General features: G+C 63.2%; 52 protein-coding genes and 4 tRNA genes (2 of these 56 only partly in view). 18 read left to right on the top strand and 38 right to left on the bottom strand.

Annotated features, from left to right (window positions below; all coding sequences use genetic code 11):
* Both DyAD56_RS10450 and DyAD56_RS10445 read left to right on the top strand, forming a co-directional pair.
* On the top strand, positions 1 to 1323 hold the 3' portion of the coding sequence (locus DyAD56_RS10450) for an inorganic phosphate transporter (protein ID WP_102302703.1). It extends 261 nt beyond the left edge of the window; 1323 of the gene's 1584 nt are visible here — the last part of the coding sequence; the start codon falls outside the window, past its left edge; its stop codon occupies positions 1321 to 1323.
* A gap of 158 nt (positions 1324 to 1481) precedes the next feature.
* Positions 1482 to 2501: a TraB/GumN family protein gene (locus DyAD56_RS10445; protein WP_102302702.1), complete on the top strand. Its 1020-nt coding sequence runs from the start codon at positions 1482 to 1484 to the stop codon at positions 2499 to 2501.
* 74 nt (positions 2502 to 2575) lie between these two features.
* Here the strand turns inward: DyAD56_RS10445 and DyAD56_RS10440 are convergent, their stop codons facing one another.
* From DyAD56_RS10440 to DyAD56_RS10425, 4 genes are all read right to left on the bottom strand, one after another.
* Positions 2576 to 4132, bottom strand: a complete 1557-nt coding sequence (locus DyAD56_RS10440; protein ID WP_199178939.1) for a peptidase S10 — start codon at positions 4130 to 4132, stop codon at positions 2576 to 2578.
* A 131-nt stretch (positions 4133 to 4263) separates the two neighbouring features.
* The gene (locus DyAD56_RS10435) at positions 4264 to 4971 is read right to left on the bottom strand and encodes a DUF4386 domain-containing protein (RefSeq protein ID WP_102302701.1); all 708 of its coding nucleotides are present in this window, start codon (positions 4969 to 4971) and stop codon (positions 4264 to 4266) included.
* Positions 4972 to 5218: 247 nt separating this feature from the next.
* Positions 5219 to 5812 (bottom strand): HAD family hydrolase, encoded by a 594-nt coding sequence (locus DyAD56_RS10430; protein WP_102302700.1) that lies wholly within the window; start codon positions 5810 to 5812, stop codon positions 5219 to 5221.
* Positions 5813 to 5896: 84 nt separating this feature from the next.
* Positions 5897 to 6835 (bottom strand): AraC family transcriptional regulator, encoded by a 939-nt coding sequence (locus tag DyAD56_RS10425; RefSeq protein ID WP_199178938.1) that lies wholly within the window; start codon positions 6833 to 6835, stop codon positions 5897 to 5899.
* 175 nt (positions 6836 to 7010) lie between these two features.
* Between DyAD56_RS10425 and DyAD56_RS10420 the strand changes: the two genes are divergently transcribed.
* Positions 7011 to 8069 (top strand): NAD(P)-dependent alcohol dehydrogenase, encoded by a 1059-nt coding sequence (locus DyAD56_RS10420; RefSeq protein WP_102302699.1) that lies wholly within the window; start codon positions 7011 to 7013, stop codon positions 8067 to 8069.
* A 52-nt stretch (positions 8070 to 8121) separates the two neighbouring features.
* Here DyAD56_RS10420 and DyAD56_RS10415 read toward each other — a convergent pair whose 3' ends face one another.
* Together DyAD56_RS10415 and DyAD56_RS10410 are read right to left on the bottom strand one after the other, a co-directional pair.
* Complete coding sequence (locus DyAD56_RS10415) at positions 8122 to 9885, bottom strand: chloride channel protein (RefSeq protein ID WP_102302734.1); 1764 nt, start codon at positions 9883 to 9885, stop codon at positions 8122 to 8124.
* Between the two features lie 174 nt (positions 9886 to 10059).
* Positions 10060 to 10815: a YdcF family protein gene (locus DyAD56_RS10410; RefSeq protein ID WP_102302698.1), complete on the bottom strand. Its 756-nt coding sequence runs from the start codon at positions 10813 to 10815 to the stop codon at positions 10060 to 10062.
* A 145-nt stretch (positions 10816 to 10960) separates the two neighbouring features.
* On the opposite strand from DyAD56_RS10410, the gene DyAD56_RS10405 reads away from it, so the two are divergent.
* The 6 genes from DyAD56_RS10405 to DyAD56_RS10375 all read left to right on the top strand — a co-directional run bounded on the left by DyAD56_RS10405 (position 10961) and on the right by DyAD56_RS10375 (position 17124).
* Entirely contained in the window at positions 10961 to 12394 is a 1434-nt protein-coding gene (locus DyAD56_RS10405; RefSeq protein WP_102302697.1) for a phospholipase, read from the top strand.
* A 129-nt stretch (positions 12395 to 12523) separates the two neighbouring features.
* Entirely contained in the window at positions 12524 to 13024 is a 501-nt protein-coding gene (locus DyAD56_RS10400) for a hypothetical protein (RefSeq protein ID WP_102302696.1), read from the top strand.
* Between the two features lie 165 nt (positions 13025 to 13189).
* The gene (locus DyAD56_RS10395; RefSeq protein ID WP_102302695.1) at positions 13190 to 13744 is read left to right on the top strand and encodes an RNA polymerase sigma factor; all 555 of its coding nucleotides are present in this window, start codon (positions 13190 to 13192) and stop codon (positions 13742 to 13744) included.
* Positions 13745 to 14191: 447 nt separating this feature from the next.
* Complete coding sequence (locus DyAD56_RS23570) at positions 14192 to 14653, top strand: hypothetical protein (RefSeq protein WP_146010478.1); 462 nt, start codon at positions 14192 to 14194, stop codon at positions 14651 to 14653.
* Entirely contained in the window at positions 14646 to 15242 is a 597-nt protein-coding gene (locus DyAD56_RS10380) for a YigZ family protein (RefSeq protein WP_102302692.1), read from the top strand. The genes DyAD56_RS23570 and DyAD56_RS10380 overlap by 8 nt, the downstream gene beginning before the upstream one ends.
* A gap of 112 nt (positions 15243 to 15354) precedes the next feature.
* A complete protein-coding gene (locus DyAD56_RS10375) occupies positions 15355 to 17124 on the top strand; it encodes an ABC transporter transmembrane domain-containing protein (RefSeq protein ID WP_102302691.1) in 1770 nt (589 codons plus the stop codon).
* Positions 17125 to 17130: 6 nt separating this feature from the next.
* On the opposite strand, the gene DyAD56_RS10370 is transcribed toward DyAD56_RS10375, so the two are convergent.
* From DyAD56_RS10370 to DyAD56_RS10310, 13 genes are all read right to left on the bottom strand, one after another.
* A complete protein-coding gene (locus tag DyAD56_RS10370; protein WP_102302690.1) occupies positions 17131 to 18495 on the bottom strand; it encodes a DUF308 domain-containing protein in 1365 nt (454 codons plus the stop codon).
* Between the two features lie 58 nt (positions 18496 to 18553).
* Entirely contained in the window at positions 18554 to 19732 is a 1179-nt protein-coding gene (locus DyAD56_RS10365) for an MFS transporter (RefSeq protein ID WP_199178937.1), read from the bottom strand.
* 151 nt (positions 19733 to 19883) lie between these two features.
* Positions 19884 to 20618, bottom strand: coding sequence for a copper homeostasis protein CutC (locus DyAD56_RS10360; protein WP_102302689.1), 735 nt, complete (start codon positions 20616 to 20618; stop codon positions 19884 to 19886).
* The gene (locus DyAD56_RS10355; protein ID WP_102302688.1) at positions 20618 to 21643 is read right to left on the bottom strand and encodes a N(4)-(beta-N-acetylglucosaminyl)-L-asparaginase; all 1026 of its coding nucleotides are present in this window, start codon (positions 21641 to 21643) and stop codon (positions 20618 to 20620) included. Before DyAD56_RS10355 ends, DyAD56_RS10360 begins: the two co-directional genes overlap by 1 nt.
* A gap of 93 nt (positions 21644 to 21736) precedes the next feature.
* Positions 21737 to 21943, bottom strand: a complete 207-nt coding sequence (locus DyAD56_RS10350; protein ID WP_102302687.1) for a cold-shock protein — start codon at positions 21941 to 21943, stop codon at positions 21737 to 21739.
* A 160-nt stretch (positions 21944 to 22103) separates the two neighbouring features.
* Positions 22104 to 22847, bottom strand: coding sequence for an S-methyl-5'-thioinosine phosphorylase (locus DyAD56_RS10345; protein WP_102302686.1), 744 nt, complete (start codon positions 22845 to 22847; stop codon positions 22104 to 22106).
* Between the two features lie 20 nt (positions 22848 to 22867).
* A complete protein-coding gene (locus tag DyAD56_RS10340) occupies positions 22868 to 23428 on the bottom strand; it encodes an NADPH-dependent FMN reductase (RefSeq protein ID WP_102302685.1) in 561 nt (186 codons plus the stop codon).
* Between the two features lie 43 nt (positions 23429 to 23471).
* Positions 23472 to 24020 carry a hypoxanthine-guanine phosphoribosyltransferase gene (locus DyAD56_RS10335; RefSeq protein ID WP_102302684.1) on the bottom strand — a complete coding sequence of 183 codons (549 nt, stop codon included), beginning with the start codon at positions 24018 to 24020 and terminating at the stop codon, positions 23472 to 23474.
* A complete protein-coding gene (gene nagZ / locus DyAD56_RS10330) occupies positions 24017 to 25039 on the bottom strand; it encodes a beta-N-acetylhexosaminidase (RefSeq protein ID WP_102302683.1) in 1023 nt (340 codons plus the stop codon). Before nagZ ends, DyAD56_RS10335 begins: the two co-directional genes overlap by 4 nt.
* The gene (locus DyAD56_RS10325; protein WP_102302682.1) at positions 25033 to 25560 is read right to left on the bottom strand and encodes a CYTH domain-containing protein; all 528 of its coding nucleotides are present in this window, start codon (positions 25558 to 25560) and stop codon (positions 25033 to 25035) included. The genes nagZ and DyAD56_RS10325 overlap by 7 nt, the downstream gene beginning before the upstream one ends.
* Positions 25561 to 25616: 56 nt before the next feature.
* Positions 25617 to 26930: a 23S rRNA (uracil(1939)-C(5))-methyltransferase RlmD gene (gene rlmD, locus DyAD56_RS10320; RefSeq protein ID WP_102302681.1), complete on the bottom strand. Its 1314-nt coding sequence runs from the start codon at positions 26928 to 26930 to the stop codon at positions 25617 to 25619.
* 129 nt (positions 26931 to 27059) lie between these two features.
* Positions 27060 to 27665 carry a YdbL family protein gene (locus DyAD56_RS10315; RefSeq protein WP_102302680.1) on the bottom strand — a complete coding sequence of 202 codons (606 nt, stop codon included), beginning with the start codon at positions 27663 to 27665 and terminating at the stop codon, positions 27060 to 27062.
* A gap of 59 nt (positions 27666 to 27724) precedes the next feature.
* Entirely contained in the window at positions 27725 to 29746 is a 2022-nt protein-coding gene (locus tag DyAD56_RS10310) for a DUF748 domain-containing protein (protein WP_102302679.1), read from the bottom strand.
* A gap of 44 nt (positions 29747 to 29790) precedes the next feature.
* Here DyAD56_RS10310 and DyAD56_RS10305 point away from each other — a divergent pair, with 44 nt between their 5' ends.
* Entirely contained in the window at positions 29791 to 30546 is a 756-nt protein-coding gene (locus tag DyAD56_RS10305; RefSeq protein ID WP_233202372.1) for a response regulator, read from the top strand.
* A gap of 9 nt (positions 30547 to 30555) precedes the next feature.
* Here DyAD56_RS10305 and recO read toward each other — a convergent pair whose 3' ends face one another.
* The 11 genes from recO to DyAD56_RS10250 all read right to left on the bottom strand — a co-directional run bounded on the left by recO (position 30556) and on the right by DyAD56_RS10250 (position 42749).
* Positions 30556 to 31266: a DNA repair protein RecO gene (gene recO, locus DyAD56_RS10300; RefSeq protein ID WP_102302677.1), complete on the bottom strand. Its 711-nt coding sequence runs from the start codon at positions 31264 to 31266 to the stop codon at positions 30556 to 30558.
* Positions 31267 to 31340: 74 nt separating this feature from the next.
* Positions 31341 to 32282 carry a GTPase Era gene (gene era, locus DyAD56_RS10295; protein ID WP_102302676.1) on the bottom strand — a complete coding sequence of 314 codons (942 nt, stop codon included), beginning with the start codon at positions 32280 to 32282 and terminating at the stop codon, positions 31341 to 31343.
* Positions 32279 to 32935: a ribonuclease III gene (gene rnc / locus DyAD56_RS10290; RefSeq protein ID WP_102302675.1), complete on the bottom strand. Its 657-nt coding sequence runs from the start codon at positions 32933 to 32935 to the stop codon at positions 32279 to 32281. Before rnc ends, era begins: the two co-directional genes overlap by 4 nt.
* A gap of 15 nt (positions 32936 to 32950) precedes the next feature.
* A complete protein-coding gene (locus tag DyAD56_RS10285) occupies positions 32951 to 33328 on the bottom strand; it encodes a DUF4845 domain-containing protein (protein WP_102302674.1) in 378 nt (125 codons plus the stop codon).
* 144 nt (positions 33329 to 33472) lie between these two features.
* Entirely contained in the window at positions 33473 to 34375 is a 903-nt protein-coding gene (gene lepB / locus DyAD56_RS10280) for a signal peptidase I (protein WP_102302673.1), read from the bottom strand.
* A 101-nt stretch (positions 34376 to 34476) separates the two neighbouring features.
* A complete protein-coding gene (lepA, locus tag DyAD56_RS10275) occupies positions 34477 to 36267 on the bottom strand; it encodes a translation elongation factor 4 (RefSeq protein ID WP_102302672.1) in 1791 nt (596 codons plus the stop codon).
* Positions 36268 to 36565: 298 nt separating this feature from the next.
* Entirely contained in the window at positions 36566 to 38059 is a 1494-nt protein-coding gene (locus tag DyAD56_RS10270; RefSeq protein WP_102302671.1) for a DegQ family serine endoprotease, read from the bottom strand.
* Between the two features lie 110 nt (positions 38060 to 38169).
* The gene (locus tag DyAD56_RS10265; protein ID WP_102302670.1) at positions 38170 to 38823 is read right to left on the bottom strand and encodes a sigma-E factor negative regulatory protein; all 654 of its coding nucleotides are present in this window, start codon (positions 38821 to 38823) and stop codon (positions 38170 to 38172) included.
* Entirely contained in the window at positions 38820 to 39416 is a 597-nt protein-coding gene (gene rpoE, locus DyAD56_RS10260; RefSeq protein ID WP_199178941.1) for an RNA polymerase sigma factor RpoE, read from the bottom strand. Before rpoE ends, DyAD56_RS10265 begins: the two co-directional genes overlap by 4 nt.
* Positions 39417 to 39688: 272 nt before the next feature.
* Entirely contained in the window at positions 39689 to 42247 is a 2559-nt protein-coding gene (locus tag DyAD56_RS10255; protein WP_102302668.1) for a bifunctional diguanylate cyclase/phosphodiesterase, read from the bottom strand.
* A gap of 1 nt (position 42248) precedes the next feature.
* Positions 42249 to 42749, bottom strand: a complete 501-nt coding sequence (locus DyAD56_RS10250; RefSeq protein ID WP_102302667.1) for a hypothetical protein — start codon at positions 42747 to 42749, stop codon at positions 42249 to 42251.
* Between the two features lie 204 nt (positions 42750 to 42953).
* Between DyAD56_RS10250 and DyAD56_RS10245 the strand changes: the two genes are divergently transcribed.
* A complete protein-coding gene (locus tag DyAD56_RS10245) occupies positions 42954 to 45053 on the top strand; it encodes a 3-hydroxyacyl-CoA dehydrogenase NAD-binding domain-containing protein (protein WP_102302732.1) in 2100 nt (699 codons plus the stop codon).
* A gap of 74 nt (positions 45054 to 45127) precedes the next feature.
* Here DyAD56_RS10245 and DyAD56_RS10240 read toward each other — a convergent pair whose 3' ends face one another.
* The 5 genes from DyAD56_RS10240 to DyAD56_RS10220 all read right to left on the bottom strand — a co-directional run bounded on the left by DyAD56_RS10240 (position 45128) and on the right by DyAD56_RS10220 (position 50258).
* On the bottom strand, positions 45128 to 45727 hold the full coding sequence (locus DyAD56_RS10240) for a DUF2058 family protein (RefSeq protein WP_102302666.1): 600 nt from the start codon (positions 45725 to 45727) through the stop codon (positions 45128 to 45130).
* Between the two features lie 44 nt (positions 45728 to 45771).
* Positions 45772 to 45990 (bottom strand): SlyX family protein, encoded by a 219-nt coding sequence (locus tag DyAD56_RS10235; protein WP_199045968.1) that lies wholly within the window; start codon positions 45988 to 45990, stop codon positions 45772 to 45774.
* Between the two features lie 2 nt (positions 45991 to 45992).
* Positions 45993 to 47330, bottom strand: a complete 1338-nt coding sequence (locus tag DyAD56_RS10230) for a UDP-glucose/GDP-mannose dehydrogenase family protein (protein ID WP_102302664.1) — start codon at positions 47328 to 47330, stop codon at positions 45993 to 45995.
* A gap of 172 nt (positions 47331 to 47502) precedes the next feature.
* Positions 47503 to 48276: an FKBP-type peptidyl-prolyl cis-trans isomerase gene (locus tag DyAD56_RS10225; protein WP_102302663.1), complete on the bottom strand. Its 774-nt coding sequence runs from the start codon at positions 48274 to 48276 to the stop codon at positions 47503 to 47505.
* A 212-nt stretch (positions 48277 to 48488) separates the two neighbouring features.
* Positions 48489 to 50258 carry a cation:proton antiporter gene (locus DyAD56_RS10220; protein WP_102302662.1) on the bottom strand — a complete coding sequence of 590 codons (1770 nt, stop codon included), beginning with the start codon at positions 50256 to 50258 and terminating at the stop codon, positions 48489 to 48491.
* Between the two features lie 242 nt (positions 50259 to 50500).
* On the opposite strand from DyAD56_RS10220, the gene DyAD56_RS10215 reads away from it, so the two are divergent.
* From DyAD56_RS10215 to DyAD56_RS10205, 3 genes are all read left to right on the top strand, one after another.
* Positions 50501 to 50576: transfer RNA gene (locus tag DyAD56_RS10215), tRNA-Ala, on the top strand.
* An 11-nt stretch (positions 50577 to 50587) separates the two neighbouring features.
* Positions 50588 to 50663 (top strand) — tRNA-Glu (locus DyAD56_RS10210).
* A gap of 87 nt (positions 50664 to 50750) precedes the next feature.
* Positions 50751 to 50827, top strand: a tRNA-Asp gene (locus tag DyAD56_RS10205).
* 134 nt (positions 50828 to 50961) lie between these two features.
* Here the strand turns inward: DyAD56_RS10205 and DyAD56_RS10200 are convergent.
* Together DyAD56_RS10200 and DyAD56_RS10195 are read right to left on the bottom strand one after the other, a co-directional pair.
* Complete coding sequence (locus DyAD56_RS10200; protein ID WP_102302661.1) at positions 50962 to 51450, bottom strand: DUF1249 domain-containing protein; 489 nt, start codon at positions 51448 to 51450, stop codon at positions 50962 to 50964.
* A 16-nt stretch (positions 51451 to 51466) separates the two neighbouring features.
* Positions 51467 to 52282 (bottom strand): pyruvate, water dikinase regulatory protein, encoded by an 816-nt coding sequence (locus DyAD56_RS10195; protein ID WP_102302660.1) that lies wholly within the window; start codon positions 52280 to 52282, stop codon positions 51467 to 51469.
* 235 nt (positions 52283 to 52517) lie between these two features.
* Between DyAD56_RS10195 and ppsA the strand changes: the two genes are divergently transcribed.
* A complete protein-coding gene (ppsA, locus tag DyAD56_RS10190; RefSeq protein WP_102302659.1) occupies positions 52518 to 54890 on the top strand; it encodes a phosphoenolpyruvate synthase in 2373 nt (790 codons plus the stop codon).
* Positions 54891 to 54952: 62 nt separating this feature from the next.
* Here the strand turns inward: ppsA and DyAD56_RS10185 are convergent, their stop codons facing one another.
* The gene (locus DyAD56_RS10185; RefSeq protein ID WP_158241308.1) at positions 54953 to 55378 is read right to left on the bottom strand and encodes a nuclear transport factor 2 family protein; all 426 of its coding nucleotides are present in this window, start codon (positions 55376 to 55378) and stop codon (positions 54953 to 54955) included.
* A gap of 145 nt (positions 55379 to 55523) precedes the next feature.
* On the opposite strand from DyAD56_RS10185, the gene lepB (DyAD56_RS10180) reads away from it, so the two are divergent.
* The 3 genes from lepB (DyAD56_RS10180) to DyAD56_RS10170 form a co-directional block, all read left to right on the top strand.
* The gene (gene lepB, locus DyAD56_RS10180) at positions 55524 to 56198 is read left to right on the top strand and encodes a signal peptidase I (protein ID WP_102302658.1); all 675 of its coding nucleotides are present in this window, start codon (positions 55524 to 55526) and stop codon (positions 56196 to 56198) included.
* A 94-nt stretch (positions 56199 to 56292) separates the two neighbouring features.
* Positions 56293 to 56382, top strand: a tRNA-Ser gene (locus DyAD56_RS10175).
* A 324-nt stretch (positions 56383 to 56706) separates the two neighbouring features.
* A protein-coding gene (locus tag DyAD56_RS10170; protein WP_102302657.1) for a protein phosphatase 2C domain-containing protein crosses the window boundary here: on the top strand, positions 56707 to 57310 show its 5' portion. It continues 98 nt past the right edge of the window; the window shows 604 of its 702 coding nt (coding positions 1-604); its start codon is at positions 56707 to 56709; the stop codon falls past the right edge of the window.

Genomic DNA, 57310 nt, shown 5'->3' with positions numbered 1-57310 from the left:
AACTCGATGCCGGCCAACATGGCGGTGATCTGGTCGGGCACCTTCAACTTCCTCGGCGTGCTCACTTCATCAGGCGCGGTGGCGTTCACCGTGGTATCGCTGCTGCCGGTGGAGCTGATTCTGCAGGTTGGCGGGCAAGCGGGCTTCGCCATGGTGTTTGCCTTGTTGATCGCGGCCATCCTGTGGAATCTCGGCACCTGGTATTTCGGCCTGCCCAATTCCTCCTCGCACACGTTGATCGGTTCGATCATCGGCGTAGGTCTGGCCAACCAGCTCATCTCCACGCGCAGTGGCACCAGCGGCGTGAACTGGGATGCCGCCATGGGCGTGTTCAGGGGGCTGGTGTTCTCCCCCATCGCTGGCTTCCTGCTCGCTGGCCTGCTGATGCTGTTGCTGAAGCAACTGGTAAAGATTCCCGCCCTGTACCGTGCCCCTGAGGGCAAGACGCCGCCGCCGTGGCCCATCCGCGCCCTGCTGGTGCTGACCTGCACCGGCGTAAGCTTCAGCCACGGCTCGAACGACGGGCAGAAAGGCATGGGCCTGATCATGCTGATCCTGATTGGCACCGTGCCGACGGCGTACGCGCTGAATGGCGCGGTATCGGGCGGCGAAGTAAAAACCTTCCACCAAGTCTCCGTCGACACGCAACGCGTGCTTGGGGGCATCGCAGGCAGCGTGACGTTCGATGGTGACCCGCGCGCCATCGTTACCACCGCCGTGCAGCAGCACACGGCGCAACCAACGACGGCACCGGCACTCGCCCAGCTCATCGGGCAGATCGATCATGAAGTCGGCAACCGCCCCTCGCTCAAATCCGTGCCGCCCGATCAGATGGGTAACGTGCGCAATGACATCTACCTGGCCAACGCCGCCATTCCGCTGGTGCTGGCGCAACCGGGGCTCAGCAAGGACCAGACCGCCACGCTGACCGCCTGGCGTGGCCTGGGCACTCAGGCCATCCAGTTCATTCCGCCGTGGGTGAAGGTGGCCGTCGCCCTGGCACTAGGCCTGGGCACCATGGTCGGCTGGAAGCGCATCGTGGTAACAGTCGGCGAGAAGATCGGCAAGGAGCACCTGACCTATGCCCAGGGAGCCTCGGCCGAGCTGGTGGCGATGGGGCTGATCCAAGCCGCTGACATGTTCCACCTGCCGGTCAGTACCACCCATGTGCTCACTTCGGGTGTCGCCGGCACCATGGCCGCCAACGGTTCCGGACTGCAATGGTCCACCGTGCGCAATCTGCTGATGGCCTGGGTGCTCACCCTGCCCGCCTCGATCCTGCTGGCCGGCGGCCTGTACATTGTCCTCCGCCAGGTTTTCTAAGCGTTAACGCTGGCGGGGCGGAGGCGATCGGCCGCCCCGGTTCGGTTGCATGGTGGTCTTCACGCGTCACATCTGGCGTCGCGATCACGGCTATTGTTCAATCATGAGGCCCGCCACGGCGGGCCGTAGCCGTCGCGTCCTCTCAAGGAGCTTGCCGGATGCATGTGAAAACCGTTCTGTGGCTGGGCGCATTGACGCTTGCCACGTCCGCGTGGGCGCAAAATGGCCCTACGCCGTCCACGACGGTGCCCGCACCGGCAGCCGCCGTGCAATTGCAGACCGTTACTGTGCACGGCCAACAACCAGGGCCGGCACTATGGGAAGTGCATCGCGGCGACCATACCCTGTGGATCGTGGGCACGCTCACGCCGCTGCCCAAGCATGCCGAGTGGCAATGGGCAAAGCTGGAACAGGCCCTGGCCCGCTCCTCCGAACTACTGGAAGCACCGTCCGCGCGCCTGCAGATGCCTCACAGCCTGTTTGCGCGCCTCGCCTTGCAGCCGTCGGCCAAGCTGAATCCCGGTGGCGCGACCCTGACGCGACTGCTGCCGCCCGACATGTATGAGCGCTGGGTTGCGCTGCGCCACCAATACCTGGGTGACGACGACGCTCTGGAGTACATGCGCCCGATCATCGTGGCTCAGCAGCTGTACGAAAAGGCGCTGGCCGCAAGCGACCTAAGTAACGACGTCGACGTGCCCGACATGGTGGAGAAGCTCGCACGCCACCACGGCACCCGCATCATCGGCGTGCGCTATCAACTGATTGTCACCCGCGCCCCGCCCACTACCTCCGCCGACAGCGACCAGCAACAGGGGATCGACTGCCTCAACGAGACGATGCAACTGGTCGAGCACGACCTACCCAAGCTGACTCAGCGCGCCAATGCCTGGGCCACTGGCGACATGAGCACACTGCAAAGCCTGATGCCCCAGAAGAGTTATGAACCGTGCATCGTATCGTCGATCAACGGCGACTTCGAAAAGCAACTGCACATGCCCGACCTGCCCCAGCGCATCGAGTCGGCATGGATGGACGCTGCGGAAGAAGCCATGCTACGTAACCGCAATACGGTGGCGATTCTTTCGATGGACCAGTTGCTGTCCACCGACGGCTACCTGGCCAAGCTCAAGGCGCGCGGCTACGTCGTTCACGCACCGGACGGCGTACAGCAGTAGCCCACGCAAGGCACCAACAAAAAAGGCCGCGCCTCTCGTCGAGGCGCGGCCTTTTTTCATGAAACAGACGCTATTTACTTTGCGCCGTAGAGCGTCGCGGCATCCGCCTTGAAGGACTCGGCGCTGCCCGGACGGCTGTAGAACATGTGACCACCCGGATAGACCGACAGCTTCACGCGCTGCGCCTGTCCGAACGTCGGCATCTGGTCGATGATCAGCTGCGAGGTGAAGAAGGGGCACGACAGGTCGTTGTAACCGTGCACGATCAGCACCTTCATGTTCGGGTCGTTGCCGATGGCCTTGCGCAGATCCGCTACCGGCTTGTCGTCCGCATTGCCGCGATCCCATGCCTTGTTGACCGCGTACGAAAGCGCTTCGTAATGCGCGTCCGTCTTCCAGCCCACTTCGCGCGTCACGAAATCCACCATGGCGCTGGTCGTCGGCGCCAGCAGTGCCTCGAGGATGGGGTCACCCGACTGGCGCTCTGCGGAGCCCGGGAACGGATCGAACGCGGTGACATTGGAGTCGTACACGCTGCCGATCTTCTTATCGGAACGATGCACTTCACGCAGGTAGGTGCCGATGTCGACGCGCCCGTCCAGACGCGACACCACCGCCGGATCCAGGCCGGTATAGGCCGACACCTTCTGCACCATACGACCGATCGCGCCCGGATCGGAACGGCCGGACAGGTAATCGGTGACGAACTGCGTGCGGACGTACTTCTCCACGTCGGCCATGGCGGCCGGCGTGAGCTTGCCCTCGCTTTCCAGATGCGCGGCCGTCATGGACGGCAGGTTGATCATCCACGGCAGCGGTGACAGCGCATCGCCATCGCCAATGGCGGCGGGGTCGAGGTACGGCGACACCATCACCAGACCATTCACGCCCACACCCATGTGCGTCTGCAGTTCATAGGCAATACGCGGTGCGCGGTAACCGCCGTAGCTTTCACCCATGACGTACTTGGGCGCGCGCAGACGGCCATGCTTAACCAGCCAGTCATACACCACGCGCGACAGGTACTTGATATCCGCTTCGGTGGAGTAGAAATCCTTCTTGGTCTGCTCGTCGTCTTCCAGCGAGCGCGAGAAACCCGTGCCCACCGGATCGATGAACACCAGATCGCTCATGTCGAGCCAAGTGTTGGGGTTGTCTTTGGTGACGGCGGCGTCGGATGGCGCATCGCCGTCCACGCCGAACTGGATGCGCTTGGGGCCGATGGCGCCCATGTTGAGGTACACCGATGACGCACCCGGGCCACCGTTGAAGGCGAAGGTCACCGGCCGGTGCGAATCGCTCCCCGGCACCACGTACGACGTGTAGACCACGTCGGCGATCTTCTTGCCCTTGGCGTCGCGCACCGGGATGGTGCCCACCGTTGCCTCGTAGGACACCGTGCGGCCGCCCACGCGTACGCTCTGCTTGATGGTCTTGTCCGCAGGCAGCGGCGGCAGTTCAGCATCGGCCTTCTTATCAGCGGCCTCCGCGGCCGGCTTGGCATCCTTGCCCTCCGCCGCATGGGCAGCCCAGGGGGCTACCGCGACGCCCAGCACAAACACCGCCGCGCACCACGCGGCTCCACGCCCCACACGGGCGAAACGACCCAGAACGGGTAGATCAGATTTCATCGGCACTCTCACGCAAAGACCCATGGGAATAGCCCGGCGGCACGCACGGGCGAACGGCCATAGATGCGGCAAGCCGCACGGCGTCACCAGTGCCGTAAGGCACGGTCAAGGGCTTGCGATGGGTGCTGGCGCTATACCTGTGCTGATGCCATGGGAGCGTCAGCGCGTGGCCGCGCACCCACTATCACCAGCCACAACATGAAAGCCACCTCGCCGAACTGCAGCGGAAATGCGACGTTGGAAACGGCATCTTCGTAAGCAGGCAGCAGCAGTCCCGACACGCACAAGGCCAGGTAAGCCACCCCGTTGAGGATCAGCCAGTACCCCAAAAAGCGCGGCAGGAAGTGGGAGCGAATGACCAGCAGGGCTAGCGGGAACAGCCACAGTCCCCAGAACATTTCCGCACAGGTGATCATTTCACCGTGCAACCGCAGGAACAGCGAAGCCAACGCATTGCGCTGAGACACGTCGAACGACGCCAGCCAATCGCCACCCTGTACCATCATCAGGGCGGCCACGTCGTTGAGCACGTTGAAGAGGTACAGCGGTGTATCCATGAAGCCGAGCACGAACATCAGTGCAGCCAAGGTCTTGTTCACGCCTTTAAACAGGTGATACAGCGCAAAGGTCAGAAACAGACTGATCGTCCCCGTGACCACGTCACTGAAGATGCCCAACCGAAACAGCATGTCGTGTGCCGCGATGTTGTGCACGGTCGCCGCTGCATCGCCGTGGACGAACAATGCGCCCGGAATGTAGACGAGGCGGAACGGCCCCACCAGCGTCAGTGCCAGGTAAATCAGCCCAGCGATTCGCGCGTCACGTTTGAGTGTACTCATGTGTCCTTCCCCTCGATGTTCCCAGGTTTCGATGGCGCGCGCCGATCAAGTCGCCGCCAGCACCATCCGATGCGGGTTCTGCATACGCCCTCCTGGCTGTCGCGACAAGCGCGAACGGGATCGATGACCGCGCTACTGTCGCCTGCACGGCTTACCCCTCGCAAGAATGACTAATGGGGCAGAAGCTCCGCCGGACGAGCTGCATCCGACGCCCATGAGTCACCGATCGATGGGCGCCGACGGTCGGTTACATCTGTTCCTGCCATTGAAAATAGCGGCGCTGGGCGATGCCGAGCAGGTCGTGGTCTTCCTTCGTATCACCGTAGGCATACACCACGGGATAACTCGCCAGATCATAGGCATCGCGTACGCGACGCGATTTCTCGGCGTTCACGCACTGCTCGCCACGATAGCGACCCGTAAGGCGGCCTTCGTACGACTCCAGCCGCGAACACAGCAGTTCGAGCCCGTGCTCTCGGCACCAGTGGGACAGATAGACGTCCAAAGCGCCGGAGACAACGACAATCCGATCGCCCTGCTCCCGGTGCCACTGGATGCGCTCCAGCGCCTGCGTGCGCAGCACGCCGGGAAGCTCCTTGCGGGCGAACTGCTCACCCAGCGCGAAAGCGTCCGCTTCCGGCACACCACGAAAACCGACTTGCACAGCGCAGCGACGCATCAGGCTGGGAGACAGCCAGCCAAGCTTGTAGCCAAGCACCATCGGTGCAAGCAAGGCTGTACCCATGACGCGGCGGCGCGGCGAAATGGCAAACTCGATAAAGGGGCGAAACATCTCCCGCGTTGTAATGGTTCCATCGAAATCGAACAAAGCGAGATTCATGAAGCTCCCTGGCAGCCTGTCTCGTGGGCATCTCCTGCACGCGCGGCGCATCGTCGACACACGGATGCCGGCAGTCAAGTGCCGTCAGGCAGCGGTTTCGGCATCCGAAACGCGCATACGGGCAACGTCGCGCAATGGCGGCGCACCAAAATGACGACTGTATTCACGACTGAACTGCGATGGGCTTTCATAGCCCACGCGATGCGCCGCCGTGGCGACATCGCACTGATCGGCCAACAGCAGGCGGCGCGCCTCCTGCAGCCGCAACTGCTTCTGATATTGCAACGGACTCATGGCCGTGATGGCGCGAAAATGATGGTGCAGCGACGACGCACTCATGTTCACCCGCATCGCCAGTTCGTCGATGCGCAAGGGCTCGTCGTAGTGGCGGCGCAGCCACTCGATCGCACGCGAAATCTGGTGGCCCTGGCTGCCGGAGGTGGCGATCTGCGCCAGCCGTGCGCCTTGCTCGCCGGTCAGCAGGCGATACAGCAACTCGCGCTCAATGAGCGGCCCCAGCATGGCGAGGTCATGCGGCGTGTCGAGCAGTCGCACCAGTCGCAGCAAGGGATCGAGCAAGCCGCCATCCAGCGGACTCATCGAAAGACCGGGCGCCGAGACCGCCGCGCCCCGATGCCCTTGCACCTCGGGCAGCAGTTCGCGAATGCGCTGCAGATCGAGCCGGTAGGTCAGGCACAGGCATGGCTCGTCGATCGAGGCCCGCACCACCTGGGCCGACACGGGCACATCCACTGCCGTCACCATGTACGACGCCGGCTCGTGCAGAAAGGACTGCTGGCCCAGCAGGATCTGTTTGGCGCCCTGCAGGGCCAGACCCAGACCGGGCTCGTACATCGCGCACGTGGGCACGCCAGTCGAGTTGGCCCGATACAGGACCAGGGCCGGCCAAGCGGTGCCGCACACGCCTTCGGCCGGCGCCAATCGTTCAACCCGTGCTGTCAATTCCTCGCCATCCAGCGCCAGGCGCGCCGGGACGTCGAACCGGGAAAGCTTTTCGTTCATGGACTTGCCACCTTTTTATGCAGGACAAGCTTGCCCGTTCCTCCGCCGCATGGGGAGTCTTTTACAGCAGACGCTGCAGAATCAGGCAATCATTTCGCAGGATCCGGCTACCCGGCGACCCTGCCCGGCACCCATACTTCGCGGCCTCGCCGTTCCATCCCCAAGGAGTCACGCCATGACGTTTCCTACCCGCGGCTATGCCGCTCAGTCCGCCACCACGCCGCTGGCGCCGTTTCAGTTCGAGCGCCGCGCCGCCCGCCCGGATGACGTGGTGATCGACGTCCTGTATTGCGGCGTCTGCCACTCCGACATCCACCAGGCCCGCAACGAGTGGAACAGCAGCACGTTCCCGATGGTGCCCGGCCATGAAATCGTCGGCCGCGTCAGCGCAGTGGGCAGCGAGGTCACGAAGTTCAAGGTCGGCGACACCGTCGGCGTCGGCTGCATGGTTGACTCCTGCCAGCATTGCGCCTCGTGCCATGCCGGGCTCGAGCAGTACTGCGAACAAGGCGCCACCTGGACCTACAACGACAAGGACCGCCAGGATGGTTCGCTGACCTTCGGCGGCTACTCCGAGCGCGTCGTGGTGTCGGACAAGTTTGTGGTGTCCATCTCCGACAAGCTGGACCTGAAGGCTGCCGCACCGCTGCTGTGCGCCGGCATCACCACCTGGTCGCCGCTGCGTCACTGGAACGTGCGCAAGGGCAGCAAGGTCGCCGTGATCGGCCTCGGCGGCCTGGGCCACATGGGCCTGAAGTTCGCTAAGGCGATGGGCGCTGACGTCACCTTGTTCACCCGCTCGCCGGGCAAGGAAGAGGAAGCGCGTCGCCTGGGTGCCGACCACGTGGTGCTTTCCACCGACGAGCAGCAGATGGCGGCCGTGGCACGCCAGTTCGAGTTCATCCTCGACACCGTACCGAACCCGCACGATCTGAATCCGTACCTCAACACACTCGCCATCAACGGCGTACTGTGTCTGGTCGGTCAGCTGCAGCCGCTGGATCCGCCTGTGAACGCTGCGCAGGTGCTGCTGGGTCGCCGCTCCATCTCCGGCTCAGCCATCGGCGGCATCGCCGAGACGCAGGAAATGCTGGATTTCTGCGCTGAGCACAACATCGTCAGCGACATCGAAGTGATCGACATGAAGGACATCAATGCCGCCTACGAGCGCGTGATCAAGAGCGACGTGCGCTATCGCTTCGTGATCGACATCGCGTCGTTGAAAGCGGCCTGATGAAACACCCCGGGCGGACCAGTCCGCCCGGACACCCCCTCAAAACCGGCTCTTACACGGCCGGTTTTGTTTTTGCACCGATGTGTCGGCTCGCCTCGTGCGCTTCGCGCAGACGCTGGGCATGTGCCTTGAGCAGATCGCCACGCGTGACGATGCCCACCATCCGGCCATCGCGTGACACCACCGGCAAGCGACCCACGTCAGCCTCAACCATGTGATCGGCGGCTTCGCGCAAGGTGTGATCCTCGCGCACCACGATGGGCGGGCGCCCCAGCAACGACTGCACCGTGGCATCGATGGGCGCAGTCGTGCGCAGCAGATCCCGACGTGTCACTACACCCAGTAGACGACCCTCGCCATCGATCACCGGGAAGCCCTGGTGGTTGGCTGGTGCCGCTTCCGTGGCCAGCCATGCCCGCACTTCGCCCACCGTTTCCGATGCCCGCAGGCTCACCACATGACGACTGCAGGCTTCGCCAACGGAGATACGCTCCAGGTAATCCGCTGCGTATTCGGCCGGCACGCGAACGCCGCGACGGGCGATCTTCTCCGTCATGATGGTGTTGCGCATCATCAAGCCGGAAACGAGATACGCAGCGGCGCAGGCACCAAGCAAGGGCAACAGGCCATGCGGTTGCTGAGTAGTTTCGAAGGCAAACACCACCGACGTGAGGAAGGCGCGAGACGCACCGGCAAAGATGGCGGCCATGCACACCAGCGCAGCCACACGCGCGTCTACATGCAACCACGGCAGCCAGTTCACGCACAGCAAACCCAGCACGCCACCAAGAGCACTGCCGATGGTGAACAGTGGCGCCAACGTGCCACCGGACGTGCCGCTACCCAAGGCCACCGACCACGACAGCAGCTTCATCAGGCACAGCGCCAGCATGCCGGCGAAACCGATCTGCCCGGCAATCAACGCCGCGATATTGGTGTAGCCCACACCCAGCGTGGCCGGCATGAAGTAACCCACCACACCCACCACCACGCCACCGATGGCTGGCCACCACATCCAGTGGATCGGCAGCTTTTCGAAACCATCCTCGATGGCGTAGGTGAGCTTGGTGATACCCACGCTCGCCACACCGGTGATGATGCCCATGACGATATAGGCCACCACGGCGCCAAGTGCCGGCGTAGCGATGTCGGGCATCGGGAACATGGGCTCGTTCCCCTCCAACATGTAGCGAACGGCCGTGCCAATGACCGCCGCGAGCGCCACGGGAATCAATGAGCGCGCGCGGCGTTCGAACAACAGCAGCTCGATAGCCAGCAGCACCGAGGAAATCGGCGCAGAGAACACCGCCGCCATGCCGGCCGCGGCGCCAGCAGCAAGCAACGTCTTGCGTTCGTCGGCGGTGACGTGCAGCAGCTGGCCAACCAATGAGCCTAGCGCGCCACCGGTTGCGATAATCGGACCCTCCGCACCGAACGGACCGCCGGTACCGATGGCGATGGCGGAAGAGACCGGCTTGAGCCAGGTGATGCGCGGCGGGATGCGGCTTTCGTTGAGCAGCACCTGCTCCATCGCCTCGGGAATGCCGTGGCCACGGATAGCGCGTGAACCCCAGCGCGCCATGCCCCCGACGATCAGACCACCAACCACCGGTACGGCGATGACCCACAGCCCCAGATGGTTACCTGCGGGGCTGCTGAACTCGGTGCTGATGCGTCCATAGAAGGCGAGATTGGTCACCAGTCCGATCAAACCGGTCAATACACGGGCGACCAAGGCCACGACCGAACCCAGCACCATCGCCAGAAAACAGATCCACAACACCCGCCGCCCCAGCGGCCGGAAACGGCGTGGCATGTGGGCATCGCTGAGTGTGGGGTCCAACGACGGGGCGAGCGGAAGCGCCGCACGCGAGTGCGGGTCGGAAGACTTATCGGGGTGCATCAGGAAGGCCGGTAGGCAGGAAATCCGCGCAAGGTTACGCGGATATGAGCTCAGTAGCTGGCTGGAAAATGAACGGAAAATCTCGCGCTAGGGATCCAGTGGCGGCGCCTTCGGCGCGTTCCATCCCATCACGTTGTAAACGCGGTAACGCAGGATGCCCAGGTACTCGTGCAGCGTGGCATCCATGAGGAAGAAATCCCACGAATCGGGGGCGACTTCACGACGAGCATTGACCCAGTCGCCCGCAACCGGCTGCGGCACGACGCCGAAGTGGGCGAAGTACAACAGCGAGCGGCGCAAATGGATGCTCGACGTCACCAGCACGATGTGCTGGGGCGCGTAGCTGGCCAGCATCGGGCGAGTGAACTGCGCGTTCTGCCACGTGCTCATGCTGCGGGACTCGAGCGCGATATCCGCCTCGGGAATGCCGAGCGCGCGCAGCGCCCTGCCGTAGACCACGGCCTCCGCCTCGCCATGCGCTTGCGAATCACCACCGCTGGCCACCAGACGACACTCCTTTCCCGCCGCCTTGCACGCGCTATACAACTGTGCAGCCCGCAACAAACGCCCGTCGACGAAGAACGATGGCTGCAACGGCTGGTCTTCTACCACCGCCGTGCCCGCACCGAGCACCACGATGGCATTGCGCGGCGCCCAGGCAATGGAGGGGTTCACCTCATAACCGTGTTGCAGGCTGTCCGACAGCAACCTGGGTAGCGCACCGCAACCGATGCCAAAGAACAACAGCACCGTCAATGCCAGCAATACGCGCCCTGTCTTTCGCCAACGCCGGCGATACAGCAGCACAGACACCAGCAGCAGCACGAACAGGACAGTCAACATGCGGATTCCCCGCTCCATGGAAGGCATGGCATCTTAGGGCCTTACGCCGCGGCGAGGCGATAGCTCACAACCTTGTCATCTGTCGGCCTATGGACACGGCCGGCACTAGGCGAATGGACAACGGAGCAACACGGGGAACCGGTTCATGACCACACTCGTTTTCGTGCACGGCTGGAGCGTGACCAACACATCGACGTATGGCGCGCTGCCGCGGCAATTGCAGGCACAAGCTGCTGCGGAAGGCATTGCATTGAACGTGACCGACATCTGGCTATCCGAGTACGTGAGCTTCGACGACGCGGTCACCATGCCCGACGTGGTGCGCGCCTTCGACCATGCACTGCGCGATCTACATCTGCACGACGCCAGCTTTGCCTGCATTACCCATTCCACCGGTGGCCCGGTGGTGCGCGAGTGGCTGCGCGCCCAGCGCGAGCGCCCTCATGCCTTTGGCACGATTCGCCTGACGCACCTGATAATGTTAGCGCCGGCCAATTTCGGCTCCGCACTCGCCCAGCTCGGCAAGGGCATGCTGGCACGCGTGCAGGCATGGGCCGGCGGCGTGGAGCCTGGACGGCGCATCCTCGATTGGCTGGAACTGGGCAGCCCCGAATCGCTGTCGCTCAATCTCGATCACATCCACGGTGGCGATCCCAGCGAGCGAAACCAATTCCTGTTCGTGCTTACCGGCGACCGGCCGGACCGCGCACTCTACGATCACATCAACACCTATACCGGTGAAGATGGCTCCGACGGTGTCGTTCGCATGGCGGCAGCCAACCTCAACGCGCAGCACGCGGTGCTCACCAGGGAAAGTGGCGGTGCCCCTGACACGCTCGCACTCAACGTCACCACGGCACCGCGCACGGCGTTCAAGCTGATACCCGGGGCGTCTCACTCCGGTACCGACCAGGGCATCATGGCGTCAGCGCCAGCCGCCACCGTGGATACCCTGCTCCGCTGTATGCGAGTACGTGATGCGAAGGGCTATCGGAGCCTTTGTGATGCGTTCGAAGACGAGAACGCGCAGCGCGATGCACAGCGGGTCGAACTGGAAACGGCGGGGCCCTTCCCCGCGCGCGTACACATCCACGACCCGCGCAGCATGCTGGTCGTACGCCTCACCGACGAAGCTGGCGAGCCGCTGGTAGGCGCGCGGTGGCTGCTGAAAGCGGGAACGCCACCGAACCCCGACTGGATGCCGCAGGGCTTCATGCTCGATCGACAGGCCAACAGCCGCCACGGCCACGTGATCACGTTCCTGCTCAACCACGCCCTGCTGGCTGGCGCGCCGCGCGTGGCAGATCCCGACTACAGCCGTCGCACGTTGCGCGCGGCCACGAGTAGCCATCGCCCTTACAGCGCCACCATCGAACCCGGCGACCTGAGCGGCCTCGTGCACCATGCGATCGCCACGACCGCTGCAAAGGATGATCTTTTCCAGATTCTCGCCCCGCACCAGACCACCGTGCTGGATGTTGTGCTGCCGCGGTTGGTACGGGAGGGGGTGTTCCGGCTCACCCGGTCGCTCAAGCCGAGGGACTTCAGTCATCCTGAGGCCGGCGCCATCGTCCCCTGACGAAAGTGATAGCCGCTCGTCCTAGCTGACAGCTCCCACGCCCCATGCCATAGTCGCAAGAATTTACGCGCACCTACGGATGGCAGGCGCGGCTAGCCGGCGATCGGCTAGCCAACACAGGGAGGCAATATGGTGAAGTGGATTTTGCTGGTGATACTCGCCGGCGCAGCGTGGTGGCATTTCGACTACAGCCACCGCATGACAGAAACGCAGATCAACGCCGCCTACGCAGACCACGTGGATGCCTTTCGTCGCTTCGATGCCGACGCGATCTGCGCGCACATGAGCGAGGACTTTGTCGGCGACGAAACGGTGCGGCAAGGTGAACAGAGCGTGCAGCGGCATTATGGCAAGGAAGATTTGTGCAAACAGATGCGGCGAAACCTCGACCTGATGAAGCGACTTAGCGCGGCCAGCGGCGGCCTGATCGAACTGGACATTGAGCTGGAGATCAAAAGCATTGAGCTGACGGTGAACCGCAAGCTCGCAACGGTGGAAACTGTGTACACCGCCCGGCTTGGCGACATGACCTTGGCACGCGAGCGCACCACTGAGCACCTGATTCGTCGCAATGGACGCATCCTGAGCACTGATGCGGAATCTAAGGTGTGGGCTTATTCGCCCCAGTAACCCCGCTATACCGGGGATTAACCCCACCCCGCTCTGCCATGCGTTTCATCGACATGTATCCGTCGATAAAACCCATGCACCATGCCCGCTGCTCCACGGCCATTTCATGCGCCATCGCGCGTTGACGCTTACCGTCAAGGCCGGTTTGCCTTAACCTCGCCGCCCATGGATGCCCCTGTGGATGACGACGCGACGCTGATGCTTGCCTATGCTCGGGGCGAGTCGGCGGCGTTCGACACGCTGTACGCACGGCACCGCGGGGCGCTGTATCGTTTCCTATTGCGCACGGCACGCGATCCGCAGCTTGCCGAAGAGCTTTTCCAGGACACCTGGAGCCGGGTTATCGCCTCGCGCACGCGCTATACGCCGCAGGCGAAATTCACCACCTGGCTACTGCAGATCGCGCATAACCTATTGATTGACAACCATCGGCGTAAGCGCCCGGTGGCTACCGGTGACGAGGCGGAGCGCGTTTTCGAACAAGCCGCGGCCCACGAGCACGAGCAGCCAGAACATGTGTTGTCGGAGTTCGAGCGTCGGCGGCGCCTGCAAATGGCCATCGAGCAGCTGCCAGATGAGCAGCGCACCGCCGTGTTGCTGCGACTGGAGAACGACCTGAGCGTAGAGGAGATCGCCGAAATCACCGGCGTGGGGCGCGAAACCGCCAAGTCGCGACTGCGCTATGCCATGAACCGTTTGCGCGAGCAGTTGGCCGAATGAGCACGCACGACCACGACAACGACGCACTGCCGGGCGAAGACGAGCTGAAGGCGCTCTATCGAAGCCTGCCGCGCAAGGAGCCGTCGCCCGCACTCGATCGCGCGATCAAACGCGCGGCAGCGGACGCCGTGCGCCCCGCGCAACGCCACTCCGTGCCGCGTTGGCCCGTCGCCGTTGCCAGCGTCGCCATGCTGGTAGTGGCTGCTGGCCTGGGCTGGCGCATGATGTTGCAGCCGTCGAACGTGCCTCAGATACCGAGCGCGAGCAGCGTACCGGCGAGCGCGGCACCTGCCGCCGGCCCCGATGCCCGCGCAACCCGCAACGCCTCCCGCACCTCCGGCGCCCGACATCGTGACTGCGCCCGAACCCGCTGCGGCACCCACCCCCAAGATGGTCCGGCGCGCGGCGCCATCCCCGTTGTCCGAACAGGACAACATTCGCTCTGCCATGAAACCGAAGATTGTGGTGCCTGTCGCCATGCCGGCACCCGCCCCGCCGCCAGCGGTGACCGAGGCATCCACCATGCCCGTGGAACCGTCGCCACAGGAAAGCATCGCCGCCGCACCTGCCCTGGCGCCACCTCCGCCTGCACCACCCTCGCCGATAGCGCCGGCGCCCTCCGCCATGGCCAATTCCGCGCCGACTACGGTCGTCGGAGGTCTGTCCGAGCGACAGGCCTATCGCGCTACCGCTATGAAGGTGATGGCGGCGCCCGCACCCATGCCCGCAGCGGACGCCACTGCCGCCAATCCGTCGGATACACCGGCACAGGAGCTGGACAAGATCCGCCAGCTGTTCGCCCTGCATCGCCGTGACGAGGCCCTGCAGCGACTCGCGGCCTTCCAGAAGACGCACCCGGACATGGCCTTGCCCGACGACCTGCGAGCGCAGCTACCTGATCATGAGTGACACGCTGCACACCCTCGCCGGTGCATGCCAGCACAGTGAGGACATCAAGAAAAGCCGCTTCCTTGCCCAGGCCGCCCCGGTGCAGACGCCCGAACAGGCACTCGCTTTTGTGCGACAGGTGGGCGACCCAGCCGCCACACACAATTGCTGGGCCTATCGCATCGGCCAGGATTACCGCTTCAACGACGATGGCGAACCCGGCGGCACGGCGGGTCGGCCGATCCTGCAGGCCATCGAGGGCCAGGGCATTGACCTCGCCGTGGTGGTGGTGACGCGATGGTATGGCGGCATCAAGCTCGGCGCAGGCGGCCTGGTGCGCGCCTATGGCGGCACGGCAGCCGAGTGCCTGCGTCGCGCCGAGCGCGTGCCCATCGTCGCCATGGCGCGACTGGGCATGCGCTGCGACTTCGCAGAACTGGCATTGCTCAAGGCACGCCTGCGGGAGCTGGAGGCTGAGATCACGCGCGAGGACTTTGGCGCCGAGGGTGTGGACCTGGAGATCTTGTTGCCCGCCCATCGCGTGGACGAAGCCCAGGCGCGCGTCACAGATATCAGTCGCGGACGACACGCGGCGCGGCGCCTGGATTGAATCGCTCTCGATCCGCCCCACCTTGGTGGAGTTCCACGATGCTTCCTCGACCTCCGGATAGAGATCACCGAGGCCAGGGATCGGATGCCCCTTCCACTGCACGCGAGACTCCATGAGCGATACCGCCGCCACGCCACGCCCCGCTCGCCGCATCGGCGCACTCGCGCGCCTCTGGCCTTTCGTGAAACCCCATCGCGGGCTGGCCCTGGGCTGGCTGGTGTTCCTGGGCATCTCCTCCGGCGCCACCCTGGTGTTGCCGATGGCGGTGCGACACATGATCGATCAGGGCTTCGTCCACTCCAGCGCGGCCGCCATCAACACCACCTTCCTCGGCCTGTTCGGCGTGGCACTGGTGATGGCCTTCGCCACCGCGGCACGCTATTACTGCATCACTTTGCTGGGCGAGCGAGCTCTGGCAGCGATGCGCTCGAAGCTCTACGCGCACGTGATCCGGTTGGACGTGGGCTTCTTCGAGCGTAGCCGCGTGGGTGAACTGATCTCGCGACTAGGCACCGACACAGAGGTGATCCAGGCATTGCTTGGCTCGGGCATTTCGGTCGCGCTACGCAGCGTGGTGATGCTGATGGGCGCCAGCGCCATGATGATCTGGACCAGTCCGCGCCTCGCCGGCCTGACGGCGCTAGTAATCCCCGCGGTGATGCTGCCGATTCTCCTGTTTGGCCGCCGCGTGCAGAAACTTTCGCGCGCCAGCCAGGATCGTCTTGCCGACACCGCCGCCATCGCCAACGAAACCCTCAACGCCGCCCAGGCGGTGAAGGCATATGCACGCGAGGATATCGAAAGCACGCGCTACGCGAGCGCCATCACCCGCGCACTCGCCACGGCGCGCAAACGTATCGGCATGCGCTCGATGCTGACTGCCACGGTGATCGTGCTGTTCTTTGGCGCGATCACGCTGGTGTTGTGGGCCGGTGCGCGTGACGTGATCGCGGGTACGCTGGGTGCGGGCGTACTCAGCCAGTTCGTGCTGTACGCCATCTTTGCTGCCGGCTCGCTCGCCGGCCTGTCCGAAGTGTGGGGCGACGTGCTGCGCGCCGCCGGCGCCATGGAGCGCATCGGCGAGCTATTCGAGGAACGCGCAGAGATCACCAGCCCGACCAAGCCGACCCCGCTACCGAAACCAGTGCAGGGCGAGCTGCGCTTCGAGAACCTGGGCTTCCACTATCCGACGCGTCCCGACGCACCGGCGCTCTACGACTTCGACCTGACCATCCGGCCCGGCGAAACCGTTGCTTTGGTTGGCCCCTCCGGCGCGGGCAAGAGCACCGTATTCGCCCTGTTGCTGCGTTTCTACGATCCGCAGACCGGTCGCATCACGCTGGATGGTGTCGACCTTCGTGCACTCACGCTGCCGGAGCTGCGCGGCGCCATCGCGCTAGTGCCGCAGGAAACAGTGATCTTCGGTGGCACCGCTGCCGACAACATCCGCTTTGGCCGGCAGGACGCCGATGACGACGAAGTGCGCGATGCCGCCCGCGCCGCGGAGGCGCACGATTTCATCAACGCCATGAGCAGGGGCTACGCTGAGGAGCTGGGCGAACGCGGTGTGCGCCTCTCCGGCGGCCAGCGGCAACGCATCGCGATTGCGCGTGCCATTCTTCGCGACGCACCGCTATTGTTGCTGGACGAGGCCACCTCCGCGCTCGACGCGCAATCCGAAGCTGCCATCCAGCAAGCGCTGGAACGGCTGGAGAAAGGTCGCACCACGCTGGTCATCGCCCACCGCCTCGCCACCGTGCAGCGCGCCGACCGCATCGTGGTGCTGGACGGCGGACGCATCGTCGCGCAAGGCACACACCAGAGTCTGCTTGCCGAAGGCGGGCTCTATGCGGAACTGGCGCGACTGCAGTTCACCGCCTAACGGACCTCACTCGATCGAGCGCTTACGTGGTGCGTGAGCGCTCGACTTTTCGTCTATCGATACGCCACCCACGCGACCTCCGCGATAGAAGGCCAGCACGTAACGCCAGAAGCGCCCTGCCGACGCCACCAGGGTGTACCAACCCAGCGGCGTCGGCTGGATGGCCACCTTGAGCGCACGCGCGTAGTCGAGCACCAGGCCGGGCGTCCACGCCATGGCTTCTGCCCGCTTTCTCAATTGGGCTGCCACCCACAAATCAGGGTTGACCATGGTGCGCAGAAATCCGCGCTTTGCAGACGACCCTTCCAGCGCCGCCTCCAGGCAATGCGCCACGCTGCTGGAACAGTTGCGGTTGGTCAGGTTGTATGTCGTGTCCTGGCGATAGCGCATCCAGAACGCGCGCAGGCGTTGGCGGTCGAAGTGATCGAAACGCACCTCGGTGTTCGATTCGCACCAGCCTGCGACTTCCTCCTCGTAGCTCGGCTGGAACTTGCCGGCCACGTTATTGGCTACCGTGGCGCGCAGCATGCTGGCGAAGTCACCCGTGGAGCGGTCGATTTCAACCGCCGGGTAGTGGCTGACATAGATATCCGGCGCACTCCCCAGCGCGGCGTGTCCCGTCGAGATAACGCCTTTGGCATCCACCGCGGCGATGTAGCGATCCACCAGCGGCTGCGGCACCGCATTGTCGACGGAACCCGATGGCGTCCATACGTAGACCACCAGATCGCTGGCGACATCATCCAGTGGCTCGGGCGTGAACCCCGCATCACTCACCGCCGCGTCACGCATGAGCAGCCAGGAGAGCACCGCGTGGTCCGGCAATTTCTTCAATCGCCACGCCTGCCGGAGCAGGCCACACCCGGTAAGGAAAAAGCCCATGCCAATGCAATACGGCACGGTGCCCGTGTAGAAGGTCGGGTAAGGCTCGAACATGAAAGCGGCAAAGCCCACCTCCAGCAAGCCCGTGCACAGCGACAACCGCCATCCACGAAAACGCACCACCGCGGCAGCCGCGATGCGGAAGATGCCATCCGCCAGAAAAGCGAGCCCGAACGCCATGGCGAGGATCACGCTGGCGGCATGATGCTGGTCGATGATCAGCAGGCCCAGGATCAGAAATACCACGCCACGCGCCTTGCGCAGTGCAGATGGTGTGCCCTGTCGCGGCGCGGATACCGCCAGCGTGACGACGGCCTCCACCAGCAGCAGGTAACCGAACACGTGCAGCGGGAAATACAGCACGTTGTCTAGCGCATCGATGAAGATCGCCACGCCAAGTGCAGCCCATAGCGCGCCGCCGACGGCGAGGATCAGCCAGCGCCGCCGAATAAAATCACTACCTAACAGAAGCAAGCCCAGTTGCACCATATGACGGCTCCGTCATTCATTGCGCCGGTGGGAACACAACCTTCTGCGCCCGATACCCTCAGGTTTCGCTGCGCGACACCGCCATGAACACCGCAAACACAGCGCACCCTAATGCGATCACGCCCGGCAGACCGAACAGCGCGCTCATCCCCATGGCCACACCGGCCAGTGCCGGGCCGACCAATGCACCCAGGCCCCACGCCAGCCCCATAACGGCGTACACGCCCACCAGATCACCGCCCTGGAAGCGACTACCCACCATCGCCAGCATGACGGTGTAGATACCGACGAACAGACCGCCCCAGACGAATACGACGGCGAACGCCAGCCATGTTTCCCGCAGAGCAAACGGCCAGAACAGGGCGGCTGCGGCGGAAATCGACGCGAGCGCCAACACCAACCGACGCTTGCTCACCTTGTCCGCCAACCACCCGATGGGCAATTGCAGCACGATGGCCCCCAGCATCAGCACAGAGATCAGCTGCATGGCGCGCGCCGCCGTCCAACCCAACTGCGTGGCGTAGAGCGAAATGAAAGACAGGCCCGCCGTCTCCACGCCCGCATTGAGCACGGTGGTAGCGATGGCGATGGGTGCAAGCCGCAGGTAACGCATAGGGTGCGCGTGCTCTGGCTTGCTGCGCCCCGGTGCAATGACCCAGGGCGGCAGGACGAACGCGACGGCGGCCAGCGCAATGGCAGCGCCTGCCAGATAAGCGGCCGTGTCGACGCCCAATACCGAAAGCAAGGCCGGTCCCAACACCATGCCTAGCGACAGTGCAGCCGTATAGACGGCCATGGTGCGTCCACGGGCTTGCTCCGTCGTGAGCACGTTGGTCCAGGTCTCGGACATGACGAACAAGGTCTCTGCCGCCATGCCCAGCGCGATGCGCAACGGAAACCACCATGCCACGTCGGTCACACGAGTGAATGCGGCCAGCACGACGGCGGTGACGACCAGCGCGGCCACGGCCAGTGCCCGCGCGCCGAAGCGGGCGGCCAGCGAGGGCATGGCCGGGGCGATCAACAGCACGCCCAACGCATGCATGGCGGCATTCACACCGATATAGGTGCCAGAGTGCCCGCCAGCGGCAAGGCTCATCGCGATCAGTGGCGCGGAAAGACTGTAACTGAGGCCGAAGATGGTGGCCGCCACAATCACGGCGACCGTGGAGAGAAGGCGCGGCCAGCGACTCAGGACCTGCGTCGCAGGCACCGCCACTTGGTGCGGCGCATTCACGCCCTCACTCCCGCCAGAAAGGCCAAGGATGGCCGGTATGCTTGCCGATCGTTCCGCTCGCCCATGGGATTGGCTCGCTGGGTGTGGATGACGCGCAAGTCTTCAGCTTAAAACGACATCTCCCCGATTGCCAACGACCGGATCCGCCCTATCAGCGTAGCGGCGCCAACGCCCTCGCCAGCGCCCGCACTTCATGCTCGTCCGTGCGAATCTCGCCACCGGCCATATCGGGCAGTTGCTGGTTCGTCCATCGCATACCTGAGGGAAGGCCGGCCTTGGCGGACGCGTGAAATTCCGTCGCACCGGTTGCGTGGACCAAGTCCGCGATATTCGATGCATGGACACCTGCGCCCGGCATCACCGCGATGCGCCCAGCCGCTTGTTCGACCAAGTGACGGATCGTTGCTGCCCCCTCCATCGCAGACGCGGCACCGCCGGAGGTAAGCAAACGCTCGGCACCTAGCGCGACCACATCCTCTAGCGCCTGCGCGGCACTCCTGGCCATGTCGAAAGCGCGATGGAATGTCACACCCATGCCACCGGCTGCTGACAACAGCGGCTTGCAGCGTGGCACATCGACACGTCCGTCCGCATCGAGGACACCAAACACCACACCATCGCAACCAAGCGACAGGCACGTCTCGATATCGCGATGCATGGTGGTCAGTTCATCGTCGTTGTAGAGGAAATCCCCTGCCCGCGGGCGGATAAGCACATAGACGGGAATGCTCAACCGCTCACGGACCTGCGCGATCTGCGCCGCCGACGGCGTCAGCCCACCCAGCTCAAGACCCGTGCATAGTTCGACGCGATCCGCTCCACCTGCTTGCGCAGCCAGGGCGGAGGCGAGCGAATTGGCTGCGATCTCGAGCAAAGGTTTCGTCATCAGTAGACGCTCTTCGATGGCAGCAGGCCATCTTGCTTCTTCGCGTCACACACGGCGTACGAAAAGCCGGGTTGGATAGCGAACGCGCCGACCTCACCCTCGCGATTCATGGCGAGGAAGCCCACCTGCAAATCCTTCGATGCCGCGGGACGGCGCTTGACGATGCGCATCACGGCTTCGCGACATGCATCCTGCGGCGAACGCCCTTGCCGCATCAGCTCCACTACCAGGAAGCTACCCACATTGCGGATCACCTCCTCGCCGACGCCCGTCGATGTGGCCGCGCCAACATCGCCATCCACATACAGGCCGGCACCAATGATGGGACTGTCACCCACACGGCCCCGCAATTTCCACGCCATGCCGCTGGTGGTGCAGGCGCCCGCCAGTCGCCCGTTGGCGTCGATGGCGAGCATGCCAATGGTGTCGTGGTTGTCCTTGCCGCCAGGCATGCCGGTCTTGCCGTAGTCGCGTACTTCGCTGTTCGCCGAGGGCTGATAGTGGGCCGTCTTCAGCCACTCCTTCCACGCCGCCTCGGATTCGGGCGTGAGCAGTTCTTCTTTCTTGAAGCCCTGCTCGATCGCGAACTGCAGTGCACCATCGCCGACCAATAGCACGTGCGGCGTTCGCTCCATGACACGGCGCGCCACCTGGATGGGATGAGCAATATGCTCCAGCGCCGCCACGGCGCCGCAGCTGCCATCGGCATCCATGATGCTGGCGTCGAGCGACACGTGTCCGTCGCGATCCGGATAACCGGCACGGCCCACGCTGTGATTCTTCAGGTCGGCCTCCGGGATCATGACGCCCGCTTCGACGGCATCCAGCGAGCCGCCACCCTTGGAGAGCACGCCCCATGCGGCCTGGTTAGCGGCGACGCCGAAGTCCCACGTCGACACCACGCGCGGCGCAGTGCCGCTTGTTTTTGCACCCTTGGTTTCCGCCAATGCGTTGGCTCCGCCCGCCAATGCCACGGCCGAGGCACCAAGCAGGGATGCCTTCAGAAAATCTCTACGATCAGCCATCGTGCGCTCACCCAAAAATGAAAGAAGCCCCGCGCTTTACGGCGCGGGGCTTCTTTTAGATCGATGACCGACGCAGGCGCCGGCTCACCGAAATCAACCAGCGATCTCGACGCCCGAAGCCTGGGCGCCCTTCGGCCCCGTGGTGACTTCGAACTGCACGCGCTGACCTTCCTGCAGGCTACGAAAGCCCTTAGCGTTGATCGCCGAAAAGTGGACGAACACGTCCTCCCCACCGTCCTCGGGCGCGATGAAGCCGAAACCCTTGGCATCGTTGAACCACTTGACCGTACCGAAACGCATTGCGTGAACCTCTGAATCATGGACTGGATGCACCACGGATAGCGATGAACCACCTTGACCCCTTGGTCCGCCGCCCCTGGCACCAGAGAAGTATCAACATGTTTTATGCCAAAGCGCAATACGGCGGATGCACTGGCACGTTAAAACCCCCACCGGCTGCTCAGCTTTTGAGCAAAACGCCAAGGATGCGAGGTACCTCTGCCGTAGCCGCCGCCAGGTGGGCGAAGATCTCTTCGATGCTGATTTCCGCTTCGTCCCCGCAGCCCGCGGCAAAGTTGGCCACCAGCGCAAGGCAGGCGTAATCCATCTCCAGTTCGCGTGCGAGTACGGCCTCAGGCATGCCGGTCATGCCGACCAAATCGCAGCCGTCGCGCTTCATGCGTGCGATCTCCGCCCGAGTTTCCAGTCGCGGACCCTGGGTGGCGCCGTAGCAGCCACCATCAATAGCGGCGATACCTGCCGCGCCTGCTGCATCGATCAACTCGCGACGGAGCGACTCGGTGTAGGGCTCGCTGAAATCGATATGACGGACCTCGGCACCCTCCACATCGCAAAAACTCGTGTAGCGGCCATGCGTGTAATCGATGACCTGATCCGGCACGACGATAACGCGCGGCCCCATGTCAGCCCGAATGCCACCTACCGCATTCACGCCAATCACTTTGCGCGCACCCAGCGAGTGCAGCGCCCAAAGGTTCGCGCGGTAGTTCACCCGGTGCGGCGGAATCGTGTGGCTTTCGCCATGACGCGCGAGGAAGGCCACCTTGCGGCCGGCGAAGTCACCGGTAACCACGTCACCCGATGCAGGGCCATACGGCGTGTCGATACGGTGGCGCGAGGTGTTCTCGAGCCCGGGGAAGTTGTACAAGCCGCTGCCGCCGATAACAGCCAGGTCGATAGTCACGATGCGTTCCTGTTTACGAATTAAATGTCGTTGGTGGTGACGGCCAGCCGTTCGGCGAATCCCTGCAGGTGGCGACCCAGCGCCTCCCGCGTCCGCTCATCGGTCAGCCGGCCTTCGATAATCTTGGTATGCGCCTGGAACACCAGCACATCGCCCTGCGGCTCGGTGCGAGCGCCCGCACGGCGCAGCACCAGGCGAAGCTGGTCCTGCGCACGCACGGTGCCAGTGATGCCCGGACTGGCACCGATGATGCAGATGGTCTTGCCCGTCAATGCGGCAACCTTGCGCCCCTTGCCGGCGCGCGACGCCCAGTCCACAGCGTTCTTCAGCACGCCGGTAATGCCACCGTTGTACTCGGGGCAGGCGAACAGCAGGCCATCCGCACGCTCGATGGCCTCTTTGAATTCAGCGACCGGCGCAGGATCACCCTGCTCTTCCACGTCCTGATTGAACAGCGGCAGATCATGCAGGCCATGAGCGATGATGCTCATCCCCGCCGGCGCCAGTTCCTGGGCGGCATGCAGCAGTGCGGTGTTGAACGAGGCCTGCCGCAGGCTGCCGGAAATCCCCAAAACATTCATAGGCCACTCCTGTTGTGCAACGCCCCAAAGGAGCACGCCAGCTTTACTTCAGTGCGTAGATGCCCGGCAGGTTACGGCCCTGCTCGTGGTAGTCCATGCCGAAGCCGAACACGTAACGATCCGGCAACTCGACGCCATTGAAGTCCGATGCAACGCCGTCCACCAGACGATCATGCTGCTTGATGCACAAGCTGGCGATCAGCACGCGGCGCGCTCCACGGCGCAAGCAATCGTCGCGGACAGCTTTCAGGGTGTGGCCTTCGTCGAGGATGTCGTCCACCAGCAATACAGTGCGCCCAGCCAGGTCCGCCGCAGGCTCGCGCAGCCAGTGCAGCTCACTGCCCGACGTCGCGCCGCGATAGCGGGTGGCATGCACATAGTCGAATTCAACATCCGTGCGGATCGCCAACGCGAGATGGCCCGCGAAGATCAGTGCGCCATTCATCACGGTGAGGAAGACCGCGCGCTCGCCATCCAGCGCTGCATCGATATCGCGCCCCATGGCGGCGATGACCGTTTCCAGCGATGCGCGGTCGAACAACAAGTCAGCGTCAGCGAGCGCAGTCGCTAGCGAGGGAGTAGAAGCAGTCATGCCGGAGTTTGTCCTTCCGCGGCATGGAGTGCCGCGATGCGCGCGATGAAACGTTCGCGCTGGGGGTTGTCGTTGAGGCCATCCCAGGTGGACGCGACCGCGCCACGTAGCGAGGCAATGCGCTCAGGGGAGGCGGCGGCCCGTCCTTGCACGGCGGCGATCGCCTCGTCCACCACGTCGGGGAAGCAGGCAAGTACGAGATCGCAACCCGCGTCGAGGTGCGCGCTCACGCGCGCCGCTGCGCCACCGGCCGCTCCGGCCGCCGCCATGCTGATGTCGTCGCTGATCACTGCACCGGTGAAGCCCAGTTCCCTGCGCAGGATTTCCTTGATCCAGCGCGACGAGAAACCCGCCGGCTGGGCGTCGATTTCGGGATAGATCACGTGCGCCACCATCACGGCCTCCGCATGCGCGGCCAGCGCTTCGGCGAATGGCACCAGGTCGTCGCGCCGGATCACATCCAACGGACGCGGATCCACCGCCGTCGCCTTGTGCGTGTCCATGGCCACCGAGCCATGGCCGGGGAAGTGTTTCAATACGGCCGCCATGCCACCCAAGTGCATGCCGCGCACGTAGGCCTGCGAAAGCTCCGCGGTGACGGCCGGATCGGCATGGAATGCACGCAGGCCAATGGCCGCGTTGCCACGCGCCAGATCCACCACAGGGGCGAAGCTGAAATCGACACCGCTTGCGCGCAGTTCGCTGGACATCACCCAGGCGTGCTCCTCCGCCAAGCGGATCGCATCCTCCGGGTCGCGGTCGTATACGGCACCGATGGTGGAGAGCGGCGGCAATCGGGTGAAGCCGTCACGAAAACGTTGGACGGGGCCACCTTCCTGGTCCACGGCGATTAGCATCTCTTCGCCACCGACGTCGCGGATATCATCGATCAGCGCCATCAACTGATCGCGCGAACTGTAGTTGCGCGAAAACAGCACCACACCCGAAACACCACGCGCCTTCAGCCACGCGTGCTCAGACGGCGCCAGCGTGGTACCGGCCAGGCCGATCATCAGCATGACTGCGGGTCTCCTGCTGCCTCGCGCTCTTCCTGTGTCCAGTGCGCATAAGGGTGAGCGATGAGGTTGACGTTGTAGTAGCGAGCCAGGTGACTGACCTCGCGCGCCAGCCATGACGGCCGCGGGAACGACGCATCGACCGAAGGCAGTTCGACCTCGGCCACCACGAGGCCGGCGTTCTCGCCGAAAAATTCGTCGATCTCGAACAGCACGCCGTCCACGATCACGTGATGGCGGATTTTCTCGACCACACCGTCGCACAGCTCAGCGAGCATTTGCTCGGCATCGGCGATGGGCACGGGATACTCGAACTCGGCCCGCTCGATGCCCAACTGCGCCGATTTGATATTGAGCCAGGCGCGCTCACCGGTGCGGCGCACGCGCACCGAAGCGCGCGCGGTGCCGTCGTGCAGCGCCTGCGCACTGACCAGATAGCCCTGGGCGATGCGCTCGCTTTCGCTGACGGCGTCGCGCCAACCATCGTGACCCAGGAGGAATTTGCGTTCGATTTCGATGCCCATGCTTCGCCCGATGATTGGGGGATTGTGTGACGGAGTGGTGAAGGTCGCCGGGCGACTCAGCGCTCGAACAAGGCGATCGACTCCACGTGCGCGGTGTGGGGGAACATATCCATCACCCCCGCGGCACTCAAGCGGAATCCATGCTTCTCCACCAGGATGCCGGCATCGCGAGCCAGTGAGCCCGGATGGCACGACACGTAGACGATGCGGCGCGTTTCCTTGTGCGGGAGATACTCCAGCACCTTGTCGGCACCAGCACGCGGCGGATCGAGCAGCAGCTTGTCCCACGGCTGCTTGGCCCAATGCGCATGACGCTGGTCCTCGAACAGGTTGGCGACTTCAAACCGTGCATGGGTGATGCCGTTACGCGCGGCGTTCTCCGCAGCGCGCTCGACCAGGCCATGCTCGCCCTCCACGCCGACGACCTCCGCCACGCGACGCCCGATGGGCAGCGTGAAGTTGCCGAGGCCGCAGAACAGATCGAGCACGCGATCCGTCGGTTGCGGATCGAGCAGTTCCATGGCGCGCGCCATCATGCGGCGATTCATGCCCGCATTCACCTGCACGAAGTCGAGCGGGCGGAATTCCAGCTCCACGTCCTCGAACGCCGCATCGCCACTCGGGATGCGGAACGCCAGGCGCGGCGCCTCCGGCCACAAAGGATGCACACTGGTCACGCCGCCCGGCTGCAGGTAGATGGCAAAGCCATGCTGCTTGCCGAACTCGATCAGCGCGGATTGATCGCGCTCGCTCAGCGGCGCCATGTGGCGAAACACCAGCGCGACGACGTCGTCGCCGGCCGCGAACTCGATCTGCGGAATATCCGCCGCCGCATCCATGCCGCTCACGAGCTCAGCCAGCAGGCCGATCTTGGGGCCCAGCGCCGGATGCACGACCTCGCAGTGCGTGATGTCGGCTACAAAGCGCGGATTGCTTTCCTCACGGAAGCCCACCAGCACGCGTCCCTTCTTGGCCACGGAGCGCACCGACAGGCGACCTTTGCGGCGATAGCCCCAGGGCTCATCCGTCAGTGGCGGCAACCACGTGGCCGGCGTCACCTTGCCGATGCGCTCGAAGTTGTCCTTCAGCACACGCTGCTTCACTTCGATCTGCGAGACGGCATCGAGATGCTGCAGCGAACAGCCGCCGCACTGTCCGAAATGACGGCAACGCGGTTCGACGCGATGCGGCGATCGGGTCAACAGCTCCACCACCTCGGCTTCGTCGTAATGACGATGCCGTTTGCGGATGCGCAGCTTGACGTCTTCGCCCAGCAGCGCGCCGCTGACGAAGACGGCCTTGCCGTCGATACGGGCTACGCCTTTGCCGTCATGGCTAAGATCGGTGATGGTGGCTTCGAGTTCGTTCATCGTGAGTGCTGTCTTCCAGAAACGCGCACGCCCGGATCATGGGGACCCGGGCGCGGTGATCGGGCTGGTGCCCGGTTGTTGGCCCGCATCGCGGCGGAACCATGAACGGGCCAGGGGTGGGCGTACGGCTTACTTCTGCTTCCAGGCGCCCGAGGCATCCTGATAATACCAGCCCGCACGCGCCCGCTCGATCCAACCCTTGGCAAACGTGGCGCGGATTTGCGATTCCCATTCGGGGTGATTGTTGGCATTGGCCACTTCGCGATACAGGGCGTTGCGATCCCGGTTCTCGTCGGCCACCGAAGCGCTCACCCCGGCACGCTGATCCAGTGGCACCTTGCCGGCGTCACGCACCGCCACCAGGCCATCCTGCGTGAAACCCACCGCGCCACTGTTGAACAAAGGTGTCAGGGTGTCGCGGAAGCGCGCCTGCATGCGCCCGTGAATGGCATCCGTTGTCGCGGTCTGGATAAGCAGGTTCGGCGCGTCGGCCGCATAGGCGGCTGGAATCAGCAGATCCAGCAGCATGGCGGACGGTTGCCCGCTCTTCTTCACCGGCGGGGCAGACTCATTGCTCCTGGCGGGCGACGAAGGCGCCGCATTGTCCAACACGGTGCCGATGAACTGGTCGGCCGCTTTCTGAGCCGCCGCCTCAGGGAAATACACGTTGATGGTGACGCACCCCACCAATGCGACCAACAGCATGGTCAGCAATCCATAGACGAGCTTGCGCATCTTCGACTCCTTCGGGGATGGGGTGTGGCTGGAGGCACCTGATTCGACTCAGGGCGTCCCTAGTGGACTTCCGGTCCGTTGCCTTCAATGGCGGCTTTCAACCGGCGAACGAGGGTCGGCCAATCGACCTGGGTCTGGTGACCGATCACCTGCAGGCGCGGCAGTCCGCTGCCCTCGACGATAGTGTAGCCGTCGGCGTCGTCATCGAGACCGCCCATACGGCACACGGAGGCCTGCAGGGTGCAATTGAGGCCGATGCGCTTGTAACCGAACGTCTTGAAGAGCTTGAGAACAGCGCCCTGCAAACCCGCCGCCGCGCCACCGCCACCGACACTGGTGAGGTTGTTCACGGCGCGCTGACTGATGCGACCGCCACTGCCGGCGAGCAGGTTGGCCTTGAAAGCCACTGGATTCCAATTCACCAAGCGTAGCTCGTTGATGGAGCCGTCCATGCGGCCGGTGATGTTGCCGAAATCGAACACGCTGGTCATCGCGCCAAGATCAAGCTGGCGCAGTTGCACGTCACTGGTCAGCACGGGGCTGGGGCCGAAAGGACTCTGCAATGTCAGGCGCGTGATATCGACGAAGCCGTCGAACACATTGATCGAGAGGCCACCCTCGAGCTCAAAGCGATCATCAACCCAACGCAAGGCAGGAATGGCGCCACCCAGGGTGCCGGGGAACTCCGGCCACCCCATGGCACGCGAGAACGCCGCCATGTCGATGCCCGCGAAAGCCAGCGACGTTTCCAGTCGACGCCCCTTGGACGCCGCCGGACGCCATTCCAGGTCGCCCACGTGCACACGGCCATTGAGCAGAGGGATGTCGACCGAGTGTTGCAGGCTAAGCGCGCCGCTCCGGCTCTGCCAGCGCGTCTGCGCCGCGCCATGCGGCATGCGATAGACCTGCAGGGCCTGCCAGCTCAGCGTGGTCGCCGGTCGATCGGCATTGGCATTCCAGTCGAGACCGCCGCGCAGCCCCTTCACGCCCAGGCGTCCCTCTCCATCCGCGACATCGAGCCCGTCGGTATCAAAGGCGAAACTGCGCAGGCCATCCGCACCGAGATCCAGGTTGCCGCTCAACTGACCTTCGATACGCACATCGCGTAAACCCAGCGTGGTGAGCCACGCCTGGCCGTAGCGCTGGTAGGCGGCAGGGAAGCGCGACTGCAAGCGATCGAGCTTGAGCTGCTGGAGGTCGCCCTTCGCATTGAAGGCCATCGAGCCTTCCAGTTGCAGCGCGTCGGCATCCGCCACGCGCAGGCGGTTGAAATCGACGGCGCCATTTCGTATCGCCGCAGCGAGACTCAACTGAACCGTGTGATCCGGTAGCCGGGCGAAAATGGGGCCGAGCAACAACTCGCCACCGCGCAAACCCGCATCGAGATCGATGCGAGACGGCGCGCTGGTCGTATCGATATTGAGACGCCCGTTGCCATTGACCGATTGCCCCGCCAATGCACCGCCGGGCGTGTCAAAGCCACCACCGCTCAGCGCGAACTGTCCAGAGGCCTGCAACCCCTTGTCCTGCAGATCCAGCGCCATGTCTGCATCGAGCTTGCCGCCGGTGACGCGGCCCGACCACACCGTGCTGAGCACGCCTTGCAGCCAAGCAAGCGGCACACCCTTGAGGCTGATCTGGGCATGGGTGGGCTGGTCGAGCGGAAGAGCGGTGCTGGCCTGGATAGCGCCCTGCGATATATCGATCTCCAGCGTGTTGGCGGCCTCGTCGATCACCATCGACACCTTGGCATTACTCAGCGCACCGCCTTGAGCACCAGACAACTGGGCGACGCCATCAAACAACCAACGCATGTGGGTGTCTCGCTGCAGAGTGCCCTGCAGATCCACACCAATGCGTTTCCAACCCATCGACGGGACATCGGCCTTGGCGGCCTTCAGACCAAGCTTGAGCCCGCCCTGCCCGTCCTCACCGATCCGCGATTGCACGCCCTGCATTTTGAGGCCGGGCACGGTCACCGTCTTGGCGCCCAGCGCCACGTCCGCGCGGACCGGCAACGACAAGCCCACCCCAAAAAGGATGAGCAGGCTGAGCAACAGGTGGCTTGAGTTGGCACGCATGACGCGCCATTCTGCCAAAATCAGCTGAACGACATGGACACGTCATGCAACACCCGTCTTCCAATACCCCCACGGGCCATCGGGGCATGCCCGACGCGGTCCGCGCTTTGGTGGCCGACGACGACCCGAGCAGCCGGTTTTTCCTGGTGGAAGCCTTGCGCAGCCTTGGCCTGGACGCCCAGGCCTGCCATGACGGCCCCTCAGCCATCGCCATCGCCCGCCAGGAGGCCTTCGACCTGCTTCTGCTGGACTGCCGGATGCCCGGCGCTGGCGCGGAAGAAGTACTCGCCGCACTCCGTAGCGATCCAGACGCACGTTCCAGCGACTGCACCGCCGTCGCGACCAGCGCCGAAATGGACGTGAAGGAACGGCAACGCCTGCTGTCCTCCGAGTTCAGCGAAGTCCTGCAGAAGCCCTGCAACCTGGCGGACCTGCGCCGCATCCTGGCCCTGGTGCAAGCGGGCGCGACCGCCTCGCCGCTGCTGGATGACGCACAGGCGATCGCCACCATGGGCGATGCGGACGTGGTAAAGGCTATGCGCACACTCTTGCGCGTGGAGTTGACCGGCCTTTACCAGGATCTCGACGCCCTTGCGAACAACCCCGAGGCGCTGGCTGACCGCCTGCATCGACTGCGTTCGTCCTGCGGCTTCTGCGGCGCAGCGGCCCTGGGCATGCAGACGACCGTGTTGCAGCGTCACCTGAAGCTCGGGCACTCGGGGACATCCGTGCCGCTGTCGCGCTTCCGTCGCTCCCTGCTGGCCACCATTGAGGCGCTGGCTGCCGAAGATCCGGCCTAAGAGCCGGACTTAGCGGCGCGACATCGCGGCGCCGAGCACGTGCCACGCGCGCAGCTCGCCGCCTCCCAGATGGAAACGGATCACCTCCCGCATCATGACCCGCAACGCCGACAAGCCGGCAGCATCCGGCATCACGTCGGCGACCAGCGCGAGCAGGTCGGCGCCTCGCAACGCATGGGGCGTACCTGGACGACACGGCGCCGGCCCTTGCTCGACCACGTAGCGATAGTGCTGCGCAGGCTCCACAGGCTCACCCGACTCCGCTTCGAACTCCAACTGAAGTGCGTAACCTACCGCTTCCAACAGGTCGCGCTCGAAACGCCTCAGGCTCCAGGCCAATGGTTCGCCCTGGGCGAGGCGCGGCAAAGTGCGGGCATAAGCATCGAACAGCTCGGGCAACGGGTCCTCCCGCCCGGTTAGCCGGACCGACAATTCGTTGAGATAGAGGCCGGCGAGCCCCGCATCCCCTACCAGGCGCAGCGGCGCCCCTACACCCTCGGCCGACTGCAGTGTCGCCAGCTCGCCACGCAACATCAGGTCCAGCGACAAGCGCTGGAAAGGCTCCAACTGCGCGCGCTGCAGCCGCGCACGTTCGCGCCTCACCCCGCGCGCAACCACCCCAAGCCGCCCGTGCTCTCTCGTCAGGCACTCGAGCAGCAGCGACGTCTCACGGTAGGGCCGCGAGTGAAGAACGTATGCCGGTTGCTGTTCGATGCGCATGGCGTGAGCGGCGCGCCCAGGTCATTCCGTTGTCGCGAGTGGAGGTTTCGCCGGCCCGCCTGGCGCAGGCGCGATCAATCCGTGTAACCGAACTTCTTCAGCATGGTCTCGTCGTCGACCCAGCCTTCGCGCACCTTCACCCAAAGGCGCAGGAACACCTTGCGCTCGAAGGCTCGCTCCATGTGACGACGCGCCGACGTGCCGATGGCCTTGAGTTGAGCACCACCGTTGCCGATCACAATGGCTTTCTGACCGTCGCGTTCGACCCAGATGATGGCGTGGATCTCCGCGACACCGTCCTCGCGGTCCTTGAACTGCTCGATCTCTACCGTAGTGGCGTAGGGAAGCTCCTGATCCAACCGGAGCATCAACTGTTCGCGCACCATCTCCGCGGCCAGGAAGCGCTCGCTGCGATCGGTGACCTCATCCTCACCGTATACCGGCGGTTGCACCGGCAAGCGCTTGAGGATGCCAGCCTCCAGTTCCTTGAGGCCCTTTTCCTTGAGGGCGCTGACATAGTAAATGTCATCGAAGCTGTGGCGAGTCATCAGCTCGGCCACAAACGGAAGCATGGTCGACTTGTCTTTCGCGAGGTCGACCTTGTTGATCACCAGCAGGCGCGGCACCTTCTGCTCGACGAGTGCGTCGTAGAGCGCTTCATCTTCGTCAGTCCAGCGGCCAGCCTCGATCACCTGCACAACCACGTCGACTTCACTGATGGCCGAGCGTGCCGCCCGATTCAGGCTACGGTTCATGGCGCGCTTGGCACCGCGATGCAGGCCCGGGGTATCCACATACATGATCTGCCCCGCCTCGCTGGTGGCGATACCCAGGATGCGGTGGCGTGTCGTCTGCGGGCGCGGGCTCACGATGGACAGGCGGAAGCCGATCAATGCATTGAGCAGAGTCGACTTGCCCACATTGGGGCGGCCAGCCAGGGCTACGGTGCCGCAGCGGAAATCGTCGTGCGGAAGTTCGGCCGGTGCGCCGAGATTGAGTTGGTCGTTGTCATTCATGAATTCAGTTCCTGCAATCGGCGCAGCACGGTTTCGGCAGCGTCCTGTTCGGCGGCTCGGCGACTGGTGCCGCGCCCATCGGCGCGAATCTGCGCGGGTTCGTTGATTTCGCAGGACACGTCAAAAGTCTTGGCGTGGTCTTCGCCATGGCTGTCGATCAGATCGTACTGCGGCAAGGGCCAGCCGCGCGCCTGTAAGAGCTCCTGCAGGCGCGTCTTGGCGTCCTTGGAGGACCGCGGAATGGCCGCCACCAATGGCTCGAACAGCCCGCGCACCACCGTGCGGCAGGCATCGAACCCGGCGTCGAGATACACCGCGGCTATCAGCGCCTCAAAGGCGTCAGCCAGGATGGACTCGCGGCGAAAACCACCGCTCTTCAATTCGCCAGAGCCAAGTTTCAGCTCGTCACCCAGCTCCAGCTCCCGGGCGATGACCGCCAACGCCTGGCCATTTACCAACTGCGCCCGCAACCGGGACATCTCGCCCTCGCTGGCGTTGGGATGGGCTTCGTACAGCAGTTCGGCCACGACGACGCCCAACAGGGCGTCACCGAGGAATTCCATCCTCTCATTGTTCGGCCGACCGGCACTGCGATGAGTCAGTGCCAGCTGCGCAAGAGAGGGGTCAAGAAATCGATAGTCGAGCTTGGTCAAATCCAGAGCCTGTGCTTAACCGTCGACATTGCCCTGCAACTCTACGCTCTTTTCGAAGTGCACCAGGAAGTCGACGTTGTACATAAAGGGAATACGCTTGTCGTAGCTAACGCTCAGCTGCGTTGCGTTGCCGTTGCGCTTGAAGCTGATGTCCTGTGGCGTAATGGTGTCATCACTTACGTACTGGAAATCCAGCTTCTTCATCAAGGCGCTCTTAACCTCTCCGGGCGTCCTGGCCGTGCCTTCCGACGCCAACTGGCCCATGGCCTTGCTCACGCCCATGAACTCTGTATAGGCAGGCACCAGCTTCATCGCCATATAGCCAAAAAAGCTCACCACCATGAGCACGATAAGAAACCCCATCAGGGTGATGCCCGTCTGCTTCGATTTCATAGTCCCCTCGCTATGCCGCCTTGCGGCGATTTCCGGCTGACTGGCATGGCGCCACCGAGACGCTCCGGCAGCGACTTGGCGCGCCCATTGTCGCGCCAAGTCCGCAAGGACGTCACCGGGCGCATGCCCATGGCCGTCACGCTTTTAGTGAATGACCGTACCCATGCGATGGAACGCGACACCCGAACCAGTCCAGCTGAGCCAGATCAGGAACGCCTTGCCGGCGAGATTCTGCTCCGGCAGACAACCCCACCAGCGGCTGTCCGTGCTGTTGTAACGATTGTCGCCCATCGCCAGGTAGCAGCCCTGCGGCACCACCAGCGGCACGTGCGGATTCGGCAACGGCGGTGGCACGGCATAGTTGGGCATGCGCGCGGTGAGATGGTTCACCACGCCACCTTCGCCGTTGGGCAGGTGCTCGTTCCACACAGTGGCACCCATTTCCAGCATCAGACGGGATTCGGCGCGCTTGGGGTCGCCCTCGTACGGACCGACCAGATCAGCGGCTACCGGCTGGCCATTCACGATCAGCTGGTCGCCGTGCATTTCCACCCGGTCACCCGGCAGGCCGATCACTCGCTTGATCCAGTTCTGGTTGGGCACCGGTGCATGCGGGTCCACGCAACTCTGGTCACCGCTGCGCACCAACTTGCCGCCGTCCTCGCACAAATAACCGGGAAAGCGGAATACCACCACGTCGCCACGCTTGGGCTCGCCCAGGCTCACAAACTTGTTGTTGAAGGCCGGCATGCGCAGGCCGTAGGCAAACTTGTTCACCAGGATGAAGTCGCCAACATCCAGCGTCGGCATCATCGAACCGGACGGAATGCGGAACGGCTCGGCCACGAACGAACGCAGCACCAATACCACCAGCACCACCGGGAACAACGAGCGGGCCCAGTCAACCGCGACCGGCTCGTGCATGTCCTTGCCCGAAGCCTCTGCTTTGGCCTTGCGCTGCTTATAGAAGAACAGGCGGTCCAGGCCCCATATGACACCGAACAACACGGTGAGGCCAAGCAGAATCGCCGAGAAATCAAAATCCATTGAAAGCTCCTCAGGAGCAGGGAACGGGGTTGCTGCAGTCAAACCGTATCGGAAAAGGCAGCGGAATACCTGCCCTGTCCGCTACTTTTCCGGGACCGGCTTTACTTGTCCACCTTGAGCACGGCAAGGAAGGCTTCCTGCGGAATCTCCACGCGGCCTACCTGCTTCATGCGCTTCTTGCCTTCCTTCTGCTTCTCCAGCAGCTTCTTCTTTCGGCTCACGTCGCCGCCGTAGCACTTGGCCAACACGTTCTTACGCAAAGCCTTCACGGTGGAACGGGCGACGATCTGGGCGCCGATGGCGGCCTGGATGGCCACGTCGAACTGCTGGCGCGGGATCAGGTCCTTCATGCGCTCAACCAGGTCACGGCCGCGACGCTCGGCGTGGACACGGTGCACGATCAGGCTGAGCGCATCCACGCGGTCGCCATTGATCAGCACATCCACACGCACGAACGGACCGGCCTCGAAGCGCTCGAAGTGGTAGTCCATCGAGGCGTAACCGCGCGACACTGACTTCAAGCGATCGAAGAAATCGAGCACCACTTCGGCCAACGGCATTTCGTAAGTGATCTGCACCTGCGTGGCGAGGTACTGAATGGAACGCTGCACGCCACGCTTCTCTTCGCACAGCGTGATGACGTTGCCGATGTAATCCGGCGGTGTGAGGATATTCGCGACGATGATCGGCTCGCGGATTTCCTGCATCAGATGCGCGGGCGGCAGCTTGGCCGGGTTGTCCAGCATCAGTATCGAGCCATCGCTCCTGAGCACCTCGTACACCACGGTGGGTGCGGTGGTGATCAAATCGAGATCGTACTCACGCTCCAGGCGCTCCTGCACGATTTCCATGTGCAGCATGCCAAGGAAGCCGCAGCGGAAGCCGAAGCCCATGGCCTCGGAGCTTTCGGGTTCGAAGAACAGAGCTGCATCGTTGAGGCGCAACTTGTCGAGCGCCTCGCGCAGGGCCGGATAGTCGTCAGCGGAGACCGGGAACAGGCCGGCGAACACGCGCGGCTGCATGGTCTGGAAGCCCGACAGCGGCTTGTCGGCGGGCTTGGCGGCGAGTGTCAGCGTGTCGCCGACGGGGGCGCCATGCACATCCTTGATCGATGCGGTGATCCAGCCCACTTCGCCCGACGAGAGCTTTTCGAGCTTCTTGCGCTTGGGCGTGAACACGCCTACTTCGCTGACTTCATGCGCACGGCCGGTGGACATCACCAGCAGCTTGTCGCCAGGCTTGATCTCACCCTGCACCACACGCACCAGCGAGACGACGCCGAGGTAGTTGTCGAACCACGAATCGATGATCAACGCCTGCAGGCGATCGGTATCACCCACCTTCGGCGGCGGAATGCGCGCAACGATGGCCTCGAGCACTTCGATCACGTTCTGGCCGGTCTTGGCGCTCACTGCAACGGCGTCATCGGCATCGATACCGATGACGGCTTCGATTTCGCCCTTCACCTTTTCCGGGTCGGCCGTCGGCAGGTCGATCTTATTGAGGACGGGCACCACTTCCAGGCCCATCTCCACGGCGGTGTAGCAGTTGGCGACGGATTGCGCCTCCACACCCTGGGCGGCGTCCACCACCAGCAACGCGCCCTCACAGGCAGCCAGCGAGCGGCTGACTTCATAGGAGAAGTCGACGTGACCGGGGGTATCGATGAAGTTGAGCTGGTAGGTCTTGCCGTCCCGCGCCGTGTACGGCAATGAGACGGACTGCGCCTTGATGGTGATACCGCGCTCGCGCTCGATCGGATTATTGTCGAGCACCTGCGCCTCCATCTCGCGCTCAGTCAGTCCGCCGCAGATCTGGATGATGCGATCGGCAAGCGTGGACTTGCCGTGATCGATGTGGGCGATGATGGAGAAGTTTCGGATCAGTTCCATGGAGCACGCTAGAGGCGTTCACTGACCTGCGGTACTCGCAGGCAGCGCAAGACCGGGATGGTCGTACGAACCCAGCATTATCGCATGGAACGAGGGGCCTTCGGGCACCCTGAAAAGTTAGCCACCCACGGTGGCTGGCGGGATCGGAACGCCCCGATAAGGGGGCGTCACGCGACCCTCCCTGCATCCGGAGCGACGGTAGCCCAAGCGCCCATCGCCCCGGCCCCGGTCGCGTTGAACGACCGGGTTACGACAAAGTCACGGCCCGCTGCGCTGCCATTCGCCGCGAACCACGACCTCATTCGTCCTTGCCACCGGGCACGGTAAGCCCGATGAAACCACTCTGATCGCCATGGCGGACCAGCAGAAGCACGGTGTCACCGGCCTTTGCGTCCTTCGTGGCGTCTCGGAATGCAGAAACGCTGCCAATCTTCTTCTGGTTGACCATGAGAATCACATCACCTGGCTGCAACCCGGCGCGAGTCGCCGCGGGGCCGGTGACATTACTGATGCCTACGCCTTCGCCCGCCTTGAGGCCCAGTTGCTGACGGCTATCGCTGTCCAGCTCCTGAACCGCCAAGCCAAGCGCGCTGACACCGGCACGGGCCGCAGGTTGGTCTGCGTCGCCAGAGGCTGCTACGGCATTCTTGTCACGTGGCATTTCAGCCACCATAACTGGCACGCTCTCTTTCTTACCGTCTCGCAGGATCTCGATCGTGGCCTTGGTGCCCGGAGGCGTCTGACCCACCAAGGGTGGTAGATCCGCGCTCGAATTGATGCTTTGGCCGTTGTAGGTAAGGATCACGTCACCCGGTCGAATACCGGCCTTTTCCGCCGCACTGCCCTTGTTCACCTGGGTTACCGCCGCGCCACTGGCATTGTCCAGCTTGAGTGCCTTGACCATGTCGTCGGTGACCTGCTGGACCATCACGCCAAGCTGCCCGCGCGACACATAGCCCTTGTCCTTGATCTGCTTGACCACGTTCATGGCCACATCGATCGGGATGGAGAAGGCCACGCCCTGGTAACCGCCCGTGTTGGAGTAGATCTGCGAATTGACGCCGACGACGCGCCCCTGCAGATCGAACAGCGGACCGCCGGAATTACCGCGATTGATCGGCACGTCAGTCTGAATGAACGACGTGTACGGCTGATCCTGACTGCCCAGGTTGCGCCCCACGGCACTCACGATGCCCTGGGTTACCGTGTAGTCAAAGCCAAACGGCGAGCCGATCGCCAGCACCCACTGTCCCGGCTTGAGGGAGCGCGAGTCACCGATGCTGACGGCGGGCAGCGCCGCTTTCGCATCGACCTTCAGTAGCGCGATGTCGTATTGCGGATCACTGCCCACGACCTTGGCGGTGAGCACGCGACGATCCTGCAGGCGAACGGTGACTGTGTCAGCACCATCCACTACATGCGTATTGGTGAGGACATAGCCGTCCGGCGAAATGATGAAACCGGAGCCCAGCGAGGTGCGCGCCTGCTCCTCCGGCGACGGCATCATCGGCATGCCGAAGAAGCGACGGAACATCTCCATCGACGGATCGTCGCTGTCGTCATCGCCCGGCGCCCCCGGCATGCTGCGCGCACCCGAGCGACCCTTGACCTGCTTCTTGCCGCTGTATTTAGCCTCGACGTGCACGACGGCAGGCGCGTTCTTCTGCACGATGCCGGTGAAATCGGGCAACCCTGATAGCGCGGGCGCCGCGGCTTGGGCCTGTACGCCGCCAGCCAGCGCCAAACTCATGACCACAACGCAAGACAGCGTTCGCAGAGCAAGTCGGTTCATGCACGTCTCCTTCGGCGTTTCAGGCACACCGAACCGGTCCGCAATGCGGACAGATTCGGTCAGATAAAAGGGAAACGATCAGGCCGTGGCGGTGTACACACGGCCGCCGGTTACTGCGGACCCGCCGCCTGGGCAGGCTGCTGCTGGTCCGGATGAACCAGAATCAGGTAGCTGCCATCGCCATTGCTCACGGCGGGATAGCGTGCCACCCGATAGGGCGTCAGGCTGTTGCGGGAGTACAGCAGGGTGTTGCTGTTGTCGCCATCCACCGTGGCCGAGGCCTGCTGGCTGATCTTGTAGGGGACCTCCGAGTAGACGTTCAGCCCCGGGGGGGCCACGGCCGGGGAATCCGAGCGCGCAGCCTGAGCGGTACTGGTCTCCATGGTCGTCGTCGACGGTGTCGATGCCACCTGAGGGGAGAGGTGATCCGCCCCCTGCCCGGCCGGCTGCGCCACCATCAGAGCGGCCACGGCCACGCCGGCGGCGATGGCGCCACCTGCCGACCAATGCAGCCAATGGCGACGCTTGCCCTGCTGTGCTGCCACGCCGTCTTGTTCGATGGCCAGCATCACTCGGGCGGCAAAACCGTCCGAGGCCAGCGGGGACAGCTCACGACGCAGGCCATCCCGGGCTATGTGATAGCGCGACCAAGCCTGCTGGAGCGGCATTTCGTGGTCGAGCCGTCGCAAGAGGAAGCGCAATTCTTCCTTCGACAGCTCGCCGTCCATGCCGGCAGAAAGGTTTTCGCGTTGATTATCAGTCATGGGGTCTTGTCCTCGCGGTCAGACAATAGCGGCCGCAACTTTTCATCGATAGCTTCGCGCGCCCGAAAAATACGTGAACGAACCGTACCGATCGGACAACCCATCGCCTCGGCGATTTCCTCGTAGCTGAGGCCGTCCACTTCACGCAGGGTGATCGCGGTCCGCAATTCCTCAGGCAGCGCTTGGACAGTGGAAAACACCGTTTGTTCAATTTCCTGTCGCATGAGCTCGCGCTCGGGGGTGGCGCTCTCGTGCATGCGGTCCGCGCCGGGCAGAAAAGCGGCATCGTCAATGGCGATGTCGTCGGCCGGCGGGCGACGCCCTAGGGCTACCAGATGGTTCTTTGCCGTGTTCACGGCAATTTTGTACAGCCAGGTATAGAAAGCACTCTCGCCACGGAAGGACGCAATGGCCCTCCAGGCACGAATGAATGCCTCCTGGGCCACGTCCTCGCACTCGGCGTAGTTCTTCACATACCGGGAAACCAAGCCGATCACCTTGTGCTGGTACTTGCGCACCAATACATCGAAGGCCCGCTTGTCACCCTGTTGGACGCGCTCGACCAGCGCACTGTCCAGTTCATTTTCGCCCATCCGGGCCATCTCCTTCGTCGATGCTGCCAAGCGCCCCGGGCTGTCTTGAGGATGGAAGCGGACTGCTCAGACAAGAACCAAGCGCTCTAGTTCAGCAAGCTTCATCCCGGGACGGCAAGTGCGCCCGTGGCGTTACCGATGATGGAAACGCACGGGCGCGCCTACGGAGCACCCGTTATGGCGAACAGGCCGCCACCACCCCAAGGGGCACGGCCCATGGACGCCTCAAGCGCCCTTGCCTGAAGTATGGGGCTCGGCGCGCGCCTTGCAAGTCAGGCGGCGGTTTCGCCCACCCCGGCGAGCAGGCGCTGGCGCTCCAGCAACAGCTTTTCGAAGACCGGCTGAGGCAGCGGGCGACAGAACAGGTAGCCCTGTAGTTCGTCGCAATGATTGGCGCGCAGGAACTCCATATGCTGCTCCGTCTCCACACCCTCGGCCACCACGCCCCGCTTGAGGCGATGCGCCATCTCGATGGTGGCGCGGACGATGGCCTCGTCGTCGGGATCGACGCCGATGTTCTTCACGAAACTCTGGTCGATCTTGATGCGGTCGGCGGGCAGCTTGCGCAGGTAGTCCAAAGAAGCAGCGCCGGTGCCGAAGTCGTCGATAGCGATGCGCACGCCCAGGCGATGCAAACCCTGCAGGTTCTCCACCAGATTCGGCGCCGCCTTGATGCTGATGCTCTCGGTGATCTCCATTTCCAGCAGATTGGCGTCCAGCCCGCTTTCGTCCAGGGCCGCCACCACGATCTCCAACAGGTTGGGCTGCATGAGCTGCACCGCCGACAGGTTCACGCCAAGGCGCAGGCCCAGACCGAAGCGACGCTCCCATTCCTGCGCGTGCCGGCAGGCCGCACGCAGCACCCACTCGCCGATGGAAACGATCAGACCCGTTTCCTCCGCCAGCGGAATGAAGAAGCCCGGGCCAATAAAGCCAAGCTCCGGGTGCTCCCAGCGCACCAGCGCCTCCATGCCCACGATGTCCTCCGTGACCGCATCCACCTGCGGCTGGTAGAACACGCGCAGCTCACCCTTATGCTCGGCATGCCGCAAGCCGGATTTCAACGCGAGATTCTGTTGCTGCGACTGCTCGGCACTGCCCTCGAAGATCTGATAGTTGTTGCGACCCAGACTCTTGGCGGCATACATGGCCTCATCCGCGTGCTTGAGCAGGGTATCGGCATCCGGTGCGTCGTCCGGGAAGAAGCTCACACCGATGGACGCCGTCACCTGCAGCTCCGTGCCGTCATCGATGCGTAATGGCGCACCCATCACCTGCACGATCTTTTCGGCAATGCGCAGCACATCCTCGTTCTTCACGATGTGTCGGAGGATCACCACGAACTCATCACCCGCGTAGCGGGCCACGGTGTCGGACGCGCGCACGGTGCTGCGCAACCGCTGCGTGGTGGTAAGCAACACCTGATCGCCCACGGCATGGCCGAGGGTGTCGTTGATGGTCTTGAAGCGGTCAAGGTCGACGAACAGCAGCGCGAAGCATTCGCCGGTGCGGTTGGCCTCCCGCATCACGGTATCGAGGCGATCATTGAAAAGCAGGCGATTCGGCAGCCCCGTCAGTGCATCGAGCAGGCCCTCAGCACGCCCCTGCTCGCGCGTGTGGCGCAATTCCAAGGCGTGGGCGAAGCGCGACGCTGCGACGCGCAATACCGGCTGCACGATCGCCAGCGATGGCAATGGCTGGCGGGTGCCTATCAGCAAGGCCCCCAGTACGGTGCGGCGCTCATCCTGCAAGGGCCATCCGGCGAAGCCGGCCAGGCCCAGCTGGGCAAGTAAGGGATCCATCGGCGCCAGGCGTGCCGCGTCGGCCTGGTGCAGCATGGCCTGACCAGAGAGCACCAGTCGCAGCGAGCTTTGCAGATGCGGCCCGGGCCAAAGCTGTTCGTCGCCACGCCAGTGCTGCACGAGCTGTATGGGTGCGCCGCCCTCATCGGGGCGGGCCGACCACACGGCCACATAGTCCAGCCCCACCTCCTCGTACAACAAGCGCGCCGCCTCGGCTATCCCTTCGTCACCCCCGCCGGAAGCAAACATGCGGGCAAGTAAGGCCAGAGCCACCTCAGCGCGCGCGCCCGCGCGATCGCTACGGAACATCAAGGCGACCGCGTCACGGCCCGCGTGTCGCACGGCGCGCGCACTCACCTCACCAGAGTCCGCTCCGCGCGAGGAACGCCGCCGCCCCGAATGCCATTGGCGCGAACCTTCGGCAATCACCTGCTCCACTGTCGTGTCGGTGAACGCCAGCAGTTCTTTGACGGGACGCCCGCGCAATTCGTGATCGCCCAACCCGCTGTTGCGCGCAACCGTGGGGCTGTAATCGAAGAGCAGCCCCCGCGCCGGGTCGACGATCAGCCACTCGGCATCGATCTCTTCAAAGGCAAACCGGTAGTCACTGTCTCCGGAGGCCGAGCCGCTCTCCGCACCACCCTGGCGCACCGCCATGCGATGCACGCGCTGCCAGCGCGAGAGCAGTTCGTGCTCGATCTGCGAGGCGTACAGCCAGTCCGCGACACCTGCCGGCAGCACGTTCGGCTTCAGCACGGCGCCATCATCAAGCACGGCAAGTATGGGCGCGCCGACGCAGGCCGGCATGCCGCGCAACACCTCGATACCGGCCATGGCCTCGCGACCATCGCCCTCGAAAACCATGACGATTAACGCCAGCGGCGCCCGACCTTCCAGCAGGATGCCCGCATGTGTAGCGTCACGCGCGGAATGCACCACGAAATGCCCGTCACGATCGAACGCATCGAACAGGGCGCGACGCAGCTCACGCTGTGCCGCAACGACGAGTATGCCTGCAGGACTCGCCATATCAGAGCATCCAACGACCGTCGCGCAAGCGCGGACGCTGTGCTGGCTTGGACTGGCAACTCAGGCGCACCAACACGTCGTTGAAACTCGCCACCAGCGCCTCCGGCGGGTCGAGCAATACCACGCGGCGCACATGCCCCGTCGCGGCGCGCGCTAACTGACGCAACAAAGTGGCATCGGCCATAGGGAGTGGCAGCGGCAGCCGCTGGAGGAAATAGACACCGAAATGGTTGCTCTGGAGCATGTACCGCAAGGCAATGTTGAGGCGCTGGGATCCGGGCAGCGCGACATGCTCTTCGCGCAGATTGCCTAGGCCGAGCTCAGGATTCCACAGGTAAACAGCCTGTCCGCTGCGCCGGACCAGAGGGCGCAATTGGCCGACCAGGCCGGCCGTTTCGCCACCGTCGAGCGCGATCAAGCTGCCCCGCGCGGCCAGGATGCGCTCGAGGACCTCTGCACCCGCATGGGCAGGACTGACGGGAGTGGCGATGGACGTATTCATGCCGGTCTAAATTACGTGCTCAAGAGCGCTTCGCATAGGGAGTAATCAAGCCTTGCCGGAAACCGCTGCGCATTTCATGCGGCAGCGCACAGCTCGCGTTTTTACGGGTCGTTCATTCATGCCAGTAGCCCGCCCCGCAGCGTCTCGCAATCCTCGCTACGGGAGGGTATGGTGCAAGGCTTCATGGCCACATTCTTTACCCCCATGTTCGAAGGATTGCGCTTCAATCATTGGAAGACGAGCCTGGATGACAGCGGCATCGTCACCCTGTCACTCGACCGCGCTGGCAGCAACGTCAATGCCATCTCCCGCGAGGTGCTGGACGAACTGGGGCAGATCGTCGAACGACTCGCCATTGAGAAGCCTGCCGGCGTCCTGATCCATTCGGCCAAGCCCTTCGGCTTTGCCGTCGGCGCCGACATCAAGGAATTCGTCACCTATGCCCAACACGGCACGGTGCTGGAGAACATCGAAAACGGCCAGCGCGTGTACGAATCGCTGGCCCGCCTACCCTGCCCTACGGTCGCGGCCATCCACGGCGCCTGCATGGGCGGCGGCACGGAGCTGATCCTGGCTTGTCGCCAACGCATTGCCGCAGACGATGAGAAGACCCGCATCGGCCTTCCCGAAGTGATGCTGGGCATCCATCCCGGTTGGGGTGGCACAGCCCGACTGCCACGTTTGATCGGCGCCACCGAAGCCTTGCCCGTCATGCTGACGGGTAAGGCCTTGTCGGCCAAGCGCGCGTTGTCATTGGGCGTCATCGACCGCCTTGCGCCACCGGCCGAGCTGCTGGCCGAGGCGCGCGCCCTGCTGCGTCGTCCGCATGTACGCCCACTTGCCCAGCGCACGAAGGCATGGGCTACCAATACCTGGCTGGCGCGGCAGATCCTCGCGCCGATGGTCATCAAGCAGACGGCCGCCAAGGTACGCAAAGAACACTACCCGGCCCCCTTTGCGCTGATCGATGTATGGAAGCGCGGCGGCGCCAGCATCCAGCAGCGACTGAAGCTCGAAGCGCGTTCGGTGGCCAAGCTGGCCGAAACCCCAACGGCGCAGAACCTGATCCGCATTTTCTTCCTTCAGGAGCGCCTGAAGGGACAAGGCAGCGACATCGATCACGGCATCAAACATGTGCACGTCGTGGGTGCCGGCGTGATGGGCGGCGACATCGCTGCCTGGGCGGCGTTCAAGGGCTTCGAGGTGACGCTGCAAGACCGCGAGATGAAGTTCATCCAGCCTGCGCTGGATCGCGCCCGCCAGCTCTACGAAAAGAAGCTCAAGACCGCCGATAAGGTCGAAGCCACCGTGCGACGCCTGCGCGCGGATGTCGAAGGCAAAGGCGTGGCCAACGCCGATCTTGCCATCGAGGCAATCTTCGAGAATGCCGAAGCGAAAAGAGCTTTGTACGCAATCATCGAGCCGCAGTTCCAGTCCAATGAACTACTCGCCACTAATACATCCAGCATTCCGCTGGATGAGCTCCGTGTCGGCCTGAAGGCACCCGAGCGCTTTCTCGGCCTGCACTTCTTCAACCCTGTCGCGCAGATGCCGCTGGTAGAAGTGGTGCGTCATGACCAATTGGATGCCAACGCAGAGAAACGCGCCCTGGCCTTCTGCAAAGCCATCGGCAAACTGCCGGTTGCGGTCAAGGGAACGCCGGGTTTCCTTGTCAATCGCATCCTGATGCCCTACCTGCTGGAAGCCATGCGCCTCTACAGCGAAGGTGTGCCGGGCCCCGTGCTCGACAAGGAGGCCAAAAAGTTCGGCATGCCCATGGGGCCGATCGAACTGGCCGACACCGTGGGCCTGGATGTGTGCGCCTCGGTCGGCAAGGAGCTGGCTCCTTTCCTGGGCCTGGAGCTTCCGCCCGGCCTTGAGGACAAACTCGCCGCCGGTAAGCGCGGAAAGAAGGACGGCCAGGGCATCTATGTGTGGCAGGACGGCAAGCCGCAGAAACCGGAAGTCGACCCCGACTATGCCGTGCCTGCAGACCTTCAGGACCGCATGATCCTCCCCATGGTCAACGAGGCTGTCGCCTGCCTTGCCGAGCACGTCGTGGATGACGCCGACCTGCTCGATGCAGGCGTGATCTTTGGCACCGGTTTCGCGCCGTTCCGTGGCGGCCCGATCCAATACGTGCGCAGCGAAGGCGCCACTGTCATCAAGGGCAAACTGGAACGCCTCGCACAACGCTACGGCGAACGTTTCACGCCAAAGAGCGGCTGGGATTTGCCAACGCTTACCAAGACCGGCTTCGACCTGCCGGCTGACGATGCGCAGGGTGTCGATACCGACGCCTGATCTCGATCCGTCATCACAACGCAAAACGCCCGGCATAGCCGGGCGTTTTTCTTGGCGCAATCAACGTGCCGGAATCACCACATCAAGTCGTCCGGGACACCATCTTCGCCAACACTACCTTCGCTGCCCGGCTCCACCAGCAGGGCGACCTGATGGACGTCGATTACCTTGACCTGCTCGGCCAGCTCGCGAGTCACCACGAGATAACGCCCCTGCTGCTGGATGACGGCAAGCTCGCCGGCATTGATCGCCTTGAGCTGGTCAGCGTCGACGTGCACGCGACGGATCTTTCCGCCGTACTCGAAATGGCGAACGTGCTCGACATCCGCCCTGTTCAACACCTTGCCCTCCAGCAACTGCTGGATCTTCAGCTTGCGCTCGCGACGCAGACGCGCCTCTTCAGCAGCTGCCTGCTCGGCGCGCTTTCGTTCATTGGCTTCGGTTTGCGCGCGGATCGCATAAGCCTTGGCCAGGTCTATCTCTTCCTGACTCTTGCCGCCCGAAGGCTTGCCGTGCGGCTTGTTGTGTTGTCCGGGTTTACCGCCCTTGGACGGCGAACCACCGTGGCGCGGCGGGAAGGACTTGCCCCCCTGTGGCGCCGACGGACGCTTCTCTTCACGGACCTGTTTGACGATACCGCTCTTGAGCAGTTGATCGCGCAGGGATTCGGCCATGGTTGAAACTCGCTTGCGTCGTACTGAAACGAAAAGGGTAACAATCAATAATGCGGCGGCGGTGGCTCACTGTGCGGATCATGCCCCTGCGACGTGCGCAGCGACGACAGCTCGCTGCGCAATCCGCGGATGACATCTTCCAGCGCCGCCAGGCGCATCGACAGCTCGGCATCGGCGGAAGCCAACGCGTTCACCGTATCGTCGACAAAGGTGAGCCGGACTTCAAGCTCCGTCAGACGCTGCTGCAAGGAATCGTCCGCCATGCTCACTGCCTCAGACTGCGGCCGCGACCGATACCGTAATACGCCAGCCCCGCCTCTTCCACTGCCCCGGGGTCATACAAATTGCGGCCGTCGAACAGCGCCGGCTCGGCGAGCAAGCCGCGGATACGCGCGAAATCCGGGCTGCGAAACGCCTTCCATTCGGTGACGATGGCAAGTACGTCCGCACCATCGAGTGCCTGGTAGGCACTGTCGCAAAGTGCAAGATCGTCGCGGTCGCCGTAGATGCGATGCGTTTCATGGCGTGCTTCGGGATCAAAAGCCCGCACCTTGGCGCCAGCATTCCATAGCGCTTCCATCAGGTTGCGACTGGAGGCTTCACGCATGTCGTCAGTGTTCGGCTTGAAGGCCAGGCCCCACAGCGCAATCGTCTTGCCGGCAAGCTGTCCATCGAAATGACGCGAGATCAAATCGAACAGCTTGGTCTTCTGATCGTGATTCACTGCCTCCACCGCACCGAGCAGACGGGCCTGATAGCCAACGCCGCGCGCTGTACGCTCCAGTGCCTGCACGTCCTTGGGGAAACACGAACCACCGTAACCGGCGCCGGGATAGATAAAGTGGTAGCCGATGCGCGGATCCGAGCCAATGCCCTGCCGCACCAGCTCCACGTCCGCACCCACGCGCTCGGCGATATTGGCGATCTCGTTCATGAAACTGATCTTGGTGGCCAGCATCGCGTTGGCCGCGTACTTGGTCAGCTCGGCCGAACGCTCGTCCATCACCACGGTGCGATCGTGGTTGCGGTTGAACGGCGCGTAGAGCTTGCGGAGTACGCCGATGGCACGCTCGCTGGAGCTGCCGATAATGATGCGATCGGGACGCAGGCAATCCTCCACGGCGTCGCCTTCCTTCAGAAATTCCGGATTGGACACCACGTCGAAATCGACGGCGACGCCGCGCTGGATCAGCTCGCTGGCGATCGCTTCGCGCACGCGGTCGGCGGTGCCGACGGGCACGGTCGACTTGTTCACCACCACCGTGTAGCGGTCCATGTGCTGGCCAATGGTTCGTGCCACACCGAGCACATACCTTAGGTCGGCACTGCCGTCTTCATCCGGCGGCGTACCCACGGCAATGAAGACCACTTGCCCATGGGCGATGGCCGGGGCCGGATCGGTCGTGAAGTCCAACTGTCCGCTGGCGTGGTTACGCTTGACGATGGGTTCCAAACCCGGCTCGTAGATCGGGATGTCGCCTTTCTTCAGACGCTCCACCTTGGCCACATCGATGTCGACGCAGACCACATGGTTGCCCATCTCTGCCAGACAGGCACCGGTGACCAGACCTACATAGCCGGTACCGAAGATCGTGACCTTCATTGTCGCGAAAACTCCAAGAGGCGAGGCCCGTAATTCTATCAGGCTGGATATGGCATCGGACGGCAGGAGAAACAGCCCTCGCCCGCAACACCGGCTGCGCCCTTAAAAAAGAACGGGGCGCGAATCGCTTCGCGCCCCGTGCATGCTTCTAAAGAGCTGTTCCGCGCGATGATTACTTCGCGCCGCCAGCCTGATCGCCAGCAGCCGTCGGCCCGGTCTTGACCAAGGTAACGTCGAAGATGATCGTCGCGTTCGGCGGGAAGCCGTTCTGCGGCTGCGCACCGTAGGCGATGTTCGACGGAATGAAGAACTTATAGTGACCGCCGACCTGCATCAGCTGCAGACCTTCGCGGAAGCCCGGGATCACGCCAGCGAGCGGGATCGAGGCCGGGCCTGCCGGATCGTGCTTGGACGAATCGTCAAACGTTTCGCCGCTGACGAACGTGCCGACATAGTTCACCTGCACGGTGTCGTTCGGACCCGGGCGGGCGCCGGTACCCTGGCTGATCACCTGGTACTGCAGACCCGAAGCGGTGGTCTTCACACCCGGAGCGGACTTGTTCTTGGCCAGGTAAGCAGCGCCTTCCGTCTGGTTCTTGGAGGCGACCTGGGTGTACTCGGCCTTCGCCTTCGCCTGCAGGTTGGCAACGAATGCGTCACGGACCTGCTTGGCTTCGGCTTCGCTCATGGTCGGCTTCTGACCCGACAGCGCGGACTGCAGCGCACGAGCCACGGTGGCCGGATCCACTTCTTCGCGGACCAGCGGCGGCAGCGAGCTCGCCAGGTCCCAACCGACCACGTAGCTGGCCTTGGTCTTATCGACCGCAGCCGGGGCGGCCGTCGCGGGGGCGGCGGACTTCGCGGCCTGTGCGTGCACGCCAGCGGTCATGCCCAGTGCAACAGCGAGCGCGGCCGCCGTCAGCGTGGGACGCAGAAAATGCTTCATGTGGAACTCCCTCGTATTTGGATGTACCGGCGCTACCGGACTCAAAGCCCCCCCGATGGAGGCAGGCCTCGCATTGTGCGGTGCTTGCTGAGTCTTGGCAACGATGTGGGGCGTCTGACCGTCAGTCGTGATTAAAAGTTCACGCTTCTTGTCAAAAACGCGGATTTTTACGAATCCTGCACGCCGAGTCGGCTAACGCGCCGACACCCTGATCAGGAATGTCCGTCGTCCGAACGCCCGGGCTTATCAAGCGTATCGCGCAAAGCAGCCTGCAAACGGGCATGCACCTGCACCAGACCACGCCACAACAGCCATGCCAGCAACAGCAAAACAAGCACTAGGACAATGGCAACCTCGCGTGGCGGCAGAATAGTCGACGCCAGCGCCGCCACCAGCAGGCCCAGTATCCACATGGTCGCCAGCGGAATGAAGCGCGCCAGCACGCCACGGATACGCATGTTGTAGGCGCCACCGATGCGTTCGGGAATACTCAGTTCCGCCAGCAACATGCCGAGGGCCGATGCCTTGCGATACGCCGCCACGATCATCGGCAGTGAGATCAGAGCGGCGATGGACCACGCCAGGCTGCGCTTTACCTGAGGGCTATCCGCAAGGAAATCCCAGTGGAAAAAGCCACGGCGATACAGGTAAGACATGATCAGGAAAGCGGCCACCACCAGCATCATGTTGATGATCACGTGCCAGACAAGGCGGCGGATCATCTTGGCCACGATAGCCCCCTGCCCGCCCAGACTCACATTGCCCATCCAGTCCGTGTAGGCGCTCAGAAGACTGGTAAGGCCGCCAGGCAGGCGCCGCGTGAGCACGTCGGCCAGCGGATCTGAGGCACGGATGAGGTACGGTGTGAGGAAGGTCGTTATGGCCGACACAGCCACCGCCACTGGGTAGAGGAAACTGCTGGTGACTTTCAGCGTCAGCCCTAGCGACGCGATGACGAACGAAAACTCACCAATCTGCGCTAACCCCATGCCTACACGCAGCGACGTGCGTCCATCATTGCCGGCGATGAAGGTTCCGAAGCTGCACGTGATTACCTTGCCCACTACCACTACGACGGTAACGACCAGGATCGGCAACCAGTACAGCTTGAGCATCGCCGGGTCGATCAACATGCCGATGGCAACGAAGAAGATGGCACTGAACATATCGCGCACTGGTCCGATGATGCGCTCGATCCGCATCACGCTCTGCGACTCACCTACGATGGCGCCGATCATGAAGGCGCCCAGGGCCACGCTGTAGCCCATCTCGGTCACCAGCAGGCAAAAGCCGAAGCACAGACCAAGCACCGCAACCAGCAGCACATCGTCGCGACTCACGCGCGCGATGTAGTCGACCACGCGAGGCACCAGCAGCAACCCGACGACCAGTGACACCGCCATGAAAAGCGTAAGCCGCCCCACCGCTGCTGCCGCTTCGGCCGCCTCCAAGCCGCCAGTGCTCGCAATACCCGTCAGCAACGCCATGAGCACAATGGCGATGACGTCCTCAATGATGAGGATGCCGAACATCAGCTGCGCGAAACGCTCGCGCTTGAGGTTCAGGCCATCCAGCGCCTTCATGATGATGGTCGTCGACGACATGGACAGCATGGCGCCAAGGAACAGCGCATCCATGGAAGTCCAGCCAAAGAAGCGCCCTATCTCGTAACCAAGCCAGACCATCAGCACGATTTCGCACAGGGCCGCCACCAGCGCCGCGCCGCCAACTTCGCGGAGCTTCTTCAGGCTGAATTCCAGCCCCAAAGCAAACAGCAGCAGGATCATGCCCAACTCGGAGAGCGTACGGATCGTCTGCTCGTCGTGGATGAAGACCACGGGAAACGTATAAGGGCCGACCAGCACGCCGGCGATGATGTATCCGAGTACGACTGGCTGACGCAGCCGTTGGAAGATCACCGTCGTCAGGCCCGCGATCAACATGACGGTCGCGAGGTCCTGGATAAAGTGCAAATCGTGCATCAGAGAAATCCGCAAGAACGTCCCGCAAGACTAACAACCACGGGCGAGATGAACAGCCCTACATGACGCCTGTGATCATTCCCTCACCACAACGGCGTTTTGCTGCATTGACGGCGCCGCATCAAAACGCCCGTAACTATTTGTTGTGATTCATTCGTGAAAAAAAGTTGAAAGAAATTCACAACGAATGCTTGACGAAATAGCCAACCCTATCTATTCTTTCGGGCTTCCAGAGGCACTTCGGGGCCATAGCTCAGCTGGGAGAGCGCCTGCATGGCATGCAGGAGGTCGGCGGTTCGATCCCGCCTGGCTCCACCAAAATTAGATACGTCCCCATCGTCTAGAGGCCTAGGACATCACCCTTTCACGGTGGCGACCGGGGTTCGAATCCCCGTGGGGACGCCACTCTAACGGCAAACCGGTTTCCGGCGTAACCTTAAGAGTGGTCAAGGATGAAATCTGTTGGTGTAGTACTGGAAGAAGTAAAAATGTGGAGCGGTAGTTCAGTCGGTTAGAATGCTGGCCTGTCACGCCGGAGGTCGCGGGTTCGAGTCCCGTCCGCTCCGCCACTTTACGAAGAGCCCGCCATTGGCGGGTTTTTTGTTGTCTGAATTTTGCCTATCGCTGTAGGAGCGCACTCTGTGTGCGACCTGCCAACAAAGCGATGACTACGGACTTCCGCAGCCGCACACAGGGTGCGCGCCTACAGAGTCTCATCCGGCGAGCGATGATCCTCCAGCCGCTCCAGCGTCCCCTTCGAATGCCCCTGCTCTGCCAGATATTCCAGCCAGCGGGAAAGAAACCCATTCATCCGCAAACGATGCTGTAGCACCGTGTGGGCCGGCGGAAACGGGCCGAGCACCTGCCACAAATGGCGGCCCGGATGGCAATGCAAGGCCTCGGCCACATGGGCGTCGGTGTACATGCGCAACTGCGCCGACGGCGACGGCTGACCCGTGTGCGCATCGACAAAGTTGTAGGTGAGCTCGAGCTCCAACGTGTACGGGTGCCGCTCCTGCACCTGCAAACGCACATCAAGGCCATCATCCACGCTGGATAGATAGAACCCCGGCGGTAGCTCCTGCGGCATAAACAGCCGCACCAGCCGATGATAGTTCTCGGCGTAAAGCCCCATCAGGAAGCCGAAACGTCCGGGCAACAAGGCTTGGCGACTGTCTAATACGGCACTCATGGGCGGCAGAAACTCCTCAGAACATGGTCCGCTCGATACCGAAGCGGTCAAAGATCTTGCTGGCAATCTCTTCGATGGACACGTGCGTGGTGTTGAGACTGGGAATGCTTTCGCGACGCATCAGCTTCTCGGCCTGCGCCAACTCCCAGCGACACTGCTCCAGCGTCGCATAACGGCTGCCGGCACGCCGCTGTTCGCGAATCTGCGCCAACCGCATGGGGTCGATGGTGAGACCAAACAGCCGATCCTTATACGGGCGCAGGCGCGCCGGCAGTTCTAGCTTGTCGAGGTCGTCGTCAGTCAGGGGGTAATTGGCGGCGCTGACACCGTAATGCAAGGCCATGTAGAGGCATGTTGGCGTCTTGCCGGAGCGCGACACCCCCACCAGGATCAGGTCGGCCTGAGCATAGTCCACGTCTATACCGTCGTCGTGTGACAACGCATAGTTCGTAGCGTTAATGCGAGCCTCGTATTTGTCGAAGTCCACCAAGCCGTGCGAGCGATTCACCGCACCGGAACGCTTGGCGCCCAGCTCCTCTTCCAGCGGACCGATGAATGGCGCGAACACGTCCAGCATCAGTCCGCCGCTCTCGGCCACGATCTCGCACAGCTCGCGCGACGCCATGGTGTTGACCACGATGGGACGCTCGCCGGTTTGCGCATAACGGGTCTTGATGCGCAGTGCCGCCGCCTCGGCTTTTTGGGCGTCGTCGATGAACGGCAAGCGGTGCTTGTCGAACTGCACGCCCTCAAACTGGGCCAAAATACTGTTGCCGATCGTTTCCGCCGTAATACCAGTGGAATCAGAGATATAAAAAACGGTTCGCTGCATGGCTAATCCAAAGTCCCTGGTGGTTCTTGACCATCACCTTAGCGCAAGGTGAAAAGCCTGTCTTTGCTTGACTCACAGCTGACTGGTATTGCGTTGGCGCTTGTTTTCGCCCGAATGGTCTTCTTGTGCTGCGCACCATCGGCAGCGGACAATACCAGTTCTTTGTAGCCCGATTTCTTGCCGAAACGGAGCTACGACCGTCTTTGAAACCCTACGAGCTCTCGAGGAGACTCCCTTGAACGATCTGGTGCTTTGGCTCGACACGCTGCGCATGACCGACCTGGGCAAGGTTGGCGGCAAGAATGCGTCGCTCGGCGAGATGATTGGCAATCTAGCCCAGCTCGGCGTGTCAGTGCCGGGTGGTTTTGCAACCACCGCCGACGCGTTCCAGGAATACCTCGACAAAAGTGGCGTGGCCAAGCGCATCCAGGAACGGCTGGCCTCGCTCGACGTCGATGACGTGATGGCCCTGACGGCTGCCGGCAAAGAGATTCGCGAATGGGTTACCGAGACGCCGCTGCCGACGGATCTGGACAAGGCCATCCGCGACGCCTATGCCAAGCTCTGCAAGGACGCTGGCGCCGAGAATATCGCGGTAGCCGTACGATCGTCCGCCACCGCCGAAGATCTGCCCGACGCCTCGTTCGCCGGCCAGCAGGAAACCTTCCTCAACGTGGTCGGCATCGAAGATGTGCTGCATAAGGTGAAGGAAGTCTTCGCCTCCCTCTACAACGACCGCGCCATCGCCTATCGCGTGCATCAGGGCTTCAAGCACGAGGACGTATTCCTCTCCGCAGGCGTGCAGCTGATGGTGCGCTCGGACGTGGGCGCCTCCGGCGTGCTGTTCACTCTGGACACGGAGTCGGGTTTCCGCGACGTGGTGTTCGTCACCGGCTCGTACGGCCTCGGCGAAATGGTCGTGCAGGGTGCCGTGAATCCCGACGAGTTCTACGTGTTCAAGCCCACCTTGAAGGCTGGCAAGCCGGCTGTGCTGCGACGCAGCCTCGGCGCCAAGCAGCAGCGCATGGTGTATTCGAACAAGCCCGGCGAGCGCGTGCGTATCGAAGAGACGCCCGCCGAACTGCGCAACAAGTTCTGCATCACCGATGAAGACGTGCAGGAACTATCCAAGCAGGCGCTGATCATCGAGAAGCATTACGACCGCCCGATGGACATCGAGTGGGCGAAGGACGGCAACACCGGCAAGCTCTACATCGTGCAGGCCCGCCCGGAAACAGTGAAGTCGCGCGCGCATGCCACGCAGTTGGAGCGTTTCCACCTCAACGAAAAGGGCAAAGTGCTTGCTGAAGGCCGCGCCATCGGCCAGAAGATCGGTTCCGGCAAAGCGCGCGTCATCCGCTCGCTTGCGGATATGAGCAAGGTGCAGACAGGCGATGTATTGATCGCCGACATGACCGATCCCGATTGGGAACCAGTGATGAAGCGTGCCGCCGCCATCGTCACCAATCGCGGCGGCCGTACCTGCCACGCCGCAATCATCGCTCGTGAATTGGGTGTGCCCGCCGTGGTGGGCACGGGCAATGCGTTAGAGCTGATTCCGGACGGCGCGGAAGTCACCGTGTCCTGCGCCGAGGGCGACACCGGCATGATCTACGAGGGCCTGCTGAAGTTCGACCGCGTGACCGCCGACCTCGGCGACATGCCCGAAGCGCCGCTCAAGATCATGATGAACGTGGCCAACCCCGAGCGCGCGTTCGATTTCGGCATGCTGCCGAACGCCGGTATCGGCCTGGCCCGCCTAGAAATGATCATTGCCAGCCACATCGGCGTGCATCCGAAGGCGCTGCTGGAGTACGCCAAGCAGGATGCCGAGACCAAGAGGAAGATCGACGAGCGCATGGCCGGCTACGCCGACCCGGTATCGTTCTATGTCGATCGCCTCGCGGAAGGCATCGCCACCATCGCCGCTTCGGTGTATCCGAAGCCGGTGATCGTACGCCTGTCTGACTTCAAGTCGAACGAATACGCCGGCCTCATCGGGGGCTCGCGCTACGAGCCGCATGAAGAGAACCCGATGATCGGCTACCGCGGCGCAAGCCGTTACGTCGACCCGGGTTTCGCTGAGTCGTTTGGCCTGGAGTGCAAGGCGGTCAAGCGCGTGCGCGAGGTGATGGGCCTGGACAACATCTGGGTCATGATTCCGTTTGTGCGCACGCTGAGCGAAGGCCGCAAGGTCATTGAGGTGCTGGCCAAGAACGGCCTCAAGCAGCGCGAGCACGACCTGAAGGTCATCATGATGTGCGAGGTGCCGTCCAATGCACTGCTCGCCGATGAGTTCCTCGACATCTTCGACGGCTTCTCCATCGGCTCCAACGACCTGACCCAGCTCACGCTGGGTCTGGATCGCGATTCGAGCATCGTCGCCAACCTGTTCGACGAACGCGACCCTGCGGTGAAGAAGCTGCTTGCGCTCGCCATCAAGACTGCTCGCGAAAAGGGCAAGTACATCGGCATCTGCGGCCAGGGGCCGTCCGATCACCCTGACCTGGCTGAGTGGCTGATGGATCAGGGCATCGAGTCTGTATCGCTTAACCCTGATACGGTCGTGGACACCTGGTTGCGCCTCGCCAAGCGCAAGACAGCCTGAGCTTTGCCACACGCGTAACACGAAGGGCGGTGGCGACACCGCCCTTTTTCTTGCTCGCACGGTCAATGCGTACAGGGCCGTCCGCCGGTATCAAACGTGCTGACGTCAGAACGGATTTCACCCTGTCTCACAACGAGGAAGGTGGATATGGGCAGATTCAGTGAGCGCGCTCCCTCGCTACTTCTTGCTACAAAGCGCACCGCCACTCGGTCATCCTGCGCAACCATCTGCTCGATCTCGTCATGTATATCGGGAAACTCCGCAAAAAGCTCGCGATAGGTCCTTCCCACCTCTGGCCGCCCTCGCCTGGGATGGCAGAAATCCGAGGAAGCTAGCTGGGCATCGCTCGCATAGAGGTGCGCCAGTCCATCGGCATCGTGCCGATTGAAAGCGCCGAACATCGCCAGCACGACCGATTCGGGCCTTGGCGCCGCACCGCTCGTCGCGGTCATGGCTACGGCAAAGAGCATGGTGCTCGCCAGGTTCATGAGGATCTCCTCGGCAGGATTGGGGTAACCGCAGTCTCCACGCCTGCAGCCCATGGTGCGTGCCGTCTCTTGCTCTTTTCCGCCCAACGGAACCTTTGCATCACCCGCAGGGTCCACCTGATACGGACCCTGGCGGAGACTACCCATGCAAAGACTGACGAGGCTGTTGGCGAACAACAAAGGCTTCCTCACGTTCATGCTCTGCATGTTCGTGTTCCGGAGTGCGATTGCAGACTGGAATGTCGTTCCGACCGGCTCTATGCAACCGACCATCGAAATCGGTGACCGCATCGTTGTCGACAAGGCGGCCTACGACATTCGCCTCCCCTTCACCCACGTCTCGCTCTTGCATCGTGCCGATCCGCAACGAGGCGACATCGTCGTGCTGGACTCGAAAACGGCTGATGAGCGCCTGGTTAAGCGCGTCATTGGCGTGCCCGGCGACCAAATCGCACTGGTGCAGAACCACCTATACGTGAACGGCAAGGCTGCGGGCTATCGCCCCATCCAGGTCAGCGGCATCCATGCCGACCGGGAAGATCCGGCCATCTATGCCATCGAAGATACCGGGGCCATGCAGCACGCCGTCCGCTGGTCGCTCGCCGCCCAGGGCCACACCAACGATTTCGGCCCCGTCACCGTGCCCGCCAATCAATACCTATTGCTGGGAGACGACAGGGATCACAGCGCCGATTCGCGCTATTTCGGCTTCTTCCCGCGCAAGGAGATCACCGGCCGAGCCACACGGGTCGCCCTGTCCCTTGACCCAGACAACCATTACCTACCCCGCAGCGATCGCTGGGGCGCCACACTGCACTAACCAGAAAGCAGCAAGAAAATTGCCTTCCCCCATTGCCAGTGCCCGCCTCACCACATAGAATTACCGGCTCGCGTGGACCACACGCACCATCTTTGGAGAGGTGGCAGAGTGGTCGAATGTACCTGACTCGAAATCAGGCGTACGTGTAAGCGTACCGTGGGTTCGAATCCCACCCTCTCCGCCAAAAAAACAAAACGCCCCCGTGTGGGGCGTTTTGTTTTTCTAGTGGTGACGGCTGGGTGAGAACCCACTCGGGTTCGACAAAATTGCCGGGAGCAATTTTGGACAGCCGCAGGCTGGCCCCGTAGCGCGCAAGCGCGAAGGGGTCGGGTCCACGGATGGACCCGACAATCCCACCCGACCCCACAAGTAAGGCGTCTCGCTTTTCCAGCAGTAACGCCCGCCCGATGCACCAAAGCTGTTTAAAAACCCCTTCCCGCCCTTTTCTTCTTTACGCATTCATCCCCTATCCGTCATGCTCGTATCGCGTCGCCACACCAGGCATCCCATGATCGAGTTTGGACACGGAACACACGTCGGCTTGCGTCGTACGCGCAATGAAGACACTTACTACGCCGATGCCTCGCTTGGCCTGTTTCTTGTCGCCGACGGGATGGGCGGCCATCAGCATGGCGAGGTAGCCGCTGCGCTGGTTCGTGATGCCGTTGCCGACCTTGTCACCCGCGGGCACAGTCTCGTAGAGGCCGTACGCGCGGCCGACGAGCGCCTGATCCAGCACAGCCGTGGCTTTCGTGATGCACGTCCGATGGGTACAACTATCGCTGCGCTACGCCTGCATGCAGACAGCTACGAAGTGGTGTGGGTGGGCGACAGCCGCGTTTATCTCTGGCAAAAAGCATTGCGCCAGGTCAGTCACGATCATTCGCTCGTGCAGGAGCTGGTGGAAGCGGGAACGCTCGATGCAACACAGGCAGCACGCCACCCGCATCGTAACGTGATCACCCAGGCACTGGGGATCACTGCCGCCGAGCAATTGCATATCGGGATGGCACGAGGAAAGCTCGAGCATGGGATGTGCTTTCTGCTCTGCAGCGACGGACTCACCGAAGAGGTAGGTGATGCCGCCATCGCAAGCATCGTGTCCCGACAGG

The organism is Dyella sp. AD56 (genome assembly GCF_002878475.1).
GTDB lineage: Bacteria > Pseudomonadota > Gammaproteobacteria > Xanthomonadales > Rhodanobacteraceae > Dyella.
This window is presented reverse-complemented; position numbering and strand designations above follow the sequence as displayed.

Excerpts from the sequence above, each read along its gene's own strand:
- DyAD56_RS10445 (WP_102302702.1), top strand. The coding sequence starts at position 1,482 with ATGCATGTGAAAACCGTTCTGTGGCTGGGCGCATTGACGCTTGCCACG.
- DyAD56_RS10440 (WP_199178939.1), bottom strand. The coding sequence starts at position 4,132 with ATGAAATCTGATCTACCCGTTCTGGGTCGTTTCGCCCGTGTGGGGCGT.
- DyAD56_RS10435 (WP_102302701.1), bottom strand. The coding sequence starts at position 4,971 with ATGAGTACACTCAAACGTGACGCGCGAATCGCTGGGCTGATTTACCTG.
- DyAD56_RS10430 (WP_102302700.1), bottom strand. The coding sequence starts at position 5,812 with ATGAATCTCGCTTTGTTCGATTTCGATGGAACCATTACAACGCGGGAG.
- DyAD56_RS10425 (WP_199178938.1), bottom strand. The coding sequence starts at position 6,835 with ATGAACGAAAAGCTTTCCCGGTTCGACGTCCCGGCGCGCCTGGCGCTG.
- DyAD56_RS10420 (WP_102302699.1), top strand. The coding sequence starts at position 7,011 with ATGACGTTTCCTACCCGCGGCTATGCCGCTCAGTCCGCCACCACGCCG.
- DyAD56_RS10415 (WP_102302734.1), bottom strand. The coding sequence starts at position 9,885 with ATGCCACGCCGTTTCCGGCCGCTGGGGCGGCGGGTGTTGTGGATCTGT.
- DyAD56_RS10410 (WP_102302698.1), bottom strand. The coding sequence starts at position 10,815 with ATGTTGACTGTCCTGTTCGTGCTGCTGCTGGTGTCTGTGCTGCTGTAT.
- DyAD56_RS10405 (WP_102302697.1), top strand. The coding sequence starts at position 10,961 with ATGACCACACTCGTTTTCGTGCACGGCTGGAGCGTGACCAACACATCG.
- DyAD56_RS10400 (WP_102302696.1), top strand. The coding sequence starts at position 12,524 with ATGGTGAAGTGGATTTTGCTGGTGATACTCGCCGGCGCAGCGTGGTGG.
- DyAD56_RS10395 (WP_102302695.1), top strand. The coding sequence starts at position 13,190 with ATGGATGCCCCTGTGGATGACGACGCGACGCTGATGCTTGCCTATGCT.
- DyAD56_RS23570 (WP_146010478.1), top strand. The coding sequence starts at position 14,192 with ATGAAACCGAAGATTGTGGTGCCTGTCGCCATGCCGGCACCCGCCCCG.
- DyAD56_RS10380 (WP_102302692.1), top strand. The coding sequence starts at position 14,646 with ATGAGTGACACGCTGCACACCCTCGCCGGTGCATGCCAGCACAGTGAG.
- DyAD56_RS10375 (WP_102302691.1), top strand. The coding sequence starts at position 15,355 with ATGAGCGATACCGCCGCCACGCCACGCCCCGCTCGCCGCATCGGCGCA.
- DyAD56_RS10370 (WP_102302690.1), bottom strand. The coding sequence starts at position 18,495 with ATGGTGCAACTGGGCTTGCTTCTGTTAGGTAGTGATTTTATTCGGCGG.
- DyAD56_RS10360 (WP_102302689.1), bottom strand. The coding sequence starts at position 20,618 with ATGACGAAACCTTTGCTCGAGATCGCAGCCAATTCGCTCGCCTCCGCC.
- DyAD56_RS10355 (WP_102302688.1), bottom strand. The coding sequence starts at position 21,643 with ATGGCTGATCGTAGAGATTTTCTGAAGGCATCCCTGCTTGGTGCCTCG.
- DyAD56_RS10350 (WP_102302687.1), bottom strand. The coding sequence starts at position 21,943 with ATGCGTTTCGGTACGGTCAAGTGGTTCAACGATGCCAAGGGTTTCGGC.
- DyAD56_RS10340 (WP_102302685.1), bottom strand. The coding sequence starts at position 23,428 with ATGAATGTTTTGGGGATTTCCGGCAGCCTGCGGCAGGCCTCGTTCAAC.
- DyAD56_RS10335 (WP_102302684.1), bottom strand. The coding sequence starts at position 24,020 with ATGACTGCTTCTACTCCCTCGCTAGCGACTGCGCTCGCTGACGCTGAC.
- nagZ (WP_102302683.1), bottom strand. The coding sequence starts at position 25,039 with ATGCTGATGATCGGCCTGGCCGGTACCACGCTGGCGCCGTCTGAGCAC.
- DyAD56_RS10325 (WP_102302682.1), bottom strand. The coding sequence starts at position 25,560 with ATGGGCATCGAAATCGAACGCAAATTCCTCCTGGGTCACGATGGTTGG.
- rlmD (WP_102302681.1), bottom strand. The coding sequence starts at position 26,930 with ATGAACGAACTCGAAGCCACCATCACCGATCTTAGCCATGACGGCAAA.
- DyAD56_RS10315 (WP_102302680.1), bottom strand. The coding sequence starts at position 27,665 with ATGCGCAAGCTCGTCTATGGATTGCTGACCATGCTGTTGGTCGCATTG.
- DyAD56_RS10310 (WP_102302679.1), bottom strand. The coding sequence starts at position 29,746 with ATGCGTGCCAACTCAAGCCACCTGTTGCTCAGCCTGCTCATCCTTTTT.
- DyAD56_RS10305 (WP_233202372.1), top strand. The coding sequence starts at position 29,791 with ATGCAACACCCGTCTTCCAATACCCCCACGGGCCATCGGGGCATGCCC.
- recO (WP_102302677.1), bottom strand. The coding sequence starts at position 31,266 with ATGCGCATCGAACAGCAACCGGCATACGTTCTTCACTCGCGGCCCTAC.
- era (WP_102302676.1), bottom strand. The coding sequence starts at position 32,282 with ATGAATGACAACGACCAACTCAATCTCGGCGCACCGGCCGAACTTCCG.
- DyAD56_RS10285 (WP_102302674.1), bottom strand. The coding sequence starts at position 33,328 with ATGAAATCGAAGCAGACGGGCATCACCCTGATGGGGTTTCTTATCGTG.
- lepB (WP_102302673.1), bottom strand. The coding sequence starts at position 34,375 with ATGGATTTTGATTTCTCGGCGATTCTGCTTGGCCTCACCGTGTTGTTC.
- lepA (WP_102302672.1), bottom strand. The coding sequence starts at position 36,267 with ATGGAACTGATCCGAAACTTCTCCATCATCGCCCACATCGATCACGGC.
- DyAD56_RS10270 (WP_102302671.1), bottom strand. The coding sequence starts at position 38,059 with ATGAACCGACTTGCTCTGCGAACGCTGTCTTGCGTTGTGGTCATGAGT.
- DyAD56_RS10265 (WP_102302670.1), bottom strand. The coding sequence starts at position 38,823 with ATGACTGATAATCAACGCGAAAACCTTTCTGCCGGCATGGACGGCGAG.
- rpoE (WP_199178941.1), bottom strand. The coding sequence starts at position 39,416 with ATGGGCGAAAATGAACTGGACAGTGCGCTGGTCGAGCGCGTCCAACAG.
- DyAD56_RS10255 (WP_102302668.1), bottom strand. The coding sequence starts at position 42,247 with ATGGCGAGTCCTGCAGGCATACTCGTCGTTGCGGCACAGCGTGAGCTG.
- DyAD56_RS10250 (WP_102302667.1), bottom strand. The coding sequence starts at position 42,749 with ATGAATACGTCCATCGCCACTCCCGTCAGTCCTGCCCATGCGGGTGCA.
- DyAD56_RS10245 (WP_102302732.1), top strand. The coding sequence starts at position 42,954 with ATGTTCGAAGGATTGCGCTTCAATCATTGGAAGACGAGCCTGGATGAC.
- DyAD56_RS10240 (WP_102302666.1), bottom strand. The coding sequence starts at position 45,727 with ATGGCCGAATCCCTGCGCGATCAACTGCTCAAGAGCGGTATCGTCAAA.
- DyAD56_RS10235 (WP_199045968.1), bottom strand. The coding sequence starts at position 45,990 with ATGGCGGACGATTCCTTGCAGCAGCGTCTGACGGAGCTTGAAGTCCGG.
- DyAD56_RS10230 (WP_102302664.1), bottom strand. The coding sequence starts at position 47,330 with ATGAAGGTCACGATCTTCGGTACCGGCTATGTAGGTCTGGTCACCGGT.
- DyAD56_RS10225 (WP_102302663.1), bottom strand. The coding sequence starts at position 48,276 with ATGAAGCATTTTCTGCGTCCCACGCTGACGGCGGCCGCGCTCGCTGTT.
- DyAD56_RS10220 (WP_102302662.1), bottom strand. The coding sequence starts at position 50,258 with ATGCACGATTTGCACTTTATCCAGGACCTCGCGACCGTCATGTTGATC.
- DyAD56_RS10200 (WP_102302661.1), bottom strand. The coding sequence starts at position 51,450 with ATGAGTGCCGTATTAGACAGTCGCCAAGCCTTGTTGCCCGGACGTTTC.
- DyAD56_RS10195 (WP_102302660.1), bottom strand. The coding sequence starts at position 52,282 with ATGCAGCGAACCGTTTTTTATATCTCTGATTCCACTGGTATTACGGCG.
- DyAD56_RS10185 (WP_158241308.1), bottom strand. The coding sequence starts at position 55,378 with ATGAACCTGGCGAGCACCATGCTCTTTGCCGTAGCCATGACCGCGACG.
- lepB (WP_102302658.1), top strand. The coding sequence starts at position 55,524 with ATGCAAAGACTGACGAGGCTGTTGGCGAACAACAAAGGCTTCCTCACG.